Below are 57,291 nucleotides of genomic sequence, written 5' to 3'. Positions count from 1 at the left end.
CAGGAAGCCCATGTCGGCCATCTGGTCGGCCTCGTCCAGCACGGTGACCTCGATGTCGTCGAGGCGGCAGACGCCCCGCTCGATCAGGTCGGCCAGCCGGCCCGGTGTGGCCACCACGATCTCCACGCCACGGCGCAGCGAGTCGATCTGGCGGTCGTACGGCACACCGCCGACAGCGGTCTTGAGGAACACCCCGACTGCCCGGCCGAGCGGCATCAGCGCATCGTTGACCTGCATCGCGAGTTCCCGGGTCGGCACCAGGATCAGCGCCCTCGGGTGGTGTGCCCGGGCCCGGGGGCCGGCCGCCATCCGGGCCAGTACGGGCAGCCCGAAGGCGAGCGTCTTGCCGGAGCCGGTCTGCCCCCGGCCGAGTACGTCCCGCCCGGCGAGTGCGTCCGGCACGGTGGCCCGCTGGATCTCGAACGGCGTGTCGATGCCCTCCCGGTGCAGCGCCCGGACGAGCTGCCGGGGCAGCCCGAGGGTGGCGAAATCAACCGGCCCGGACTCATCAACCGGCCCGGGCTCGGCCTGGGCGGGCTTGGCCTGGGCGGGCTTGGCCTGGGCGGGCTTGGCCTGGGCGGGCTCGGAGTCGACCGGCTCGGAAATGGTGTTGTTCTGCCCGGCAATGGCGTCCGGGGCGGCCACGATGAGCGGGCCGGAGTCGTCGGCGGTCACCGTGTCGGCGGAATCAGCGTGCGCACCGGCAACAGCCGGCACACTCAGAACGGCTTGCTCATCAGACGCGGAGGTGCCTGCGGAAGCGGAACCGGATTGCGCGTCGAATACGGACGGAAACATGCTGTGATCAGCAAAGGTGGTCAAAGATACCTCTCAAGCGGGGCGCATCTTCGCGATGGCCCGCCGCGACGAGGTCGCCGCTGATTCGCCCGCAAGATCGCCCAGAGGCGCGTGGCACGCGCCAGGTCAACAATCCATCCGAGTGTACGGGGACCAGCCGCCACCGCCACCTCGGCGCGCACGCCAGTGGGCAGGCTCACCCACCCGCGCCCGCCGACCCGCCGGGTACCGGGCGGCTCCGTCAACTACTCAGCAGACCGTCGAAGAGGCTGCTGAACGCGTCTCCGGCCAGCAGCACCACCATCAGTCCGACCGCGAGGAGGATGCCGAGCCCGATCAGCAGTACCAGCACCACCTTGCCGGTGTTGGTCTTCTGCGTGGGGGTGTCCGTCCAGCCCTGAGCCAGGATGTGCCCGGTCAGCGAGCCCGAGTTCTCGAGCTGGTTGGTGGGCATCGAAACGGTGACGTGGCCCTCGGGGCCGCCGTACACGGTGCCCTCCGCCCGCTGGTCCCGGGCCCAGTCCCGGTATCCCGGGGAGTGCGGTGTCGTCGGGCCGGCGCTCGGCTGGTGCGGCGAGGCCGGGTTGGCGCCCGACGGGCGGCCACCGGCCGGGATCCGGCCGGCTGGTTCGGCGGCGACGGCCGGGCCCGGGTCGGCGGTGGGCAGCGAGTAGCCCGGCGTACCGCCGCCGACCAGGTTGGCCGAGGACATCGGGTTGGTCGGTGGTGGCCAGCTCGGCAGGGCGGGCGCCGGAACCACCAGCGGGGCCGGTGGCGGGGGATCCGCCGGCCGGCCAGCCGGCCCACCGGAGACCGGCGTGGCCGGGTACGCCGGCGAGGCAGCCGCTGACGTCGGCGGGTACGGCACCGGGCCCGGGGGTATCGGGCCGGGGCCCGGGGGTACCGGACCGGGTGGAGTCGGGCCAGGGTTCGGCGGGTACGGCGCGGGGCCTGGCGGCACCGGAGCGGGCCGGGGCGGCGCGGGCGGGTACGGCGACGGAGTCGGTGGCACCGGGGTGGGTACCGGAGGCGCCGGTGCCGGGAACGGCGTGGGCGCCGGGCCCGGGTCCGGCGGTTCGGGTGCCGGCGGTGCCGACGGATGCGCCGGCTCGGGCGGTCCGGCCGGCTCCGGTTCGGTACTCCGGTAGACCTTCGCCACTCCCGGCGCCGCGGCTACGGCGGCGGCCTCGTTCGGCAGTACTGGAGACAGGCCCGGCACCGAGGCACTGGCCCGGGTCGTACCGGCACTGCTCCGCGGAGCGCTGCGCTGCGGCGGCACCGTGTACGACGGGGTGCCGCCAGCGGGCGACCCGGCGTCCCGCGACGACTGGCCGGGAGTGGCCGGCGGTGCTGACACGCTGGCTGCGGGCGGGGCCGTGAAGTGCACGGCCCCGGGCCGCTCCCGGGTCTGGCGTACCGGCTCGGCCGGGGTCGACCCGGAGAGTCCGGCGGCGACCGGCGAAACCGATGCCGACCCGACGGGCGGGGCGGACGCCGAGCCGGCCGGCGATCCGACGGCCGATCCGCTCGACGGGGCCGGCGGGGACTTGACGGCGTTGGCGAACGCCGACCACGGGGAGTCGACCGCCGGAGTCTGCGGACGCCGCCGTTGCAGCGGCGGCACCGGAGTCCCCGGGGGTGCCGGGGCCAGCACCGGTGCGGGTGCAGCGGCGGCCGGTGCGGACGGGGCGGCCGCCGCAGTGCCCGGTGTCGAGGACGCGGCGACCGGAGCGCTCGGTGTCGAGGAGCCGGCAGCCGCAGTGCCCGAGGCCGAGGAGGCGGGTGCCGAGGACGCCGGTGCCGGGGTGGCGGCCGCCGCGTTGACGGGTTTGGCCAGTTCGCCGGCGCGGTAGGTGCGGCTGCCCGAGGCAGCGGCGGGCATGGCGGCGATTTCGGCTGCGGTAGGGGTGGTGGCCGCCGTACTCACGGCGCGACCGCGGACCGGCTCTGCCGTGGCGCTGTCATCGGCCCGCTCCGGTACGGCGACCGGCTCTGCGGCGGCGCTGTCGCCGACCTGCTCCGGTACGGAGACCGGCTCCGACCCGGGCACGTCGGCGACCTCTGCACCACCGCGAGGATCAGGGCTGACCGGTGGCTCAGAGCTGTCCGGAGACTCGGAGTCGACCGGCGGGCCCAGCCCGGCGTCGGCGTCCCGAACGGTGGCGGGATCTGTCCCAGGGCCGGCGTCGGCGGCGGAGCCGACCTCGTCGGACGGGGCGCCGGAATCGTCGGACGGGTCGGCAGAACTCGTCTCGGCCTCCGGGACGGCATCCGCGTTCGGTGAGACCGACGGTTCGTCGGCCGAGTCGGCGGTGGGACTCGCCTCGCCGCCCGGAACAGCGTCGGGATCGTCCCGGATCGAGCCTGGATCGTCCCCGATCGAGCTGGAAGCGTCCCGGGCCGAGTCGGAGCCTGTGGAACCGGTCGGGTCCGCTGCGGTCGGATCTGCTGCGGCCGGGTCCGGCGGCGCGTCCGCCCAGAGCGCTCCGGCGGCGGGCGGCGGTGGCGGCTGGTAGGCCTCGGGAAGCCCTTCCTCGGCTGGCGGTTCCGGCAGCGCGGTACCGACCGGCGGGGGCGGCGGCAGCGGGGACAGTTCGCTCTCGTCCACGCCGTCCCGTCCGGACCGGGTGGCCGCAGCCCGACCGTCAGTATCCGGAGATGCCTCCCCGATAGCCGGTCTGACCTGCGATTCGTCCATTGTTGCCTCCCGCGCCCACACCCGGGCCGGTAGGCCGGGTCGGAAGTACGTCAACCCTCACCGTGCCACATCTCAGCACGGGCGCACAGCCGGCCGGTGACCGGCACCCTCAGTCGCTGTCGGAGCTACCCTCCGCAGCCGGAGTCGACCGGCTGGCGCTGGACGTACCACCGGTCGGCTGGCCGCCCGAGGTGCTGACCGGCGGTGCCTGTGGCGTCGAGGTATCCGGCGGGTTCGGGGTCGGTGCCGGCGTCACCGGCGGGGTCGCCGGAGGCGTGGTCGGCGTGGTGGTGGGCGGCTTGGTCGCCGGAGGCGTGGTCGGCGTGGTGGTGGGTGGCTTGGTGGTCGGCGGCGGCGTCGTGGGTGGCGGGGTGGTCGGCGGCGGGGTGGTCGGCGGCCTGGTGGTCGGCGGCGGGGTGGTCGCGTTCGGGGCCGGCACCGCCGGGAAGATCCGGGTCGCGGCGTAGAACCGCGACCACCAGACGGTGGAGACCTTGACCACATCGCCGGTGGTCGGGGCGTGCACCATCTTGCCGCCGCCGATGTACATGCCGACGTGGTGGATGCTGGTCCAACTGCTGCCGGAGGCGAAGAAGACCAGGTCGCCGGGGAGCAGGGCCTCCCGGGCGACGCTCTGGTTGCGGGTGCCGTTGTACTGCTCGCGGGAGACCCGCGGGATCCGCTTGCCCACCGAGAGATAGGAGGCGAGCATCAGCCCGGAGCAGTCGAACCGGTTCGGACCCTCGGCGCCCCAGAGGTAGGGGTCGCCCCGCTGGGCGAGCGCGTAACGCATCGCGGCCAGCGCCTTGGGGTGCGCGACCATCCCGGCGACGCTGTCGCTGCCGATCGTCGCGCCGATTTGCTGCTCGGCGGCTTCCCGGGCCCGCTCGATCGCCTTGAGCTGGTCCGTGTTGTCGCGCTTGAGCTTCACCAGAGCGGCGGAGCGTGCCTTGTACCGCGTCTCCGCAGTCGTGAAGGCGGCGACCTTCTGCTGGTAGGTGCTGGACGCGGTCTGGTATGCCGTCTCCGCCTGCTGTTCGGCCTGCTGCGTCCGGGCCACCTCACCGGCGGCCAGTTCGGTGTCGCCGGCCCGCTCCTCACCGCGCTGGATCCGGCCGAGTAGGTCCAGCCCGTGCAGGTCGGAGCCGAACGCACCCGGTGGCAGCCCGGCGGCGTCCTTCAGCGCGCCCGCCGCCGCGTTGTCGGCCGCCGTACGGGCGTTGGCCAGTTCCAGCCGAGCCGTCTGTCGTACGCCGTCGGCGGTGGTCAGCTCGGTGGTGGCCTTGTCCCGCTCCTGCCGTAGTTGCAGCAGTTGGTCGCCGAGCTGGGCGACCTCGACCTCCAGCGCCATGATCTGGCTGGCCAGCGGACCGTTCACGCTCGGCGGCAGCGGATAGGGCGTCGTCGGCGTGCCGGTGCTGGTGGGCACGCTGGGCGCTCCGGCCGGCAGCGGGCGTACCCCCGCGTCGGGGACCGTGTTCGGCAGCGGCGGGTCGGCGTAGACCGGGGTCGCCATCGCGCCTGCCACGATCGCGCCGACCAGGGCTGACCAGACCAGCGGCCGTAGCACCGGCGAAACCGCGTCGACGGGCCGGTCCGGTCGTCCGCGCCTGCTGTTGGCCATGCCGCTCCCGTCCGTGCACAGCAGCGCGCCCGGCGCTGCTGTGGTATCGCCATTAGTGGTGCATCGCGTCCTACTTTGTCTTACCTCAATGCACCGGGGATGTCGATGCGACGGGGGTAACGAGACGCTGAGAAGCGGGTTAAGGGTACCTGGGCAAGGTGAACCAGGCCGCTGCCGCCACCGCCTCCGCCGGCACCTCGGGCGCTCCACGTAGGCTCGTGGCGGAGATCGTGCCTGGAGGGACGTGCTGCGATGGACGCCGGACGCAAGCGTGAGCTGGAAGAGAAGGTCTACGCGGGAGTTCGGCTCAGCCGTGTTGACGGCGAGGCGCTGTACGCCAGCGACGACCTGGTCTGGCTCGGCCGGCTGGCGCACCACCGGCGTACCGGGGCGGGGGGCGACGACCGGGTGCTGTTCGTCGTCAACCGGCAACTGAAGCTGACCGACCTCTGCGCGGCCGGCTGTGCGTACTGCTCTTTCCGCCCGGAACAGGGTGAGAAGGACCCGTACCCGATGCCGGTCGACGAGGCCGTCCGGCAGGCCACCGAGCTGGCCGCCGACGGGCTCACCGAGCTGGAGCTCGTCAACCCGGTGCACCCCGCGCTGCCGTGGCAGCACTATCCGGAACTGCTGCGCGCGCTGACGGCGGCGTTGCCGGACGTCCGGCTGACCGGCTTCGCCGCGACCGAGCTGCGCTGGTTGGAGAGGAACACCGGACTGCCGGCCGACGAGATCCTCGACGAACTCGTCGCGGCCGGGCTCGCGTCGCTCAGCGGCGGCGGGGCCGAGATCTTCGACCCGGAGGTACGCCAGCGGCTCGGCCTCGGTGACCGCACCTGGGAGGACTGGTCCCGGATCCATCGGCTCGCCCACGCCAAGGGGCTCGGTACCCCGGCGACGATGCGCTTCGGTCACGTCGAGGAGCCCCGGCACCGGGTCGACCACGTGCTGCGGCTGCGCGAACTGCAGGACGAGACCGGCGGCTTCACCAGCTTCCTGCCGCTGCGCTACGAGCACGACCTCGTGGCACCGGCCGGCGGCGGGCTCCAGTCGCAAGCGCCGGCCGAGACGGCGTCGCCGGCCGAGTCGCTGAAGACCTTCGCGGTGTCCCGGCTGCTCCTCGACAACGTGCCGCACCTGACGTGCTGCTGGGCGACGCAGGGGCCTTCCGTGGCGCAGCTCGCGCTGCACTTCGGCGTGGACGACCTGGCCGGCGCGGCGGCCGAACACCGGATCGGCCACGCCGCCGACCCGGCCGGTACGCCCGCCGCGCTGTCCCGGGAGGAACTGCTCCAGCTCGTCTGGGACGCCGACCTCCGTCCCGCCGAACGGGACAGCCGGTACGCGGTGCTGCGCGAGTACGATGCCCCGCCGAGCCTGGCCGAACGCCGGGCCGAGCCGCAGCAGGTCTGGGCCTGATCCGGGGCGCTCCGGGGCGGGTCAGCCGAAGGCCAGGTCGGCCCGTACGTCGCCCACCGAGGCGCTCCGGGCCGGATAGGCCGGCCATCGGTGCTCGGGTACTCCGCTGTCGTCGTGCGCACGGCCCGGCCCGGCACGGGTGGTTCCGCGCCCGCTCACGTACCCTCGAAAGGTCATGAGCGGGCGGAGCGGGCGCGGATCGGGGTCGACGTCTGCCGGTGGAGCACAGCGGAGAGGCGGCATGACCGAGCGGAGCGAGCGGGCACCCTTTCCCCGCCGGGACGACCAGGGGCGGATCGTGGTCCTGGCCGACCTGCTCGGCGTCGCCCTGGTCGGGGTGGTCGTCGGGCTGGTGGCGCTGCTCGTCATCGATTTCGGTGCCTCCCTGGTCGGCCTCGGCGAGTTCGGCCGGGCGAGCGGGTGGCTCGCGGTGGTCCTGCCGGCCTGGATCTTCGTCGAGGAGTTCCGGGCCTGGCGGTTCGGTCCCGCCCGGGTCGCGGCGGCGCTGGTGGCCGCGGCCGTCGGGATCGCCGCCGGGCTGCTCGCCGCCGGGCTGGCCGAGTCGACCCCGCCGCTGGTCTCGGGCGGGGTGGCCGCGGCGGTCTTCGCCATGGCGTACGCGTTGGTCTGGTTTGCCGGCGTCCGCTGGCTCGCCGGCCGGACGAACTGATCGGAGATGCGCAGATGAGTCCCGCGGTGAAGTACACGCTGGGCCGGATCGGGCTGTTCGTGGCGGTCGCCCTGGCGCTCTGGCCGGTCGAGATGAACCTCTTCCTCAAGCTCATGCTGGCGGTGGCGTTCTCCGCCGCGCTGGCGTTCTTCCTGCTGCGCGGCTGGCGGGACGAGATGGCCCAGCAGTTGGCCGGGGCGGCGGAGAAGCGCCGGGCCGAGAAGGAGCGGCTGCGCGCCGCGCTGGCCGGGGAGGAGAAGCCGACCGACGCGGAGAAGCCGACCGACGGGGAGAAGCCGACCGACAGGTCCTGAGCCGTGCTGCGCGGATCCGGCACGGCACCGACCCGTACCCGGACGCCGTTGGCCGGGCACGGGTCGGGTGATCCTCCCCAGGTGAGCTGGCGTCGGTGCCGCTACCAGTTGGTGGAGCCGGCCAGCTTCGGCCAGGGCCTCCCGCACGGCTTCATCAGGTACGCGATCCCGCCCGACCCGCCGGAGACCCCGCCACTGGCGTTGATCCGCTTGGTCCGCTGCCAGATCTGCTCGAACTGGTCCCGCCGGTAGACGTTGCGCACCGCGTCGTTGGCCAACGACGCGGGGTCGTTGACGACCACGTCGCCGTCGGCGGTGAAGCCGACCACCACGAACAGGTGCCCGGAGGTGCCGTAGTTGGCCCCGTCCAGCTCCTCGGCCAGGAAGGACTGGCTGGTGACCACCGGAATGCCGGCGGCGATGAAGTGCTCCAGCTCGTCGAGCGAGTGCAGCCGGGTCACCTTGGCGTCCAACCCGTACGAGGCGGCGTACGCGGTGTTGAACGGCCAGTTGCCACAGCCTTCGTACGCGTAGTCGTAGGTCATCCGGGCGGCGTGGTTGACCGACGGGTCGGGGTAGCTGGGGTCGACCCAGGAGGTCTCCTCGGCGGACGGCTTCCGGCCCCAGTACTCCAGCACCATCGTGGTGGAGGTCGGCGAGCACCAGGCCTGGCCGCCGCCGTTGTACTCGGGGTAGTGCCCGGCGTGGATGTTCTGCGAGTAGCGGGGCACCGCCAGCTCCCGGCCCCAGGCGATCCGGCCGGCGCTGGCCGGCACGGTGAACCGGTCCGGCACCAGCGAGCTCATCGCGCCGAGCAGCCAGACCCGGGGTGACCGGCGGCTCTCCGGCGCGCGGTAGAGGGTCAGCCGCAGTTGGTACGCCCGCAGCAGCACCCCGGCAGCGACGTCGTCGATCGAGAAGGTGTCGGTCCAGATCGTCGAGTACGGGTCGCCCTGCCGGTTCACGCTGGTACGCCGGATGTCCTGGTCGCCGGCGGCCCACCGACCCATGACGTACCACGGGGTCAGGGCGCCGGTGTTGTAGGTGCCCTGGAGTTCGACCTGGATCCAGGTGCCGGCCGGGGTCTCGGCGTTCCACGAGGCGACCAGTTCGCTGGCGTCGAAGCCGACCGGGGTGACCGGCGAGGTCCAGGTGGCGTACGACCAGGTGCGGGTGGTGCCGGTGTGCGGGTCGGCGTACTCGGTGGTGCCGGCCGGGCGCAGCATGGCGATCCCGGTGCGCGCGCCGGGAAGGGCGACGGTGCCCTGGTGGGTGCCGCGCCGCCAGTCGGCGTAGCGGGAGAAGCCCTGCCAGGTGATCTGCTCGTCGTGCGGTGCCGGGCGGGGGCGACCGGTCGCGGCGCCGGCCCGGGCCGGCACGCCGGTGCCGAGCAGGGCCAGGCCGGAGAGGCCGGCGAGGGTGAAGGTGCGTCGGCTGATCTGGTTCGGCGAACTGGCCATCGATGCTCCGCAGGGGGACGAAGGTCGGGGTCCTGTCGCCACTATTCCGCTCGGCAGGAAGTTTCGCCAGATGTTCAAGCCAAGAAAATCTTTGCCGAGATAAGGGTCGAACTGGCATTGGACGTCAAGTGATCCATATTGATATGACCATGATACGGATGGTGCAGTGTGCACTACCCAGCGGAGTCCTCCCTACCCCCAGGAGGTTTACATGCCCTTCCGCACCTGGATGTCCGGGCCGTCGATCCGGCACCGGGCCCGGGCCGGCGCGCTCGCCGGCACCGTCGTACTCGGACTCGTCGTGGCCGGTATCGGCCCGGCGGCCGGCGCCGCCAGCGCCCGACCGGACCGGGCCGACACGGAACCGGCCACCAGCGCCGAATACCGGGTGACCGGCCCACGCACCCTGGCCGACCGCAACGCGGTGGCCGCCACCGGCACCAGCATCGACTACGTCGAGCACGGCGCGCTCTACGTCACCGCGACCGCCGCCGAGGTGAAGGCGATCACCGCGCTCGGCTTCGAGGTGGCGGCCGTACCAGCGGCGCCGGACCGGGGTCAGCACGAGCACGCCGATGTCGGGGTGCTCGACTTCCCGCCGGCCGACTCGGCGTACCACAACTACGCCGAGCTGAACGCGGTGCTCAACCAGGTGGTCGCCGACCATCCGACCATCGCCCGCCGGTCCAGCATGGGTACCTCCTACGAGGGACGCGACCTGCCGGTCATCAAGATCTCCGACAACGTCGGCACCGACGAGAACGAGCCGGAGATCCTGTTCAACTCGCAGCAGCACGCCCGCGAGCACCTGACCGTCGAGATGGCGATCTACCTGCTCAACCTCTTCACCGACAACTACGGCTCAGACTCCCGGATCACCAACATCGTCAACAGCCGGGAGATCTGGATCGTCCCGACGGTCAACCCGGACGGCAGCGAGTACGACATCGCCACCGGCTCCTACCGGTCCTGGCGGAAGAACCGGCAGCCGAACAGCGGATCGTCGAACGTCGGCACCGACCTGAACCGGAACTGGGGCTACAACTGGGGCTGCTGCGGCGGCTCGTCCGGCTCGACCTCCTCGGAGACCTACCGGGGCCCGTCGGCGTTCTCCGCGCCGGAGACCGCCCGGCTGCGTGACTTCGTCAACAGCCGGGTCGTCGGCGGCACCCAGCAGATCAAGGTCAACATCGACTTCCACACGTACTCGCAGCTCGTGCTCTGGCCGTACGGCTACACCACCGCGAACACCGGTCCGGGGCTGAACGCCGACCAGGAGCGGACCTTCCGGACCCTCGGCCAGCAGATGGCCGCCACCAACGGCTACACCCCGGAACAGTCCAGCGACCTCTACATCACCGACGGGGACAGCCTGGACTGGATGTGGGCGACCCACAACATCTTCGCGTACACCTTCGAGATGTACCCGGGCTCGTCCGGTGGCGGCGGCTTCTACCCGCCCGACGAGGTGATCCCGGCGCAGACCTCCCGCAACCGGGAGGCGGTGCTGATCCTGAGCGAGTACGCAGACTGCCCGTACCGGGTGGTCGGGCTCCAGGCGACGTACTGCGGCACCGGCGGGGGCACCACGGTCTGGTCGGACACCTTCGAGGCCGCGACCGGCTGGACCGTCAACCCGGCCGGTACCGACACCGCGACCTCGGGGGCGTGGGAACGGGGCACCGCGCAGGCGACCACCTCCAGCGGCGCCAAGCAACTCGCCCCGTACGCCGGCAACAACGACCTGGTCACCGGCCGGCTGGCCGGCGCGGCGGCCGGTGACCATGACGTGGACGGCGGGCTGACCAGCGCACAGTCGCCGGCGATCACGCTGCCCGGGAGCGGCACGTTGACGCTTTCCCTGGCCTGGTATCTCGCGCACGGCTCGAACGCCTCGTCCGCGGACTACCTGCGGGTGAGCGTGGTGCACAGTGGCGGGACCACCCAACTGCTCAACCAGGCCGGCGCGGCCAGCAACCGCAACGGCAGTTGGACCACCGCCACCGCCAACCTGTCGGCGTACGCCGGGCAGTCGGTGCGGCTGCTGGTGCAGGCCGCCGACGCCTCCGGGGCCAGCCTGGTGGAGGCGGCGATCGACAACGTGACAATCACCAGCTCGTAGCGGCCCGACCCCCGAGCCCGCTCGCTGGCGGGCTCGGGGGCGCCTCACTCGGCGAGGGTGTCCAGGATCTGCTGCCCGTACTTCGCGAGCTTGTTCTCCCCGACGCCGTTGACCCGGGCCAGCTCGGCCAGGGTGGCCGGCGGCTCGGCCGCGATCTGCCGCAGGGTCGCGTCGTGGAAGATGACGTACGCCGGCACGCCCTGCTCCTTGGCGGTGGCCGCACGCCAGGCCCGGAGCCGTTCGAAGACCGGTTCGGCGGTCGGCGGCAGCGCGACGGCGGCGGCCCCGGCGGCCCGGGGCTTCGCGGTCCGGCCGCTCGACGCGGCCCGGGGCGCCTCCCGGCGCATCATCACCTCGCGCCGCTTGCCGAGGACGTCCGCGCTGGTCTCGGTGAGCACCAGCGTGCCGTAGTCGCCCTCGACCGCCAGCAGCCCCTGGGCGAGCAGTTGCCGGACCACCCCGCGCCACTCGGACTCGGTCAGCTCGGTGCCGATGCCGAAGACGCTGAGCGTGTCGTGCCGGTGCTGGGTGACCTTCTCGGTCTGCCGGCCGAGCAGGATGTCGATGGACTGGCCGGCGCCGAATCGCTGGTCGCGCTCGCGGTGCAGGCGCAGCACGGTGGAGAGCAGCTTCTGCGCCGCGATGGTGCCGTCCCAGGACTCGGGCGGGGCCAGGCAGGTGTCGCAGTTGCCGCACGGCCCGCTCTGCTGGCCGAAGTATCCGAGCAGTTGGACCCGCCGGCACTGGACCGTCTCGCAGAGCGCCAGCATGGCGTCGAGGTGTGTGCCGAGCACCCGGCGCCGGGCCAGGTCGCCGTCGGAACCCTCGATCAGCTTGCGCTGCTGCACCACGTCCTGCAACCCGTACGCCAGCCAGGCGGTCGAGGGCAGGCCGTCCCGACCGGCCCGGCCGGTCTCCTGGTAGTAGCCCTCGATCGACTTCGGCAGGTCGAGATGGGCGACGAAGCGTACGTCGGGCTTGTCGATCCCCATCCCGAAGGCGATCGTCGCGACCATCACCAGCCCGTCCTCGCGGAGGAACCGCTGCTGGTTGGCGGCCCGGATGGGCGCGTCCAGCCCGGCGTGGTAGGGCAGTGCCGGGATGCCGTTCTGCACGAGGAACTCGGCGGTCTTCTCCACCGAGGCCCGGGACAGGCAGTAGACGATGCCGGCGTCACCGGGATGCTCGGTGCGGAGCAGGTCGAGGAGCTGCTTCTTCGGCTCCCGCTTCGGCACGATCCGGTACTGGATGTTGGGCCGGTCGAAGCTGGCGACGAAGTGCCGGGCGTCCTTGAGGTTGAGCCGTGCCGCGATCTCGGCATGGGTGTCCGGAGTGGCGGTGGCGGTCAGCGCGATCCGGGGGACCGTCGGCCACCGCTCGTGCAGCATCGACAGGGCCAGGTAGTCCGGGCGGAAGTCGTGGCCCCACTGGGCGACGCAGTGCGCCTCGTCGATCGCGAACAGCGCGATGGTGCCGCGGTCGAGCAGCCGGAGCACGTGCTCGGAGCGGAGCGCCTCGGGGGCGAGGTAGAGCAGGTCGAGGTCGCCGGCGAGGAAGGCCGTCTCGACCAGCCGGCGGGCCTCGAAGTCCTGGGTGGAGTTGAGAAAGCCGGCGCGTACCCCGAGGGTGGTCAGGGCGTCGACCTGGTCCTGCATCAGGGCGATGAGCGGCGAGATCACCAGTCCGACCCCGTCCCGGACGAGCGCGGGGATCTGGTAACAGAGCGACTTGCCGGCGCCGGTCGGCATCAGCACCAGCGCGTCGCCGCCGCTCACGAGCTGGTCGATGATCTCGTGCTGGTCGCCTCGGAAGCTGTCGTAGCCGAAGATCCGGCGCAGCACGTCGAGGGCCTCGCCGGTCGGCTGCTCGGTGGGGAGGGCCATTCGGCGGATTCTACGAGGCCCACCCGACGGAAACCCGTCCCCGGCCACGTGCCCCCGGAGAAAGTCCGCCGTCCTGAGCGGCCGCCCAGACAGCTTCTGATCAGCGGGAACGGTGTGCGGATGGCGCTGTGCCGCTGCCGGGTCACGGAACGGATGCGCTACCGTTGCCCCGACCACCCCGCAGCGAAGCCGGTGTGAAACCGGCGCTGTCCCGCAACTGTGATGCCTCCCGCACCCGCTCGCCGCCCTCGGGCGGCCCGAGCCGGCATGCGGAGGATGAGCCAGGTCGCCTGCGGTGCGGTCGCGGAAAGCGCCTTCGAGGAAGGGCGCCCCGTGGGCGGGGGGCACAGGCACCTGTCGGCGGAGCACCAGACCTCACCCGACAGGAGGACCGATGACCCGACGTACGCCACGACTGCTGGCCGCGCTGCTGGCCGGCGCGGCGCTGGCCCTGACCGGCTGCGCCGCCGACGACCCCGGCCAGGAGGCGGCCCCGAGCGCCAGCGGTGCCAGCTATCCGGTGACCGTCGGCGCGCTCACCCTCGACGACCGCCCCGAGAAGATCGTCGTACTCGGACCGACCGCCACCGAGATGCTCTTCGCGATCGGCGCCGGTGGCCAGGTCGCCGCCGTCGACGACAACTCGAACCATCCGGCCGAGGCGCCGAAGACCGAGTTGTCGGCGTTCACCCCGAACGCCGAGGCGATCGCGGCGAAGAACCCCGACCTGGTGGTACTCACCAACGACCTGAACAAGATCGTGGACCAGCTCGGCCAGTTGAAGATCCCGCACTACCTGGCACCGGCGGCGAAGACGCTGGACGACACGTACCGGCAGATCACCGACCTCGGCACGCTCACCGGGCATTCGGCCGAGGCGGCCGACCTGGTCACCCGGATGAAGGGCGACATCGGGAAGCTGGTGGCGGACGTGCCGCAGCGGCCGGCGAAGCTGAGCTACTTCTACGAACTCGGTCCGGAGTACTACTCGCTGACCAGCAAGACCTTTGTCGGTTCGCTGTTCGGGATGGTCGGGTTGGAGAACATCGCCGACCCGGCCGACGCCGACGGCTCCAAGGGCGGCTATCCGCAACTCGGCGAGGAGGCGATCATCAAGGCCGACCCGGACCTGGTCTTCCTGGCCGACACCAAGTGCTGCCAGCAGTCCGCCCAGACGGTCTCGGCCCGCAAGGGCTGGTCCGGGATGACCGCGGTGAAGAACAACCAGATCGTCGGGCTCGACGACGACATCGCGTCCCGGTGGGGCCCCCGGGTGGTCGAACTGCTCCGGGTCATCGTGGACGCGGTCGCCAAGGTGCCCGCTTGAGCACAGCCGGCGCTCCGGTCCGCCCCGACGCCCCGGTCGCCCCCGGCCGGGCCGCCCGGGAGGGCCGGCCCGCCCGGCCCGCCGGGCTGCGCCGCCGGTGGCTGGTCGCCGGCCTCGCGGCGGTACTGGTCGCCGGGGTGGCCGGCATCGCGTTCGGGCCGGTCAGCCTGCCGCCGGGCGGCGTCGCGATCGAGCTGCTCAATCTGGTACCCGGGGTGCACCTGCACAGCGGCCTGAACGAGCGTGAGATCGCCATCGTCACCGAGCTGCGGCTGCCCCGGGTGGTGCTCGGCCTGCTCGTCGGCGGGATGCTGGCCCTGGCCGGCGGCTGCTACCAGGGCGTCTTCCGCAACCCGCTGGCCGACCCGCACCTGCTCGGCGTCGCCGCCGGAGCCGGTCTCGCGGTTACCGCCGTGATCGTGGTTCGCGGGGTCACCGGCGCCGACGTCACGGTCGGGCTTCCGGTCACCGTGCCGCTGGCCGCGTTCGTCGGCGCGCTCGGCGCGGTGCTGCTGACCTACCTGCTCGGCGCGGCCGGCGGCCGGGACCGCTCCCCGGCCACGCTGATCCTGGCCGGGGTGGCGGTCTCCGCCTTCCTCGCCGCCGGTCAGACCTACCTGCTGCAACGCAACGCCGAGAGCATCCAGGAGGTCTACTCCTGGATGCTCGGCCGGCTCGCCACCGCCGGCTGGCACGACGTACTGGTGGTGCTGCCGTACGCGGTGTTCACCACCGCCGTGGTGCTGGTGCACCGGCGCGAACTCGACGTACTGGCGCTCGGCGACGACGAGGCGAGCAGCCTCGGGCTGCACCCGCAGCGCTCCCGGCTGCTGCTGGTCGCCGCCGCCTCGCTGGCCACCGCCGCCGCCGTCTCGGTCTCCGGGCTGATCGGCTTCGTCGGCGTCATCGTCCCGCACGTCGTACGGATGCTGGCCGGGGCGAGCTACCGGGCGGTCCTGCCGCTGTCGGTGCTCTTCGGCGGCGCCTTCCTGACCCTGACCGACCTGGCGGCGCGGACCGTCGCCGCACCGGCCGAGATCCCGATCGGCGTGGTGACCGCGCTGCTCGGTGGCCCGTTCTTCGCGATCGTGCTGCGCACCACCCGGCGGGTGGCGGAATGACCGCCCCGACCCGGGCGACCGCCCCGACCGGCGTCGCCGTCGAGGTGACCGACCTCGGCATCACCCTCGGCGGGGCACGCATCCTGACCGGGGTCAGCCTCTCGGTCCGGACCGGGGAGTGGGTCACCGTGATCGGACCCAACGGCGCCGGCAAATCCACCCTGCTCCGCGCGGTCGGCGGGCTGTTGCCGGCCAACACCGGGTCGGTCTCCCTCTTCGGTACGCCGATCGCCCGGCTCCGCCGCCGGGACCGGGCCCGGACGGTGGCGACGGTGCCGCAGTCCCCGGTCGTGCCGGCCGGAATGGCGGTACTCGACTACGTGCTGCTCGGCCGTACCCCGTACGTGCCGCCGCTGGGCCGGGAGTCCGCCGCCGACCTGGCGGTCGCGTACGACGTTCTGGACCGGCTGGACCTGACCGGATTCGCCGCCCGGCCGCTGGCGACCCTCTCCGGGGGCGAGCGGCAGCGGGTCTTCCTGGCCCGGGCACTGGCCCAGGGCGCCCCGCTGCTGCTGCTCGACGAGCCGACCAGTGCGCTGGACATCGGCCACCAGCAGGAGGTGCTGGAACTCGTCGACCAGCTCCGCACCGACCACGGCCTGACGGTGCTGGCCACCATGCACGACCTCTCGGTCGCCGGCGAGTACGCCGACCGGATGGTGCTGGTCGCCGCCGGTGCGGTGGTCGCCGACGGCCCGCCCCGGGCGGTGCTCACCGATGACCTGCTCGGTACGCACTACCGGGCCCGGGTCCGGGTGATCGAGGGCGAGCACGGCCCCCTCGTCGTCCCGGTCCGGACCCGCCGTGCCGCCTCCTAGCAGGTCGGGATCCGGCGGTGCGGCAGCCATATGCCCTTCGAGCGTGATACCACGGTGTCATCAGGATGACTCCCTGGTATCAGCGCGAAGAGGGAGGTGCGCGCCCGGCGGGCGACACCGCGACTAGCTGAACCGCCGCCCCTCGTCCCGCTGGTACGCCCAGCCGGCGACCGTGGCCAGCAGCGCGATCCAGACGCCGAGCATCACCAGCGAGAGCCGGTCGACCGGGAAGTCGCCGACGGCCGCCCACATCAGCTCGACCGCGCCGCGGGTCGGCAGGTAGGGAGCGATCGCCTCGATGAACCCTGGCGAGTCGCCGGGCGGAAAGAGCAGCCCGCCGCCGAAGGCCAGTGGGAAGAAGACGACCTGGGCGACCACGATCGCCGCCTTGCTCGGCAGCGAGTAGCCGATCGCGAGCCCCATCAGGGTGAACGGCACCGCGATCACCAGGACCGTACCGAGCGCGGCCAGGAAGGCCGGGCCGGTCAGCCGGGCCTCGGTGGCCACCGCCGCGATCACCACCACCGGGAGCAGCGAGATCAGGGTCAGGATCAGGCCGGCGAGGATCCGACCGGCGAACCGGGGTGCGGCCCCGGCGGGCAACGTCCGCAGGTACGGGTCCCAGGGCTGCGCCCGGTCCTCGGCCACCCCGATGCCGTACTGGAAGATGTTGGTGCTCATCACCGAGAAGGTGACCATCGAGGCGGTGGCGTAGGTGGCGATCGCCGGATCGTCGCCGCTGAACGGGACGACGAAGAAGAGCATCGAGGCGGCCGGGAAGAAGGCGCTGCCGACCAGCGCGATCGGGATCCGGACCGTCTCCAGCAACTGGTATCTGGCGTGCACGAGCGAGAGTCGCACGATCGGTTCCTCCGTCACACGTCGGCGGGCTGGGGAGCGGGCTGTGGCTGGGGGGCGGGCTGTGGCTGGGGGGCGGACCGCGCCTCGGGGTCGGACGACGCCTCGGTGATGGCCAGGAAGGCGTCCTCCAGGCTGCTCGGCCGGATCTCCAGATCGGCGAAGGGGGTACCGCTGCGCACCAGGTCCCGGACGAGTTGGTCCGCGTCGGTGGTGAGCAGGTGGGTGACGCCGTCGACCTGCTCCACGGCCCGTACTCCGGGCAGTGCCGGCAACTCCGGGGCGACCAGGCTGACCCGGCGTACCCCGACCAGGTCGCGGATCGCGCTGACGCTGTCGTCGGCGAGTACCCGGCCGTGGCCGAGCACCACCACCCGGTGCGCCAGCGCCTCGATCTCCTCCAGGTAGTGGCTGCTCAGCAGCACCGTGCCGCCGTCGGCGTGGAACTGGCGGATGCCGTCCCAGAGTTCGCGGCGGGCGGTCACGTCCAGTCCGGTGGTCGGCTCGTCCAGGAAGACCAGCCGGGGACGGCCGACGAAGGCGAGCGCGACCGCCAGCCGGCGCTTCTGCCCGCCGGAGAGGCCACCGGTCTGCCGCCGGACCAGGTCGTCGATGCCGAACCGGCCGAGCAGCTCGGCCCGGGGGACCGGGTCGGCGTAGTGCGCGGAGACGAAGTCGACCACCTCGCCGACCCGCAGGGTGGGCGGCAGCCCGGTCTCCTGCGGCGTCATCCCGATCTGCCGGCGGCACGCCGGGTCGCGGGGGTCGCCGCCGAAGAGTTCGACCCGGCCGGAGCTGACCCGGCGCAGCCCGACCAGCAGGCTCAGCAGGGTGCTCTTGCCGGCGCCGTTCGGGCCCAGCAGGCCGACCAGTTCGCCGGCCGGGAGTTCGAGGTCGACCCGGTCGAGGGCGGTGACGTCGCCGTACCGGCGGGTGGCCTGGACGGCGCGGGCGAGAATCATGGCTTTTCCTCCGTCTGGGGCGGATCGAGCAGGGCGCGTACCGCCAGGGTGTATTCCTCGAAGGCGAACCGGCCGCGTTGGGTGAGCCCGACGAGCGTGGTCGGGGTGCGGCCCTGGTGGGTCTTGACGATCTCGACGTAGCCGGCCTCTTCGAGCTTGCGCAGGTGCACCGAGAGGTTGCCGGCGGTCATCTGGAGGATGTCCTGGAGCCGGGGGAAGGTGATCCGGTCGCCGCCCCGCAGGGTGGCGAGGGTCGCGGTCACCCGTAACCGGGCCTGTGCGTGGATCACGGGGTCGAGTTCGGGAAGGCCGGTCACGAGATGCTCCGGGCGCTCCCGCTCGGGGTGCCCGACATGCCGGCGGCGAGGTTCCGGCTGCGATGGCGGTCGCGGAGCAGGAAGTGGACCCCGGCCACCAGCATCCCGCCACCACCGAGGACCGAGATCACCAGGGCGTGCCAGCCGGATCCGGCGATCAGTCCGGCGATGTTGATGACGCTGATCCAGACGCCGAGCCGGAACAGGTTGCGGTCCAGCCAGATCGCGCCGCCGGCCATGTGCAGGGCGCCGGTGAGCCCGACGGCCACGCCGGCCCAGAGCAGTCCGGCGACGTCCTCGGGCAGGTGGTCGGAGACCCGGCCGAGCACCGTGCTGATGCCGCTGAACCCGAGGCCCCAGGCCAGGCCGTACCACAGGCCGCGCCGGCTGGAGTCGCCGGTGACCTGCCCGTACGTCCGGCCGCCGACGATCCCCGAGATGATCCCGGCGGCGACCAGCAGGGTGAGCAGGGTGAGCAGTGGCAGCCAGGTGGGCAGGTCGACGAAGACCCGGCCGTCCGGCCCGAAGCGCAGGAAGAACAGGCCGAAGCCGATCAGCCAGGCGAGGCCCCAGGGCCAGTAGTACCAGAGCAGGTTGGGGCTGAGCCTGCGGGCCGCCTCGGCCTGCTGCTCGGCGATCAGCCGCAGTGCGGCGGCCGGGTCGGGGGGCGGCAGTTCGTCGCGGTCGTCGGTGGGGCTTCCGGTGCGGTCGTCGTCAAAGTTCCCGGTCACGTAAACAAGTTTACAATACAAAGTCCATGACCGCACCAAGTAGTTTTCGGACGGTCGAAGCGGGCGTCAGCCGGCCGGCAGCGGGATGTTGAGCAGGCCGAGCCCGTACTGGACGCCGTCCGGGCCGGTCCCCCCGGGATTCGGACCCCGGACCGGACGGCGCTCGGCGCGGCCGGTCAGAGCGGCGCGGGCAGCGGTTCGCTGTGCAGCACGGCGAGCCGGGAGACCGCCCGGGTCAGCACCACGTAGAGCCGGTGCAGACCGCGCGGTTCCGCCGCCACGATCCGGGCCGGCTCGACCACGATCACGTGGTCGTACTCCAGGCCCTTGGCCAGGGTGGCCGGCACCACGGTGACCCGGGCCGCCGTCTCGACCTCGTCGGTGGTGGCGGTCGGGATGCCGGCGCCGGCCAGCGCGGCGCGCAGCCCGTCCGTCTCGGCCTCGGCGGCGATCACCGCGATCGAGCCGTCGTGAGCCAGCGCCGCCCGCACCTCGGCCACCGTCGCCGCCGGTAGGTCGGACACGGTACGGATGTCCAGCGCACCGTCGGAGCGCAGCGACTCGGCCGGCGGTACGTCCACGGCCAGCGCCGGCAGCAGCCGGTTCGCCAGCGCCACCACCGCGGCCGGTACCCGGAACCCCATGGTCAGCGGCACCACCGAGGCGTCCGGCTTGCCGAGGTGCCGCAGCGACTCCCGCCAGTCGGTGGCGGCCCACGGGGCGGTGCCCTGGGCGAGGTCGCCGAGGAGCGTGACCGAGCCGTGCTCGCTGCGCCGGGCGATCACCCGGCACTGCATCGGGGAGAGGTCCTGGGCCTCGTCGACCACCACGTGCCCGAAGCTGGACAGCCGCTCGACCAGCCCCGCCGCCTCGTCGACCAGTACGGCGTCGGCGGCGGTCCACTTCGTCGCCTTCGGGGTGCGGGGCGGCTTCGACCAGGTCAGCAGGGCCTGCTCGGCCTCGGTGAGCAGCCCGTCGGCGGCGGCCGCCAGCGTCTCGGGGTCGGCCAGCAGCCGGTGCACCAGCCCGTCCGGGGTGACCGCCGGCCAGCAGTGGTCGAGGAACTCGGTGACCGGCTTCGCCCGGCCCATCCGACGCAGCCAGCCCTCGCCGGGTGAGTCGCCCCTTCGGGCCTCCGACTGCCGTTGCAGCAGGCCGACCACCCGGGCCCGGACCCGTTCCCGGCCGGTGGCGTACGGCAGCCCCTCCCGGCGGGCCTCCTCGACGATCCGGCGCAGCGCCTCCGTCGTCACCCGCCATCGGTACGAGCCGTCGGAGACCACGATCGGCTCCTCCGGTGCCCGCAACAGCCCGGCCAGGGCCCGGCGCAGCACCTCGGCCATCCGGGGATCGTGCTTGAGCGCAGCGGTGGCCGGGGGGTCAACGGCACGTACCGGGGTGCCGAGCAGGTCCTCCACGGTCGCCTGGGTCACCTCGACCTCGCCCAGCGCCGGCAGTACCGCCGAGATGTACGACAGGAACGCCCGGTTCGGCCCGACGACCAGCACGCCCGATCGGCGCAGCCGCTCCCGGTGCAGATAGAGCAGGTACGCGGCCCGGTGCAGCCCGACCGCCGTCTTCCCGGTCCCCGGCGCCCCCTGTACGCAGATCGAGTCGGCCAGCTCGGCCCGGACCAGCTCGTCCTGCTCCGGCTGGATGGTGGCGACGATGTCCCGCATCGGCCCGACCCGGGGGCGTTCGATCTCGGCGGTCAGGATCCGGCTGGCGATGCCGTACTCCTCACCCCGGTCGAGGTGTTCGTCCTCGAAGCTGGTGAGCTGGCCGACGCCGAAGCCGAACCGCCGCCGGACGCGTACCCCCTGCGGGTCGCGGACGGTGGCCCGGTAGAACGAGCGGGAGATCGGAGCCCGCCAGTCCAGCACCATCGGCTCGCCGGCCGGGTCGGTGACGTGCCGCCGCCCGATGTGGTGGCTGGCATCGGCGAAGTCGAGGCGGCCGAAGAAGAGCGGGGTGCCCGGGTCGTCGGCGAGTTCGGCGACCCGCCGGGAGAGGGTCCGGCCGAGCGTCTCGGCCGCGTACGCGTCACCGGCGACGTCCTGGCCGGTCCGGAAGAGCGACTCGGCGTGCTCCCGCATCCGCCGCAGGGCAGCCCGGGAGGCGGCCAGGTGTGCGCGTTCGTGGTCCAGGTCGGTGTCGAGGTCCTGTGCGGGCATGCTGGGTTCCCATCGGCGCGTCAGCGCGTCGGCTGCTCGCTCGCGTATCCGGGGGCGGATGGCCGGCACCCGGCGCGGGGACGTCCGCTGCGGTGCTTTCTCACCTCGGCCGTCAAGCGGCCAGCAAGCCTACCTGCGGCTCAGCTCCCGTTCCACCGAATTTCACCCGCCGCGCCGGCCGGACCGCCGGCCGGGTGCGCTCGCCAGCATGTCCGCCGGGGTGAAGGTGCGGACCTCCGGGTGGCGTGAGCGGTCTGGTCCGCCAGCGGGCCTCGCCGACTACAAACTGTTTGTAGCGCTGGCTGGTTGTACTACAAACAGTTTGTGCCACTCGTTCGCCGGACCTGCCGTGCCGCCCGGGTCGCTGCCGTCCGGTGGGCCGGAGACGGAATCATGGGCCCATGACCGAGCAGCCCGTCGAGCAGCGGCCGATGATGATCAGTGACCCGCAGGTGATGCGGGCGCTGGCGCATCCGGCCCGGCTCGAGATCATGGAGCATCTCACCACCACCGGGGCGGCGGTCACCGCCACCGAGTGTGCCGAGATCGTCGGGCTCTCGCCGAGCGCGGTCAGCTATCACCTGCGGGAGCTGGCGAAGTACGGGCTGGTCGAGCAGGCGCCGAGCCGGGGCGACGCCCGCGAGCGGCTCTGGCGCAGCAGCGTCGGCTCCTGGGGGGTGGAGGTCGGCCAGGACGCCTCACCGGAGGCGCGGGCCGCCGAGGAGACCCTGATCGAGGTCTACGCCGCCCGCGACATGGACCGGATCCGGAACTGGGCCCGGCGGGCCGGCGCGGAGCCGAAGGAGTGGTACGACGCTGCCCGGTACGGCGGTGCGGTGCTGATGCTGACCGCCGAGGAGTTGGTGGAGCTGAACGACCGGATCCGCGAGCTGATGCGGCCGTACCGGCGGCGGGAGCGGGCCGACCCGCCCGAGGGTTCCCGGCCGGTGATGGTCCACTACGCGGCGCTGCCGATGGAGTGAGCTGATCGGTTCGGGTCGGGTGGCTGGTTGCGTACGGAAGTTGTGAAGGATTACTTTCGAAGTATGTCCTTCACAACTTCCGGTCCCGCCTTGCCCGATGACGGCACGCCGGTGGTCTCCCGCTGGCGGGACGTCTACCTGGCCGCCGGTGCCCGGGCGGTGTCGAGCTGCGGCGACTTCCTCGCGGCGACCTCGCTGGCGCTCGCCCTGCAATCCGCCGGCGCCGGTGGGCTGGCGGTGTCCGGGGTGATGTTGGCCGCCACGCTGCCGCTGGTGCTGCTCGCCCCGCTGACCGGTCGACTGGCCGACCGGATGGACAGCCGCACCCTGCTGGTCTGGGCCGGTGCCGGCCAGGCGGTGGTCTGCGCCGCACTCGCCTTCGCCGGGAACACCGTCCTGATCCTGCTGCTCGCCGCGCTGCTCGCCTGCGGGCTGGCGGTGACCCAGCCGACCCTGGCCGCCCTGCTGCCCGAGATGGTGCGCCGGGACGACCTGCCCCGGGCCAGTGCGATCAACCTGACCGCCGGCTCGGTCGGCATCCTCGTCGCGCCGGCCCTGGCCGGGCTGCTGGTCGGCCAGTTCGGTGCCCGGATCCCGCTGCTGCTCGACGCCGGCAGCTACCTCGCGTTGATCGCGGCCGGGCTGCTGCTGCGTACCCGACGGGGTGGGCGACGGCCGACCGGAGCGGCCGGCGGGGCGAGCCCGGCACCGACGGCCCCGGCCTGGCGGCTGCGCCGCGACCCGCTGCTCTGGGCGATGGTGGCCGCGATCGCCGCGACGGTGGCCGGGGTGGGCGCGGTCAACGTGATCGAGGTCTTCTACGTACGCGAGACCCTGCACTCCTCGACCGCGATGTTCGGCCTGGTCAGCGCGGCCTGGACCGCCGGCATGCTGGTCGGCGCCTGGCTGCTGGCCGGTACCGCCCGGCGGGCCCGGGACGACGGTGCCCGGGTCACGGGCGTGCTGGGCATGCTCGGCGCGGCCTGCCTGCTCGTCGGGCTCGGCGCCACCGTGCCGGCCGCCGGCTGGCTGGTGCCGCTCTGGCTGGTCGGCGGCGTCGCCAACGGCGGGCTGAACGTCTTCAGCAACCTGGTACTGGCCAACCGGGTCCCGCCGGAGGCACGCGGTCGGGCCTTCGCCGCGCAGGGTGCCGCGATCCAGGGCGCCGGGATGTTCGGCTACCTGGCCGGCGGCATCCTGCTCGCCGGCTTCCCGCCCCGGCCGCTGGTCGCGGTGGCCGGGCTGGCCGGGCTGGCCGTGGTCGCCGCGGTGGCGCCGGTGGTACTGCGGGCCGCCCGGCTCGAGCGGGCCACGATGCGTCCTGGGCCACTTCCGCCCCGGTCGGCCGAGCGGCCGGTCGAGCCGGCGGCTACGGTCGGATCATGACCGAGCTGCGGCGACCCCGGGTAGGCCATATCCAGTTCCTCAACTGCCTGCCGATCTACTGGGGGCTGATGCGCTCCGGTGCGCTGATCGACGTCGAGCTGCACAAGGACTCGCCGGAGCGGCTCAGCGCCGCCCTGGTCGCCGGTGACCTCGACATCGGGCCGATCACGCTGGTCGAATATCTCAAGCACGCCGACGAGCTGCTGCTGCTCCCGGATCTCGCGGTCGGCAGCGACGGCCCGGTGCTCTCGGTCAACATCGTCTCCACCCGGCCGCTGGCCGAGCTGGACGGCGCCAAGGTCGCCCTCGGCTCCACCTCCCGGACCGGGGTGCTGCTCGCCCGGATGCTGCTCGCCCAGCAGTACGGCGTCGACCCGGAGTACTTCACCTGCCCGCCCGACCTGACCACCATGCTGCTGGAGGCCGAGGCCGGGGTGCTGATCGGCGACGTCGCGCTACGCGCCCTCTACGAGGCGCCCGGGCGCGGGCTGGCCGTCACCGACCTCGGCCTGGCCTGGCGGGAGTGGACCGGACTGCCGATGGTCTTCGCCGTCTGGGCCGTACGCCGGGACTTCGCAGCCAGCCATCCCGGCCAGGTCAAGGACGTGCACCAGGCGTTCCTGCGCTCCCGGGACCTCTGCCTGGCCGAACTCGACGAGGTGGCCGAGGCGGCGGCCCGGTGGGAGACCTTCGACGCGGCCACCCTGGCGTCGTACTTCCGGACGCTCGACTTCTCGCTGGGCGAGCGACAGGTGGCGGGGCTGCGGGAGTTCGCCCGCCGTGCCGTCGACCTGGCCGGCGTACCGCCGCTGCCGGCGGGCGGGCCGGTCTTCTTCTCCGCCTGACACTCGGCCCGCACCGCCGGCCGCGCCGCCTGGCGGCCCACCCCTCAGACCGCCGGGGCCTGGTCAGGTGGCGTCCGAGGCGGCCCGGAGTTGCCGGGCCACGTCCTCGCAGATCTTCGCCCCGTACGTGTAGCCGAGGTTGATCGCGTACCGGGTCTCCACCGCCATCGTCCAGCCGTCACCGATGGCCAGGCAGTTCACGGTGTACTTCTGCTCGCGTTGCCGGTCCACCCAGCCGTTCTTGACCCCGATGGTCTTCTGCTCGGCGGCCGGGAACGCCTTGCGGATGCCGAAGTTGCCCACTCCGCGCACCGCGCGCATCTCGTCGAGCAGCCACTCGGTCCACTTCGGCCCGGCGGCCCGGCCGTCGGCGATGCAGGCGCCCATCCGTGCGGTGTCCCGGGCCGAGAGCGCGGTCCGGCTCCAGCCTCCGTCGGCGGCCGGGCTGCTGTCGGTCAGGTCGCAGATGCTGATCAGCCGCTTGATCGACGCCGTACCGCCGTTGATTTCATAGAGGGTCTGCGCGGCGTTGTTGTCGCTGTCCCGAATCATGATCGAGACCTGGTTCATCCGGGCGTCGCTCGGGGTGTCGTCCTTCTCGGCGGCGCGGCGCAGGAAGTCCGCCCCGATCCACGCCTTGATCATCGAGGCGGTCGGGTTGGTCTCGTCCATGTTGGCCGAACCGGAGATCTTGCCGGTCCGGGTGTCCATCAGCGCCCAGTTCCACCAGCCGGCTTTGTCGATCTTCACGTTGGCCGGCGCCACCGGCAGCGGCGGCAGTTCGGGGCTGGGCGTCGGGGTGGGTGTGGCCGGCTTGCCCGGGGTGGTGGCGGTGGGACCGGCCGGGCCGGACGGTTCGCCCCACTTGGCGGCGGCGGTACTCGCCAGCGGCGAGCCCGGCATCAGCCGGAGCCCGACCAGCACCAGCACCAGCAGTACGCCCGCGATCAGGCTCAGCCGCAGCAGGGTGGACCGGTTGGCCCGGGCCTGCCGCTCGGCGGCGCGTTCCTCGGCGCCCATCAGGACTGCTTCACGGTGAGCGGCTGCGGCACCCTGAGCACGGCGCCCGGCTGCTCGGTGACCAGTTGGCTGGCGACGCTGGCGCAGACGTCGGCGCCGTAGTCGAGACCCTTCCGGCCGGAGTATCGGGTCATCACGGAGAGCACCCAGTCATCGGTGATCGCAAGGCAGTTCAGGTGCCACTTGCCGTCGGCGTTGATCAGTGTCCAGCCGTTCTTGATGCTGACCGGCCCCTGCGCGAGGATCCCCTTTGGCAGGCCGTCGATGATGCCCCAGCGGCCGCCGCCCTGCCGAGCCCGCTGATCCTTGGCGGCGGTCGTACCGCGTACCTTGGTCATCTCATCCAACACCCATTCGGTCCACTTCGGCCCGGCTGCCGTGCCGTCCTTGACGCACTCTCCCATCCGGACCGCGTCCCGAGGGGACATACTGGTGTAACTCCACCAAACGCGGCCCTCGCCGGCAGGAATCTCCTTGGCGGTCTCGGTGAGGTTGCACATCTTGATCAGGCGGTCCAGGGTGCTCGCGCCGCCAGCGGCGCTGTACAGGGCGTTCGCGGCGTCGTCGTTGCTGTCCCGGATCGCCGTGCTCGCCATCTTCAGGTACGCCGCGGGCGGCGTCTTGTCGCCGAGCCGGCGGAGGTAGTCCGAGACGATCCAGACCTTGATCATCGACTCGGTCGAGTTGGTCGAGGTCATGTTCCTGGAGCCGGAGATCTTTCCGCTCTCCCGGTCGAGCAGGGCCCAGGAGAAGAAGCCGTCCACCCCCTTCACCGTGACCGGCGCGGCGGCAAGGGTCGGCGGCGGCGGCGCGGACGGCTCGATCCCGACCGGCGCCTCCTCGGCCGAGGACGTGCTTCCGCCGGAGTCGGCCAGCCGGGCGTACGCGGCGGGCACGAGCAGCAGGCCGCCAAGCACGACTGTCGTGATGGCGAGCACCAGGGTCACGCGGGGACGCATGAGGATGGGGCTCCAAGGGTGAAGGTGAAGGCCGGGGGGCCGCTGTGTCCAGGGCGCTGTGCGTCTTGCTGTGTCGGCGGTGCCTCCGCCAGCCCCACACCGGCGGTCTGCTCCGCGCGCCCGAACTGCCGGGGGAGGTGGCAGGTCGGAACGGGGAAAGTTTACGTGGCCGGGTCCAATCCGCCAGATAGCGAAGGCCGGGAGTTATTCAGTGGCGCCTGGAAATGAGCCGTTATGTCGGTATAGATGCCGAATCTATGAGGCGGTGTGACCAGCCTCATTCACCCATCAGTGCGGACATTTGGTGCCGGGTAGCCGCCCAGCTCAGGGTCGGGTCTGTGCGGCATTTCTATTACACGTCTTGGTTACTCACTAGTTGGGCTGTAACACTTGCTGCGTGTACGGACATGACTTCCCGGTCCCGGATGACGGACCCGCCGGCGGCCTGCTCGATCAGGTCGAGGCGGCGGAGGCGGCGCTGCGGGCGGCCGCCGACCGTGGCCGTCCCGGGGACGACCCGGCCGTCGAGACCGACCCGCAGGACCACTTCACCGCCCTGATCGATGCGGACCAGAAGATCGAGCCCCGGGACTGGATGCCGGAGGCGTACCGGAAGACCCTGATCCGGCAGATCGCCCAGCACGCCCATTCCGAGATCATCGGCATGCAGCCGGAGGGCAACTGGATCAGCCGGGCACCCTCGCTCAAGCGCAAGGCGATCCTGCTCGCCAAGGTGCAGGACGAGGCCGGGCACGGGCTCTATCTCTACGCCGCCGCCGAGACCCTCGGGGTGACCCGGGACGAACTGGTCGAACTGCTGCTCGCCGGCCGGCAGAAGTACAGCTCGATCTTCAACTACCCGACGCTGACCTGGGCCGACGTCGGCGCCATCGGCTGGCTGGTGGACGGCGCCGCCATCGTCAACCAGGTCCCGCTCTGCCGGTGCTCGTACGGGCCGTACGCCCGGGCCATGATCCGGGTGTGCAAGGAGGAGTCCTTCCACCAGCGGCAGGGTTACGAGATCCTGCACACCCTCGCCCACGGCACCCCCGAGCAGCACGCGATGGCCCAGGACGCGGTGGACCGCTGGTGGTACCCGTCGCTGGCGATGTTCGGGCCGCCGGACGGCGACTCGACGCACTCCCGACAGTCGATGACCTGGAAGATCAAGCGGTTCTCCAACGACGAGCTGCGGCAGCGCTTCGTCGACATGTGCGTACAGCAGGCCGGTGTGCTCGGCCTCACCCTGCCCGATCCCGACCTGCGGTGGAACGAGTCCCGGCAGGCGTACGACTACACCCAGCCCGACTACGCCGAGCTGATGCGGGTGATCGCCGGGGACGGGCCGTGCAACCGGCAACGGATCGCGCACCGCCGCCGGGCGGACGCCGACGGTGCCTGGGTACGCGAGGCCGCGCAGGCGTACGCGGCCAAGCGGGCCGCCGCGCGTACGGCGGTGCCGGCGTGACCGCCCCGAGCCAGGGCCGGGCCGGCTGGCCGCTCTGGGAGGTCTTCGTCCGGGCCCGGCGCGGGCTGTCGCACACCCACGTCGGCAGCCTGCACGCACCCGACGCCGAGCTGGCGCTGCGCAACGCCCGGGACCTCTACACCCGGCGGCAGGAGGGGGTCTCGATCTGGGTCGTACCGGCCCAGGCGATCACCGCCTCCAGCCCGGACGAGAAGGACGCCTTCTTCTCCCCGGCCGCCGACAAGGTCTACCGGCACCCGACGTTCTATCCGGTGCCGGACGGGGCGGCGCACCTGTGAACACCCCTGGGGCACCTGTGAATACCACCGTCGACTACCTGCTCGGGCTCGGCGATGACGCCCTGGTCGCCGCGCAGCGGCTCGGCGAGTGGGTCGCCGCCGCACCCGAGCTGGAGGAGGACGTCGCGCTGGCCAACATCGCCCTGGACCAGCTCGGCGCCGCCCGGCTGCTGCTGAGCTACGCCGGAGAGCTGGAGGGCGCCGGCCGCGACGAGGACACCCTGGCGTACCTGCGCACCGACCGGGAGTACCGCAACTGCCTGCTGGTCGAGCTGCCGAACGGCGACTTCGCGATGACCATGGCGAAGCTGCTCTTCCTGTCGGCGTACCAGCTCCCGCTCTACACCGCGCTGAGCGGCTGCGCCGACGAGCGGCTCGCCGCCATCGCCGGCAAGGCCCGCAAGGAGGTGGCCTACCACCTCGACCACGCCAGCCTCTGGACGGTACGCCTCGGCGACGGCACCGCGGAGTCGCACCGGCGGATGCGGGCGGCGGTGGAGGAGCTGTGGCCGTACACCGGCGAGCTGTTCGCGGCCGACCCGGCCGCGCCGGTCGACCCGGCCGGGCTGCGCTCCGCCTTCCTGACGGGCGTCGAGCCGGTGCTGGAGACCGCCACGCTGGAGCGCCCGCCCGACGGCTGGGGGCCGACCGGCGGCCGGGCCGGGCTGCACACCGAGCACCTCTCCTACCTGCTCGCCGAGATGCAGGTGCTGCACCGGGCGCATCCGGGAGCCCGCTGGTGAGCACGGTCCGATCCGCGCGGGCGCGCCGGGCCGCGGCGGCGGTGGTCGACCCCGAGCTGCGGGTGCTGACCATCGAGGACCTCGGCGTGCTGCGGGACGTGACCGAGGACCCGGCGACCGGCCGGGTCACCGTGACCATCACCCCGACCTACACCGGCTGCCCGGCGATGGACGTGATCCGGGCCGACATCCGGGCCGCGCTGGCCGCCGCCGGGCATCCGGACGCCGAGGTCGTCACCGTCTTCGCCCCGGCCTGGACCACCGACTGGATCTCCGAGGCCGGCCGGGCCAAGCTGGCCGCCGCCGGGATCGCCCCGCCCGGGCCGGCGGGCCGGCGCCCCGTCCCGGTCACCCTGAGCGTCCGCTGCCCGCACTGCGGTGCCGCCGACACCGAGCAGGTCAGCCGGTTCGGCTCGACCGCCTGCAAGTCGCTGTGGCGGTGCCGGGCCTGTCGGGAACCCTTCGACCATCTGAGGGCGTTTTGAGCGTAACCATCAACCGGCCGGTCCGGCGCCGCCCGGTCTTCCACCCGCTGCCGGTCCGGGCGGTCGACCGGCTCACCGAGGACGCGGCCGCGGTCACCTTCGAGGTGCCGGCGCAGTTGCGGGAGACCTTCGCCTTCCGGGCCGGGCAGCACCTCACGGTGCGGCGGATCCTTCCGGACGGGGCGGAGGTGCGGCGGTCATACTCGATCTGCTCGACCCCGGCCGAGCTGGCCGCGACCGGACAGCTCCGGATCGGGGTGCGGGAGGTGCCGGGCGGCGCCTTCTCCAGCTTCGCGGTCTCGACGCTGCGGGCCGGCGACACGGTGGAGGTGCTGCCGCCGCTGGGGACGTTCGGCACGGCGTTCGCGCCGGACCGGGTCCGGCACTACGCCGGGGTGGTCGCCGGGTCCGGCATCACCCCGGTGCTGTCGCTGGTCGCGACCGCGCTCGCCGTCGAACCGGCCAGCACCTTCACCCTGGTGTACGGCAACCGCCACGGCCGCACCGTGATGTTCGTGGAGGAGCTGGCCGACCTGAAGGACCGCTACCCGGAGCGGCTGCACCTGGTGCACGTGCTGTCCCGGGAGCCGGGTGAGTCGCCGTTGCTCTCCGGCCGGGTCGACGCCGAGCGGCTGGGCCGGCTGCTCGACACCATCGTGCCGACCGGGCGGATCGACGAGTGGTTCCTCTGCGGCCCGTACGGCATGGTGCTGGACGCGCGGCGGGTGCTCGCCGAGCGTGGGGTGCCGGAGCGGGCCGTACACGCCGAGCTGTTCCACGTGGACGCGCCGCCCGCGCCGCCGGTCCGGCCGGCCGACACGGCGGCCGACGCCGGCACCGAGGTGACGATCCGGCTGGACGGCCGGGCGTCGAGCTTCCGGATGGGGCGGGACGAGCGGGTGCTCGACGCGGCCCTGCGGGTCCGGGGCGAGCTGCCGTACGCCTGCAAGGGCGGGGTCTGCTCGACCTGCCGGGCGAAGGTGGTCGCCGGCGAGGTGTCGATGGCCCGCAACTATGCCCTGGAGCCGGACGAGGTGGCCGCCGGGTACGTGCTGACCTGCCAGGCCAGCCCGGTCACCGACACGCTGGTGGTCGACTACGACGGCTGAGGCGGGGTTGTCCCGGGTCCGTTGTGATGCGGGCGGACATAGATCGCCATCGGTTGGTTCGACGCGTTGCGCGGATGACGGAAACCTTGCCGAACGCGGCTGCCGAAAGATAGACCGGCCTCTATCTTGAGTCGGTAGCGCCCCGGCGACTCGGCGGCGCCGCGGATCACGAGGAGAACCTATGCGTCGAGTTCGGACTGTCGTGGCGCTCGCCTTCGTCGGCGCGGCATTGCTGGTCGGGGCCGGTGTGCCGTCCCAGGCGGCGGTGTCGGGCGACCGCCGGGCCGTGGCCGACAACCCCTCCCCCTACCCCTTCGGTTCCTACTACACCCTCGACGCCTGTCGCTACTACGGGGAAAGCCTCGTCGCGGGTGGCGCGTGGCGTTACTACAACTGCGTCTACGAGTGGCGCAGCGGCCAGCCGCAGGGCTATTACTACCTCTACATGTACAACTGAGCCTGAAAAAATTCTTCTTTGGCCGTTGCTCCATTGAAGGATGTGTACTACCAAGGTATTCATGAGGATGCTCCGTACGCGTCGCGCCCGGGCCGGACTCGCGTCCTTCGCGGCGCTCGGCCTGCTGGCCACCAGCCTGCTCACCCCGCCCGCCGTGGCCGCCGGCCCCACCCCGGCCGACGCCGGTGACGGTGCGGCCACCGCGGCCGACCCGTTCCCGGCGTACACCCGGTTCAACGTCCCGGCCGAGGACGGCACCCGGGACCGGACCATCGAGGACGAGCTGGTCCGGCTGGCCGACGGCGTACCGGCCGGCAGCTACATCCGGGGCATCATGTACAGCTGGAGCTCTCCGGTGGTGGCCGAGGCGCTGAAGCGGGCGGCGGCCCGGGGGGTGATCGTCCGGATCGTGCTGGACGAGACCGGCGGCGGGGTGAACACCCGGGCCGACAACACCGCGGTACCGCTGCTCAAGTCGGCCAACCTCGACGACCTGGTGATCTGCGGCAAGACCTCGTCGACGGTGGCCGGCTCGACGGCGTGTATCGGCAACAAGAGCAACTCGATCAACCACAACAAGGTCTTCACGTTTTCCACCAGCGGCACCATGAAGCGGGTCGTCTTCGTCAGCTCGCAGAACCTCACCTTCAGCCAGAACAACCTCTTCAACAGCGCCCTGATCGTGCACGAGGACTACGACCTGTACGACCACTTCACGGCGTACTTCAACGACATGCGGGCGCAGCGGAAGAACAACGACTACTTCAACGCCGCCAACGGCTACTACAAGTCGCCGAACACCGCCGTCACCGTCTACCACTCGCCCCGGGCCGACAGCGACACCCTGGCGAACCGGCTGGCCGAGGTGAACGCGTACGCCAGCGGCTGTGCGGTGGACGTGGCGCACGCCCAGTTCACCGACGCCCGCCCGCAGGTCGCCACCCAACTGCGCCGGATCGGCCGGATGGGTTGCCGGGTCCGGGTCGTCTACGGCTCGATGGGCAGCACCGCGTACGCCACCCTGAACGGGCAGCCGAACGTCTCGCTGAAGAAGTACCACGACGCCGAGGCCAGCAACTACGACGGCCGGGTGGTCACCGTGCACTCGAAGAACATCATCATCAAAGGCACCTTCGCCGGGCTCGCCGGGCGCAGCGTCGTCTTCACCGGCTCGCACAACGTCACCGACCCCGCACTGACCGACCACGACGAGACCCTGGTGAAGATCGAGCACCCGACGGTCTGGAACGACTTCCACAACAACTTCGAGACGCTCTGGAGCCGGGCCAAGTGCGTCAACCCGGAGAACGGCAGCTGCACCACCTGAGCCGTTCCGGCGAGTTCATGATCACGCACGATCGGGGGAAGTGATGGCATCCCTTCCCCGTCGGGCCCACTACTTCGGCGACGTGGTGGGCTCGATTGTGCGCAGGCCGGGCGGCGTACCCTCGGGATGTGACGGTGAGCCGGGAAATCGACAGCATCCTGCAACGCGGCGCGGACGGCGGGCGGATCACGCCCGAGGAGGCGCTGCTGCTCTACACCGACGCGCCGCTGCACCCGCTGGGTGAGGCGGCCGACGCGGTACGGCGGCGGCGCTATCCGGACAACATCGTGACGTACCTGATCGACCGCAACATCAACTACACCAACGTCTGCGTGACCGCCTGCAAGTTCTGCGCCTTCTACCGGGCGCCGAAGCACAGGGAGGGCTGGACGCACCCGACCGAGGAGATCCTGCGGCGCTGCGCCGAGGCGGTCGAGCTGGGCGCGACCCAGGTGATGCTCCAGGGCGGCCACCACCCCGACTACGGCGTGGAGTACTACGAGGAACTCTTCTCCTCGGTCAAGCGGGCGTACCCGCAGTTGGCCATCCACTCCATCGGGCCGAGCGAGATCCTGCACATGGCGAAGGTCTCCGGGGTCAGCCTGGACGAGGCGATCAGCCGGATCAAGGCGGCCGGGCTGGACTCGATCGCCGGTGCCGGCGCGGAGATGCTGCCCGAGCGGCCCCGCAAGGCGATCGCCCCGCTGAAGGAGTCCGGCGCGCGCTGGCTGGAGGTGATGGAACTCGCACACCGGCAGGGCGTCGAGTCCACCGCCACCATGATGATGGGCACCGGGGAGACCAACGCCGAGCGGATCGAGCACATGCGGATGATCCGCGACGTGCAGGACCGCACCCGGGGCTTCCGCTCCTTCATCCCGTGGACCTACCAGCCGGAGAACAACCACCTCAAGGGCCGTACCCAGGCGACCACCCTGGAGTACCTGCGGCTGGTTGCGGTGGCCCGGCTCTTCTTCGACACTGTGCCGCACCTCCAGGCGTCCTGGCTGACCACCGGCAAGGACGCCGGACAGCTCGCCCTGCACATGGGGGTGGACGACCTCGGCTCGATCATGCTGGAGGAGAACGTCATCTCCTCGGCCGGTGCGCGGCACCGCTCCAACCTGCACGAGCTGATCTGGATGATCCGCTCCGCCGGCCGGATCCCCGCGCAGCGGGACACCCTCTACCGGCACCTGGCGGTGCACCGCACCCCGGCCGACGACCCGACCGACGACCGGGTGGTGTCGCACTTCTCCTCCATCGCGCTGCCCGGTGGCGGCGCGGGCCGGAGTCTGCCGCTGGTCGAGGCCCGCTGAACTACCCTCGTCCATTCGGTCACCGCCGGCTGGGCGAGGGGCCGGTCCTTGGCTCCGATTCGGCGGCAAAACGTCCAGCGCGCCGGATAAATGGCCTCTGACCAGGACATTCTTGGAAACCGGGCGGGCTCGGGCGGTCATAACGGTTGGATCAAGGGGAGCGCGACCGGGCCGGTCGAACCGATAACGTGCCGGCACACGTACCCGCTGACCGTCGTGGACGGACCGGCCTCCGGGTCGGGACGCGGCGCACCGGGGTCGTCCTCTATCGGTCCATGAGGGCCGTTCACATAACGCACGGCATCGCGGGCGAGGTGGTCTCCCATCTCGCCCGCGGTGTGTTCCGGCTCGGGCGCGGCAGGCGCCGGACGGTCGCCCGGAGCGCCGGCCGCGTTCCGGCAGGGTGCCGGCCCGCCCCGGGCCGACCGGCCGGGCCGGTGGCTGGCAGACTGTTCCGGCGTGACCCGTACCCCGTCCGGACGCCGGGCCAGCCTGGACAAGCAGCCGCACGAGGTGGCGGCGATGTTCGACGAGGTGGCGTCCCGGTATGACCTGACCAACACCGTGATCTCGTTCGGGCAGGACCGGCGGTGGCGCCGGGCCACCCTGGCCGCCCTCGACCTGCGTCCCGGTGACCACGTGCTCGACGTGGGCGCCGGCACCGGAGTCTCCACCGCCGAGCTGGCCACCTCAGGGGCGTACGCGGTGGGCCTGGATCTCTCCATCGGAATGCTCCGGGCCGGCCGACGGAGCCGGCCCGAGGTGCCGTTGCTGGCCGGTGACGCACTCCGGCTGCCGTTCCCGGACGAGACGTTCGACGCGGTCACCATCTCGCTGGCGCTGCGCAACGTGGTGGACACCGGGGCGGCGCTCCGGGAGATGGCCCGGGTCACCCGGCCCGGCGGCCGGCTGGTGGTATGCGAGTTCAGCACCCCGACCAACCCGGTCTTCCGGACGGTCTACCTCTCCTACCTGATGCGGTCGCTGCCGGCGGTGGCCCGGGCGGTGGCGAGCAACCCGGACGCGTACGTCTATCTGGCCGAGTCGATCCGGGCCTGGCCGGACCAGGCCGGGCTGGCCGGGCAGATCGGCCGGTCCGGATGGCACCGGGTCGGCTGGCGGAACCTGACCGGCGGCATCGTCGCGCTGCACCGCGCGATACGTTCCTGATTTTCCGTCTCATGCTGCTTTAGCCAGTTTTGATCCGCGAGCGGCTTTCCCGCCGTAGGCTGCGCCCATGGCGGGGGCAGACCGGCGGGTCGACGGCGACGAGCAGCCGGCCGAGGAGACGCCGGCGGTCGCGGGCCCGCCGGACGCGCGGCACCGGAGCGGCGACGCCCCGAACAGCGACGCCGCCGAGCCGGCGCGCGGCGCTGCCACCGAACCGAGCCGCGACGCCGCCGAGCCGGCGACGGAGAACGTCGATCCGGAGGCCGAGGCGGCCGAGTTGATCGCGCAGATCCGGGAACTGGCCGGGCCCGACCCGGTCGCGGTCCGGACCGTGGTCGCCGAGGTACTGGCCGCGCTCGACCGGGTCAGTGGCGGCACGCTACGGGAGCAACTGCCGTACGAGCACGAGCGCGCTCCGGACGACGACCCGGCGCCGCCCGGCAGCTATCCGAGAGAGCGGCCGCCGGAGACCGGCGGCCGCCCGGCGGAGGGGCTGTCGGAGAACGGCGGTGCGGCGGCGGGCGGTGCTTCGGCCGCGCGGCTGTCGGGAAACGGTGCGGGGCCGGCCGAGGGGCATGCCGCGGCCGACGGGTATCCGGTCGAGCCGCATCCGGTCGAGCCGAACCCGCCGGAGCCGCATCCGGCGCAGCCGCAGCCGGGGCAACCCCAGCCGGGACGGCCCGGCCCGGCCGATCCGCATCCGCCGGCACCCGGGCCGGGACAGCCGCATCCGGCCGATCCGCACCCCTCCGATCCGCACCCGGTGCGGCCTCCGGCCGATCCACATCCGGCCGAACCGGGCCCGGTCACTCCGGGACCGATCAAACGCCGTCCGGCGCAACGCAGCGGCGAGGACCGGACCTGAGGTGAGGCAGGCCCCGACCGGCCGGGACCACGGGCCGCGACCGGGGCCGGAACGGGTCCGGCGAGGTAGCCAACACGCCTACCTCGGCAACTTAGGGTCGCCTAACCGGTCGCCGGCCTCTTCGCGGTTCTAGACTCCTCCCCGGACGAGGCTTGTGAAGCATTTCACGAGCGATCGGGAGGGGAGGCGCGGATGACCACGGTCGACTACGACGCGGACGTCATCGTTGTCGGCGCCGGTCCGGGTGGATCGACAACCGCCTATCACCTGGCCCGACACGGCGTACGCGTGCTGCTGCTGGAGAAGACCGAGTTCCCCCGGGAGAAGGTCTGCGGCGACGGGCTGACGCCACGGGCCGTCAAGCAGCTCGTCAAGCTCGGCGTCGACACCTCGCCCGAGGCGGGCTGGCTGCGCAACCGGGGACTGCGGGTCATCGGCGGCGGCGTACGGCTCGAACTCGACTGGCCCGAGCTGGCCAGCTTCCCCAACTACGGACTGGTGCGGACGCGGCTCGACTTCGACGACCTGCTGGCCAAGCGGGCGGTCGAGGCCGGCGCGGAGCTGCGTACCGGGGTGAACGTCACCGGCCCGGTGCTCGACGAGAGTGGCCGGGTGGTCGGGGTCACCGCCGAGAGCGGCCCGGACAAGGCCGCGGCCCGCTTCTCCGCCCCGCTGGTGATCGCCGCCGACGGCGTCTCCGGGCGGCTTCCGCTCGCGCTGGGCATCAACAAGCGGGAGGACCGGCCGATCGGCGTCGCCGTCCGTCGCTACTACCGCTCACCGGCCAAGCACGACGACAACTACCTGGAGTCGTGGCTGGAGCTGCGCAGCAAGGAGCACCCCGACAAGCTGCTGCCCGGGTACGGCTGGATCTTCGGCATGGGGGACGGCCGGGTCAACGTCGGGCTGGGCGCGCTGAACTCCTCGGCCGCGTTCGGCAAGACCAACTACCGGCGGCTGCTGGTCGACTGGCTCGCCGGCACCCCGGCCGAGTGGGGCATGACCGACGAGACCAACGCGGACGGGCCGATTCTCGGCGCCGCCCTGCCGATGGGCTTCAACCGGGTGCCGCACTACACCCGGGGCGTGCTCCTGGTCGGCGACTCCGGCGGCATGGTCAACCCGTTCAACGGCGAGGGCATCGCGTACGCGATGGAGTCCGGTGAGCTCGCCGCCGAGATCGTGGTGCAGGCGCTGGCCCGCCCGGCGGGTGCCGAGCGGGAACGCGCGCTGGCCGGCTACCCCGCCGAGCTGAAGGCCCGGTACGGCGGCTACTACCGGCTCGGCAACATCTTCGTGAAGATGATCGGCAATCCGCATGTGATGCGGATCGCCACCAAGCACGGCATGCCGCATCCGACCCTGATGCGGTTCGTGCTCAAGTTGCTGGCGAACCTGACCGATCCGCGCGGCGGGGACGCGATGGACCGGGTCATCAACGCGATGACGAAGGCGGCTCCGGCCGTGTGAACCGCCGCCGGCGCCGGCAGGGGGCGCCAGTGGCACCCCGGGCAGCGTCGCCCGGACGACTGTGAATAGTGTGAATTTGGAAATTGACCGAGGGCCGGGAAGGACGAGCAGGGGAAAACAATGTCGCTCTCGCCGTACGTACCCATCATCGGGCTGTTCGCCCTCGCCGCGGCGTTCGCGCTGTTCTCCGTCGCCGCGGCGCGCTTCGCCGGCCCCCGGCGCTACAACAGAGCCAAGCTCGAGGCGTACGAGTGCGGCATCGAACCGAGCCCGCAGCCGGTCGGCGGCGGCCGGTTCCCGATCAAGTTCTACCTGACGGCGATGCTGTTCATCGTCTTCGACATCGAGATCATCTTCCTGTACCCGTGGGCGGTCAACTTCGACGTCCTCGGGCTGTTCGGCTTCGTGGAGATGATGCTGTTCATCGTCGCGGTCTTCGTCGCGTACGCCTACGTGTGGCGGCGCGGCGGCCTGGACTGGGACTGAGGGAGGTCGTCAGATGGGTATCGAGGAGAAGCTCCCGTCCGGGATCCTGCTCACCTCGGTCGAGAAGCTGGTCAACTGGTCCCGGAAGTCGTCGTTCTGGGGCGCTACCTTCGGCCTGGCCTGCTGCGCGATCGAGATGATGGCGGCCGGTGGTTCCCACTACGACCTCGGCCGGTGGGGCATGGAGGTGTTCCGCGCCTCGCCGCGACAGGCGGACCTGATGATCGTGGCCGGCCGGGTGAGCCAGAAGATGGCCCCGGTGCTGCGCCAGATCTACGACCAGATGGCCGAGCCGCGCTGGGTGATCTCGATGGGCGTCTGCGCCAGCAGCGGCGGCATGTTCAACAACTACGCGATCGTGCAGGGCGTCGACCACATCGTCCCGGTCGACATGTACCTGCCCGGTTGCCCGCCGCGGCCGGAGATGCTGATCGACGCCATCCTCAAGCTGCGCGAGAAGATCGGCCACGAGCCGCTCGGCCCGAACGGGCGGAAGATGCTGGAGGCGCGTCGGGCCCGGGGCGACATCCCAGTGGTGGCGCCCGGTTCGATGCCTTCGTCCTACCACAACAACAAGGCGCGGCGGGCCGAGTGGACCCGGGCGGTCGCCGAGGGGCGCGAGGAGCAGCTCCGGATCGAGAACTGGATGAAGGCGCAGAACCACCTGGTGGGAAGGGCTGACCGGTGAGCGAGGCCAACGGAAACCCGCCCAACAAGACCAGCGAGCAGCCGGGCGGCGGCGTGCCGGTGGCCCGGCCGCCGATCGGGGCGACCAGCGGGGCGCCGGCCGAACTGCCCCCGGCCAGCCCGGCCGGGCGGGGCATGTTCGGCATCCACGGCAGCGGCGACACCTCCGGCTTCGGCGGCTTGGTCCGGCAGCGGGTCGGCGTGGTCAGCAGCCCCCGGCCGTACGGCGGCTACTTCGACGAGGTCGCCGACGCGCTGGAGGAGGCGTACCCGGGCTTCGCCGACGCGATCGAGAAGGTCGTGGTCGACCGGGGCGAACTCACCCTGCACATCCGCCCCGAGCGGATCGCCGAGGTCTGCCAGGTGCTCCGGGACGACCAGGCGCTCCGCTTCGAGCTCTGCTCCTCGGTCTCCGGAGTCGACTACCTCGGCTCCGACGCCCGCCGGCTGCACGTCGTCTACCAGCTCACCTCGATGACCTACCGCCGGCAGCTCCGGCTGGAGGTCGCGGTGACCGCCGAAGAGCCCCGGGTGCCGAGCGTCACCTCGGTCTACCCCACGGCGGACTGGCAGGAGCGGGAGGCGTACGACATGTTCGGCGTCGTCTTCGACGGCCACCCCAGCCTGACCCGGATCCTCATGCCGGACGACTGGGAGGGCCACCCGCAGCGCAAGGACTACCCGCTCGGCGGCGTGCCGGTCGAGTACAAGGGCGCCGAGATCCCACCGCCCGACCAGCGGAGGTCGTACCAATGAGCACCTCGACCAACCCGAGCTACGCCGAGTCCCGGGAGACCACCGAGGGCCGGGTCTTCACCGTCACCGGTGGCGACTGGGACCAGGTGGTCAGCGGGCACGACCCGATCAACGACGAGCGGCTCATCGTCAACATGGGTCCGCAGCACCCGTCGACGCACGGGGTGCTCCGGCTGATCCTGGAGCTGGAGGGCGAGACCGTCCGGGAGGCCCGGGCGGTGGTCGGCTACCTGCACACCGGGATCGAGAAGAACCTCGAATACCGCAACTGGGTGCAGGGCAGCACGTTCGTCACCCGGATGGACTACCTCTCGCCGCTGTTCAACGAGACGGCGTACAGCCTGGCGGTGGAGAAGCTGCTCGGCATCACCGACGAGGTGACCGAGCGGGCCACCACCATCCGGGTGCTGATGATGGAGCTGAACCGGATCTCGTCGCACCTGGTCTGGATCGCCACCACGGCGATGGAGCTGGGCGCGGTCAACGTGATGCTCTACGGCTTCCGCGAGCGCGAGTACGTGCTGGAGATCTTCGAGCTGATCACCGGCCTGCGGATGAACATGGCGTACGTCCGGCCGGGCGGGGTCGCCCAGGACGTCCCGGACGAGGCGATCGTCAAGATCCGTGAGTTCCTGAAGCTCCTGCCGAAGAAGCTGAAGGAATACGAGGACATGCTCTCCGGCCAGCCGATCTGGCTGGAGCGGACCAAGGACGTCGGCGTACTCGACGTCACCGGCTGCCTGGCGCTCGGCGTCACCGGCCCGGTGCTCCGCTCGGCCGGGCTGGCCTGGGACATCCGCAAGACCATGCCGTACTGCGGCTACGAGAACTACGAGTTCGACGTGCCGACCACCGAGAGTGGCGACGTCTGGGGCCGCTACCTGGTCCGGATGGCCGAGATGCGGGAGTCGCTCAAGCTCGTCGAGCAGGCGCTCGACAAGCTCCGCCCCGGCCCGATCATGGTGGCCGACAAGAAGATCGCCTGGCCCGCGCAGCTCGCCATCGGCGTCGACGGGATGGGCAACTCGCTGGAGCACGTCGCCAAGATCATGGGTCAGTCGATGGAGTCGCTGATCCACCACTTCAAGCTGGTCACCGAGGGCTTCCGGGTGCCACCGGGCCAGGTCTACGTCGGAATCGAGTCGCCCCGCGGCGAGTTGGGCGTGCACGCGGTATCCGACGGGGGCACCCGGCCGTACCGGGTGCACTACCGCGAACCCAGCTTCGTCAACCTCCAGGCGCTGCCGGCGATGGCCGAGGGCGGCCTGATCGCGGACGTGATCGCGGGCGGCGCGTCGCTGGACCCGGTGATGGGTGGGTGTGATCGCTAAATGACTCAGTCTCAGTTTGGCAACGCGGCGTCCCGGCTCGACGGTCTGGTGACCGGGCCGGGCGAGGTGCCGGCACAGCGTAACGGCGGCGGCTCGCGCAGCGCCGACCTGCACGCGAAGCTCGACGAGCGGGCGCGGGAGATCGTCGCGCGCTACCCGGCCGACCGGTCCCGTTCGGCGCTGCTGCCGCTGCTGCACCTGGTGCAGTCCGAGGAGGGGTACGTCTCCCCGGCCGGCGTGGAGTTCTGCGCCGACGTCCTCGGGCTGAACAAGGCGCAGGTCGGCGCCGTGGCCACCTTCTACACCATGTACAAGCGCCGGCCCACCGGCGACTGGCTGGTCAGCGTCTGCACCAACACCATGTGCAACGTGCTCGGCGGGCAGCAGGTCTACGACGCGCTGACCGAGCACCTCGGGGTCGGGCACGACGAGACCACCCCGGACGGCAAGATCACCCTGGAGCACGCCGAGTGCCTGGCGGCCTGCGACTACGGCCCGGTGATGACCGTCAACTACGACTTCTTCGACCAGGTCGACCCGGACGCGGCGGTCGCGGTCGTCAACGAGCTGCGCGCGGGCGGTCGTCCGCAGCCCAGCCGGGGCGCCCGGCTCTGCACCCTCAAGGAGATGTCGCTGCAACTGGCCGGCTTCGCCGACCCGCGCGAGGAGGCGGTGGCCGACGGGCTGGCCGGCGACCCGACGCTGGCCGGACTGCGGCTGGCACAGCAGCACGGCATCTCGGTGGCCGGCTACGACCCGAACACCCCGATCAAGGGCAGCCAGACCGGTGACAAGCCGGCCCCGGCGACCACCCGACCGGCCGCCGCCACCGGCAGCACCGCGCCGGACGTGAAGTCGCCGGACGACAAGTCGCCACAGGTGCGTACCGCCGAGACCCGGAACCCGGACGCGAAGACCGCGGCCCCGGATGCGCCGGGGACGAAGGCGCCGGTCGACGGCGTACCTGCCGGACCGGCCGACGCGAGGTCCGCCGAGCAGGCCGGCGCCGCCGCCAACAAGCCGGCCAGCGACGCCAAGCCGGCCGGCGACGGTACGGAGGCGCAGGAGCGCTCGCTGAAGTCGGCCGCGAGCGAGGAGGCTGCGAGCGCGAGGAGTGAGCTTGCGAGCCCCGCAGTCGCGAGCGAAGAGGAGGCTGCGAGCGCGAGGAGTGAGCTTGCGAGCCCCGCAGTCGCGAGCGAAGAGGAGGCTGAGAAGTGACCACGACGCCTCGGCGGGAGACGCTGGAGAAGCTGACCCCGGTGCTCACCAAGCGCTGGCTGTCGCCGGACGCCTGGCGGCTCGACGTCTACCAGCGGCTGGACGGCTATGCGGCGCTGCGCAAGGCGCTCACCGCCCACCCGGACGACCTGATCCAGCTCGTCAAGGACTCCGGCCTGCGCGGCCGGGGCGGCGCAGGTTTCCCGACCGGGCTCAAGTGGGGCTTCATCCCGCAGGGCGACGGGAAGCCGCACTACCTGGTGGTCAACGCCGACGAGGGCGAGCCGGGCACCTGCAAGGACCTGCCACTGATGACCCACGACCCGCACTCGCTGGTCGAGGGCGTGATCATCGCCTCGTACGCGATCCGGGCCAACCGCGCCTACATCTACATCCGGGGCGAGGCGGTGCACGCGGCCCGGCGGCTGCGCAACGCCGTGCAGGAGGCGTACCGGGCCGGGTATCTCGGCGAGAACATCCTCGGTACCGGCTTCGACCTGGAGCTGGTGGTGCACAGCGGGGCCGGGGCGTACATCTGCGGCGAGGAGACGGCGCTGCTGGACTCGCTGGAAGGGTTCCGGGGTCAGCCCCGGCTGCGCCCGCCGTTCCCGGCGACCCACGGCCTGTACGCCTGCCCGACCGTGGTCAACAACGTCGGCACCATCGCCAGCGTGCCGTACATCGTGCTCGGCGGGGCGGCCTGGTGGAAGAGCATGGGCACGGAGAAGTCCTCCGGGCCGATGATCTACTCGCTCTCCGGCCGGATCAACAACCCCGGGCAGTACGAAGCGGGGCTCGGCATCACGCTGCGCGAGCTGATCGAGCTGGCCGGCGGCATGCAGCCCGGGCACGACCTGCGGTTCTGGACCCCGGGCGGCTCCTCGACGCCGCTGCTTACCGCCGAGCACCTGGACGTGCCGCTGGACTTCGAGGGGGTGGCGGCGGCCGGCTCGATCCTCGGCACCACCGCGACCCAGATCTTCTCCGACCAGGACTGCCCGGTCTACGCCACCTACCGGTGGCTGGAGTTCTATCACCACGAGTCGTGCGGGAAGTGCACGCCGTGCCGGGAGGGCAACTACTGGATGGTCCGCACCTACCGGCGGATCCTGGCCGGGCAGGGCACCCACGAGGACCTGGACACCCTGCTGGACACCTGCGACAACATCCTCGGCCGCTCGTTCTGCGGTCTCGGTGACGGCGCGACCAGCCCGGTGACCTCCTCGCTGAAGTACTTCAAGCAGGACTACCTCGACTACATCGAGGGCCGGACGGCTCCCAAGCTGTCCGAGAAGACCCTGGTAGGAGCGCACTAATGGTGAGCGCGAGGAGCGAGTGTTCCGGGGCGGCTCGCGTGGGACGCGGTCGCGCCGGAACACGAGTTGAGCTTGCGAGCCCCGCAGTCGCGAACGGAAGGCGGCTCTGACATGACGGACGTTGCGAAGCAGACCGAGACCGTCACGCTCACCATCGACGGCATCGAGGTGACGGCGCCGAAGGGTGCGCTGCTGATCCGGGTCGCCGAACAACTGGGCATCGAGATCCCCCGGTTCTGCGACCACCCGCTGCTCGCCCCGGCCGGTGCCTGCCGGCAGTGCCTGGTCGACGTGGAGGGGCAGCGCAAGCCGGTCGCCTCCTGCACCCAGACCGTCGCCGACGGCATGGTGGTACGCACCCAGCTCACCTCTCCGGTCGCCAAGAAGGCGCAGGAGGGGATCATGGAGCTGCTCCTGGTCAACCACCCGCTCGACTGCCCGATGTGCGACAAGGGCGGCGAGTGCCCGCTCCAGAACCAGGCGATGTCCACCGGCCGCACCGAGACCCGCTTCCACGAGCCCAAGCGGGAGTACGAGAAGCCGGTCAACATCTCCACCCAGGTACTGCTGGACCGGGAGCGCTGCGTGCTCTGCCAGCGCTGCACCCGGTTCTCCGAGGAGATCGCCGGGGACAAGTTCATCGACCTGATGGGCCGGTCCAGCGCCGAGGAGATCAACGTCTACCGGGACGAGGTCTACGGCGGCGAGGAGGGTGACTCCGGCGACGTCCCGTTCAACTCGTACTTCTCCGGCAATACGGTGCAGATCTGCCCGGTCGGCGCGCTGACCGGCGCGCAGTACCGGTTCCGGGCCCGCCCGTTCGACCTGGTCTCCACCCCGAGCGTCTGCGAGCACTGCTCGGCCGGCTGCGCCCAGCGCACCGACCACCGGCGCGGCAAGGTGATGCGCCGGCTGGCCGGCGACGACCCGGCGGTGAACGAGGAGTGGAACTGCGACAAGGGCCGCTGGGGCTTCCGGTACGCCACCGCCAACGAGCGGATCACCAAGCCGATGGTCCGGGACGCCAAGAGCGGTGAGCTGCGCGAGGCGTCCTGGAGCGAGGCGTTCGCCGTCGCCGCCGACGGGCTACGTGAGGCACGCGACTCCGCACGCGGGATCGGGGTGCTGACCGGCGGCCGGCTCACCGTCGAGGACGCGTACGCGTACGCCAAGTTCGCCCGGGTGGCGCTGCACAGCAACGACATCGACTTCCGGGCCCGGCCGCTCTCCGCCGAGGAGGCCCAGTTCCTGGCCAGCACGGTGGCCGGGGCGACCGAGGTGACCTACGCCGACGTCGAGCGGGCGCCGGCCGTGGTGATCGCCGGGCTGGAGCCGGAGGAGGAGTGCCCGATCCTCTTCCTGCGGCTGCGCAAGGCGTACAACAAGCGCGGGCTGAAGGTACTGGCGCTGGCCCCGTTCGTGACCCGGGGACTGGCCAAGATCGGCGCGACGGTGCTGACCGCCGCCCCCGGCGACGAGGCCAAACTGCTCGCCGGGCACGCCTCGGTCACCGAGGCGCTGCGCCAGCCCGGCGCGGTGCTGCTGGTCGGCGAGCGACTGGCCACGGTGCCGGGCGGCCTCTCCGCCGCCGCCGAGCTGGCCGAGCGTACCGGTGCCAAGCTGGCCTGGGTGCCTCGCCGGGCGGGCGACCGCGGCGCGGTCGACGCCGGCTGCCTGCCGAACCTGCTGCCCGGCGGACGCCCGGTGACCGACGCGGCCGGCCGGGCGGAGTTGGCCGGCGCCTGGGACCTGGCCGCCGGGGTCATCCCGAGCCAGCCCGGCCGGGACACCGACGGCATCGTCGCGGCCGCCGCCGAGGGCTCGCTCGGCGCGCTGGTGGTGGCCGGCGTGGACCCGGCCGACCTGGCCGACCCGAGGCTCGCCGACGCGGCGCTGGAGAAGGTGCCGTTCCTGGTCAGCCTGGAGCTGCGGCACAACGCGGTGACCCGCCGCGCCGACGTGGTCTTCCCGGTCGCCCCGGTGGTGGAGAAGGCCGGCAGCTTCCTCGACTGGGAGGGCCGACTGCGCACCTTCGAGGCGGTGCTGAACACCACCGCGATGACCGACGCCCGGGTGTTGGACGCGATCGCCGCCCAGCTCGACGTGCGGCTCGGCACCGGCGACGTGAACAGCGTCCGCCGTGAGCTGGGTGCGCTGCCGGCGACCAAGGCCAACCGGACCGCCGCCCCGGCCGTCGAGCCGGCCGCGCCGGTCCGACCCGGCCCGGGCGAGGCGGTCCTCGCCACCTGGCACCAGCTCATCGACGCCGGCACGCTGACCGAGGGCGACCCGGCACTCGGCGGCACGGCCCGGCCGCCGGTGGTCCGGCTCGGCAAGGCCGCCGCCGAGGCGCTGGGGGTGGCCGAGGGCGACGCGGTCACGGTCGGCACCGACCGGGGCGCGCTGACCCTGCCGGCGGCGATCACCGACCTGCCGGACGACGTGGTCTGGCTGCCCACCAACTCGCCCGGCGCGAGCGTCCGGCGCAGCCTGGGCGCCACGTCCGGCGCGGTCGTCCGGCTCAGCGCCGGCCCGGCCACCCCGGTCGCCGCCGATGCGGCGGGCAAGCCGGGGCCGCTGCTGAACAGCGCTGGAGGTGGTACCCGATGAAGCTCCTCTACCTGGCCCAGGATCCGACGCTGCAGGACTTCGGCAAGGATCCGTGGTGGCTCGTCCTGATCAAGATCGTGGCGGCGTTCGTCTTCGCGGTGCTGGCCACCCTGCTCGGCGTCTGGTTCGAGCGCCGGGTGGTGGCCCGGATGGCGCAGCGGCCCGGCCTGAACCAGATCGGCCCGTTCGGTCTGCTGCAGACCCTCGCCGACGGTCTCAAGATGGCCTTCAAGGAGGACATCCTGCCGAAGGCGGCCGACAAGGTCGTCTACTTCTTCGCGCCGACCATCTCGACGATCTGCGCGGTGACAGCGCTGTCGGTGGTGCCGTTCGGCCCGATGGTGAGCATCTTCGGCGAGCGGACCCCGCTCCAGGTCACCGACGTCTCGGTGGCCGTACTGGTGCTGTTGGCCTGCTCCTCGATGGGCGTCTACGGCATCGTGCTCGGCGGCTGGGCCTCCGGGTCGACGTACCCACTGCTCGGCGGTCTGCGCTCCAGCGCCCAGATGATCTCGTACGAGGTGGCGATGGGCCTGTCCATCGTCGCGGTCTTCATGACCGCCGGCACGATGTCGACCAGCGGCATCGTCAGCCAGCAGGCCGACGGCACCCGGCTCAACCTCTTCGGCGTGGTCGACCTGCCCGCCCCCGGCTGGTACGCGATCCTGCTGCTGCCGAGCTTCATCATCTTCTTCATCTCCACCGTCGGTGAGACCAACCGGGCGCCGTTCGACCTGCCCGAGGCCGAGTCGGAGCTGGTCGCCGGCTTCATGACGGAGTACAGCTCGCTGAAGTTCGCGCTCTTCATGCTCAGCGAGTACGTCGCCATGGTGACGATGTCGGCGGTCACCACGACGCTCTTCCTCGGCGGCTGGCGGGCACCCTGGCCGATCACGCTCTGGGAGGGCGCGAACTCCGGCTGGTGGCCGCTGCTCTGGTTCATGGGCAAGGTGATCGGTCTGGTCTTCATCTTCATCTGGCTGCGCGGCACGCTGCCCCGGCTCCGCTACGACCAGTTCATGCGGCTGGGCTGGAAGGTGCTGTTGCCGATCAACCTGGTCTGGATCCTGGTCCTGGCCGGCATCCGCACCCTGCAGAAGGAGGACCTCGGCGACTCCACCCGCTACTCGGTGATCGCCGGTGCGGTGCTGGTGGTCCTGCTGGTGACGCTGCTCTGGCCGAGCAAGAGGCGGCCGCCGCAGCGGACGCTCCAGGAGAAGGTCAACCGGCGGCCGGCCGGCAGCTTCCCGCTGCCGCCGATGGATCTACAGGTACCGCCGAGCCCCCGGATGAAACGGGCGGTCGCCGAGCGGGAGCCGGCGAACGTGGGAGCCGGGCAGCCGGGCGACGCCGGTACCGGACACGACGAGAAGGAGGTGTGACGTGGGCGCGATCACCGGATCGTTCAAGGGTTTCGGGGTCACCTTCTCGCACATGTTCAAGAAGGTCGTCACCACCGACTACCCGTTCAAGCCACCGGTCTCCGCCCCGCGCTACCACGGGCGGCACATCCTCAACCGGCACCCGGACGGGCTGGAGAAGTGCATCGGCTGCGAGCTGTGCGCCTGGGCCTGCCCGGCCGACGCGATCTACGTCGAGGGTGGCGACAACACCGAGGAGCAGCGCTTCTCGCCCGGCGAGCGGTACGCCAGCACGTACCAGATCAACTATGCCCGGTGCATCTTCTGCGGGCTCTGCATCGAGGCCTGCCCGACCCGTTCGCTGACCATGAGCAACGAGTACGAGCTGGCCCGGGACAACCGGCAGGACCTGATCTTCACCAAGGAGCAGCTACTGGCACCGCTGCTGCCGGGGATGGAGCAGCCGCCGCACCCGATGCGGCTCGGTGACACCGAGAAGGACTACTACGTCGGCGCGCTGACCAACCCGGGCACCTCGGCCGGCGCGGAGCGGGCGCCCTGGTCCGAGACCGGCACGGTCGACGGCTCGGGCCCGACCGGAGAGAAGACGTCATGAGCGAGCGAATCAGCCAGCTCAGTGCTCGAGGTCATGACGCCGACGAGCGGAGCGAGGAGGGGTCATGACCACATCAGCGGTGCTCGCTGCGGCGGGTGGGGTGACCGGCGGTGAACAGGTGACCTTCTGGATCCTGGCCCCGCTCGCCCTGATCGGCGCGATCGGCACGGTGTGGGCCCGCAACGCGGTGCACTCCGCGCTCTGGCTGGTGCTGACCATGCTCTGCCTGGGCGTCTTCTACGTGATCCAGTCCGGGCCGTTCATCGGCTTGGTGCAGATCATCGTCTACACCGGCGCGATCATGATGCTCTTCCTCTTCGTGCTGATGCTCGTCGGCCGGGACGCCTCGGACTCGCTGATCGAGACGCTGCGCGGGCAGCGGATCGCGGCGATCCTGCTCGGCCTCGGCTTCGGCGCGCTGCTCGCCAGCGGGATGTGGCGGGCGCTCGGCCAGGCGGACGCGGTCGGCCTGGAACAGGCCAACGCGAACGGCAACGTGCAGGGGATCGCCGCGCTGCTCTTCACCAGGTACGTCTTCGCCTTCGAGGTCACCTCGGCCCTGCTGATCACCGCGGCGGTCGGCGCGATGGTGCTGGCCCACGTCGAGCGGCGCCGCCAGGACCGGATGGACCAGGTCGCCACGATGAAGGCCCGGTTCCGCCCCGGCAGCTACCCGGGACCGAAGCCCGGCCCCGGCGTGTACGCCACCTCGTCCTCGGTCGCCACCCCGGCCCGGCTGCCGGACGGCGGGCTGACCGAGCGGAGCGTGCCGCGGATCCTGCCGCAGCGTGAACTCTCCGCGGAGGAGACTGCGCTGAAGGGGACGGAGAAATAAGATGTCGGACTTCCTGTCGGTGTCGCCGAACCACTACCTGATCCTCGCCTGCCTGCTCTTCACGGTCGGTGCGGTCGGGGTGCTGATTCGGCGCAACGCGATCGTCCTCTTCATGTGCATCGAGCTGATGCTCAACGCGGCCAACCTCGCGCTGGTCACGTTCAGCCGGATCAACGGCGACCTGAACGGTCAGATCATGGCGTTCTTCGTCATGGTGGTGGCCGCCGCCGAGGTCGTGGTCGGGCTGGCCATCATCATGACGATCTTCCGGACTCGGCGCTCGGCGAGCGTCGACGACGCCAACCTGTTGAAGTACTAAGAGGGGCCCACCAGTGGAACATTCTGTGGAGTACGCCCACGCCACGGGGTTGCTGGGCAGCGTGTGGCTGCTGGTGGCCATCCCGCTGGTCAGCGCGGCGATCCTCCTGCTGCTCGGCCGGCGTGCCGACCGGTGGGGGCACTGGCTCGGCGTGGCCAGCGTCGGCGCCATCTTCGTGCTCGGCCTGACCTACTTCTTCTCGCTGCGGGGCCTGGAGAACCGCTCGGTCGAGCTGAGCCTCTGGGACTTCATCGCAGTCGGCGACCTGCACGTCGACTTCGGACTGCTCTTCGACCCGCTGGCCGCGGTCTTCGTACTGCTGATCACCGGCGTGGGTTTCCTGATCCACGTGTACGCGGTCGGCTACATGTCGCACGACGCCGGCCGGCGGAAGTTCTTCGGGTTCTTCAACCTGTTCGTCGCGGCGATGCTGCTGCTGGTGCTCGGCAACAACTACGTGATGCTCTACGTCGGCTGGGAGGGCGTTGGTCTGGCGTCGTACCTGCTGATCTCCTTCTGGCAGGACCGGCCGAGCGCGGCCACCGCCGGCAAGAAGGCGTTCCTGATGAACCGGGTCGGCGACGCCGGCCTGGCCATCGCGATCTTCATCATGTTCGCCACCCTCGGCAGCACCCAGTACGCCGACGTCTTCAACGGCGCCAGCCAGCTCGCCGGCGGTACGGTGCTGGCGCTCGGCCTGCTGCTGCTGCTCGGCGCGGCCGGCAAGTCCGGCCAGTTCCCGCTCCAGGCCTGGCTGCCGGACGCGATGGAGGGCCCGACCCCGGTCTCGGCGCTGATCCACGCCGCCACGATGGTGACCGCCGGCGTCTACCTGATCGCCCGGTCCAACCCGATCTTCTCGCTCGACCCGACGCTGCAGACCATCGTGGTCAGCGTCGGCGCGCTCACCCTGCTGATGGGCTGCATCATCGGCGCGGCCAAGGACGACATCAAGCGGGTCCTCGCCTGGTCGACGGTGAGCCAGATCGGCTACATGTTCCTCGGCGTCGGCCTCGGCGGCGGCGCGTACGCGCTGGCCATCATCCACCTGCTGGCACACGGCTTCTTCAAGGCCAACATGTTCCTCGGGGCCGGCTCGGTGATGCACGGCATGAAGGACCAGGTGGACATCCGCCGGTTCGGCGGGCTGGCGAGGTACATGAAGATCACCTGGATCACCTTCGGGCTGGGCTGGCTGGCGATCATCGGTATGTGGCCGTTCTCCGGCTTCTTCACCAAGGAGCCGATCATCGTCGAGGCGTTCGCCCGCGACGACTGGACCGCCTGGCTGTACGGCGGCGCCGCGCTGCTCGGCGCCGGGCTGACCGCCTTCTACATGACCCGGCTCTTCGTGCTCACCTTCCACGGTCCGAAGCGGTGGACCGAAGACATCGAGCACCCGCACGAGTCCCCGGCGGTCATGACCGTGCCGCTGATCCTGCTCGGCCTCGGCTCCGTGGTCGCCGGTGGGCTGATGGCGACCCCGGTCGCCGACTGGCTGACCCCGGTACTCGGCCATGCCGAGCACCACGAGCCGGTGCTGTCGCACACGGTGATCACCGTGCTCTCGCTCGGCCTGACCGTGCTCGGCGCCGGCCTGGCCTGGCTGCTGTTCCGCAACGGCACCGCGCTGGTGGAGCAGCCGGCCGGCCCGGTGGTCCGGGCGGCCCGGCGCAACCTCTACACCGACGCGATCAACGAGGCGGTCTTCGAGAAGCCGGGCATCTTCCTCACCCGGGCACTGGTCTTCCTGGACAACCGGGGCATCGACGGGCTGGTCAACGCGCTCGCCGCCGCGGTCGGCGGTGGATCGGGCCGGTTGCGCCGGCTCCAGACCGGCTACGTCCGGTCGTACGCGATGTCCATCCTCACCGGCGCGGTGCTGGTGGTGGCGGCGTTCCTGGCGGTCCAACTGGGGTGGTTGGCGTGACCCACCACAACCCACCGGCCGCGCTGAACCGGCCGGGCGACCTCGACCGGCCGGGCACTGACGACGGAGGTAAGGCCGAATAATGTCCGACTTCCCCTTCCTCTCGGTGCTCACCGTCGCGCCGCTGGTCGGCGCGCTGGTGGTGGTCTTCCTGCCGGCCAGCCGTGCCGAGCTGGCCAAGCGGATCGCGCTCGGCTGGTCGCTGGCCGTGCTGGTGCTCTCCGTCTTCATGTGGATCGCCTTCGAGGCCGGCGGCGACCGGCTCCAGCTCCGCGAGTCGTACTCGTGGATCCCGCGCTGGGGGGTGAACTTCACCTTCGCCGCCGACGGCATCGCGCTGGTCATGCTGATGCTGATCGCCCTGCTGGTGCCGCTGGTGATCCTGGCCTCCTGGCACGACGCCGAGAAGTCCAAGCGCTCCGTGCCGGTCTACTTCGCGCTGCTGCTCTTCCTCGAGTGCACGATGATCGGCGTCTTCGCCGCCGCCGACGTCTTCCTCTTCTACGTGTTCTTCGAGGTCATGCTGGTGCCGATGTACTTCCTGATCGGCAGCTACGGCGGTCACCAGCGGCAGTACGCGGCGGTGAAGTTCTTCCTCTACTCGCTGGTCGGCGGCCTCTTCATGCTGGCCGCGGTGATCGGGCTCTGGGTGGTCGGCGGCAAGACCTTCGACTGGCAGGCGCTGACCCAGATCGACATCTCCACCGGCACCGAGCGCTGGCTCTTCCTCGGGTTCTTCATCGCCTTCGCGATCAAGGCACCGTTCTTCCCGTTCCACACCTGGCTGCCGGACGCCGGCGGCGCGGCCCCGGCCGGTTCCGCCGCGCTGCTGGTCGGCGTGATGGACAAGGTCGGCACCTTCGGCATCCTGCGGTACTGCCTGCCGCTCTTCCCCGAGGCGTCGAAGTGGTTCGCCCCGTACGCCATCGCGCTGGCGCTGATCGGCATCATCTACGCCGCCCTGCTGGCGGTCGGGCAGAACGACCTCAAGCGGCTGGTGTCGTACACCTCGATCGCGCACTTCGGTTTCATCGGCGTCGGGCTCTTCGCCTTCACCACCCAGGCCGGCACCGGCGCGGTGCTCTACATGGTCAACCACGGCCTCGCCACCGGGCTGCTCTTCCTGGTGGTGGGCATGCTGGTCGCCCGGCGCGGCTCCGCGCTGATCACCGACTTCGGCGGCGCCGGCAAGCTGGTACCGCTGCTCGCCGGGGTGTTCTTCTTCGCCGGTCTCGCCTCGCTGGCGCTGCCCGGCACGGCGCCGTTCATCTCCGAGTTCCTGGTGCTGATCGGCACCTACACGGTGAACAAACCGGTCGCGATCATCGCCACCGTCGGGATCATCCTGGCCGCCGCGTACGTGCTGTGGATGATCCAGCGGACCACCCAGGGCACGCTGAACCCGGCGCTGTCCGGGGTGGAGGGGATGCGGCGGGACCTGTCGGTACGGGAGAAGGTCGTGGTCGCCCCGCTGATCGCGTTGCTGCTGCTGCTCGGCTTCTATCCGAAGCCGGTCACCGACGTCATCAACCCCGCCGTCCAGGCCACCATGGAGCAGGACCTCGGCACGCAGGATCCGGCGCCGACGGTGGGCACCGTCCAGGAGGCACACCGGTGAGCCGGCTGCCAGTCGCGTACGTAAGGAAGGTCCGATAATGGATCTCAAGCTGCCGGACATCGACTACGCGGCTCTGGCACCGATCCTGGTGCTCTTCGGAGCCTCCGTGCTCGGCATCCTGGTCGAGGCGTTCGTCCCCCGGAAGAGCCGGCACTACACGCAGCTCGTCCTCGGCCTGCTGGCCGTGGCCGGCGCGCTGGTCGCGGTGGTGCTGAACGCGCACGACCGGCTGGTCACCGCCAGCTCGGCGATCGCGGTCGACGGCCCGACGCTCTTCCTCCAGGGCGCGATCCTGGTGCTCTCCGGGATGGCGCTGCTGCTGATCGGTGAGCGGTCGGTGCAGCGCGGCGGCGCGTTCGTGGCGCACGCCGCGGTCACCGTCGGGTCGCCGGAGGACCAGCGGCAGGCCGCCGACGAGGGCGGGGCGACCGAGGTCTACCCGCTGACCCTGTTCGCCATCTCCGGCATGCTGCTCTTCGTCGCCGCGAACGACCTGCTGACGATGTTCATCGCGCTGGAGGCGTTCTCGCTGCCGCTCTACCTGCTCTGCGCGCTGGCCCGGCGCCGGCGGCTGCTGAGCCAGGAGTCGGCACTGAAATACTTCCTGCTCGGCTCGTACGCCTCGGCGTTCTTCCTCTTCGGCATGGCGCTGGTCTACGGCTTCACGGTCGGGGCCGGCGGCACCGGCTCCGGTGGCGGCGTCGACTTCGGCACCATCCGGACCGCGGTCACCGACTCGGCCGCCAGCGAGGTGCTGCTCTTCGCCGGGCTCGCGCTGCTCTCCATCGGCCTGCTCTTCAAGATCGCGGCGGCGCCGTTCCACGTCTGGACCCCGGACGTCTACCAGGGCGCACCGACCCCGATCACCGGCTTCATGGCCGCCTGCACCAAGGTCGCCGCGTTCGGCGGTCTGCTCCGGGTGCTGCACGTCGCGTTCTCCGGGGCGAGCTGGGACTTCACTCCGGTGCTCGGCGCCATCGCGGTACTGACCATGCTGGTCGGGGCGGTGCTCGCGGTCACCCAGACGGACATCAAGCGGCTGCTCGCGTACTCCTCGGTGGCGAACGCCGGTTACCTGCTGGTCGGTGCCCTGGTGCTCTCCAAGGACGGGCTGTCCAGCACGATGTTCTACCTCGTCGCGTACGGCTTCACGGTGCTCGCCGCGTTCGGCGTGGTGACCCTGGTCCGGGACGCGGACGGCGAGGCGACCCACCTGTCCCGGTGGGCCGGGCTGGGCCGGCGTTCGCCGCTCTATGCCGGGCTCTTCACCTTCCTGCTGCTCGCCTTCGCCGGTATCCCGCTGACCAGCGGCTTCACCAGCAAGTTCGCGGTGTTCGGGGCGGCGCTCGACGCCGGTCAGGTCTGGCTGGTGATCGTGGGTGTGCTGACCAGCATGATCCTCGCCTTCCCGTACCTGCGGGTCGTGGTGATGATGTGGCTCTCCGAGCCGGGCGAGTCCACTCCGACGGTGTCGCTGCCGGGTGGGCTGACCGCGGCAGCCCTGATGATCGGGGTCGTCGCCACGCTGGTACTCGGGGTGGCCCCGGCGCCGCTGCTGGATCTCGCCAACGGCGCCGCCGAATTCGTCCGATGACGGGCCGCCCCCGCGCCCGTTCCGAGGTCAACCGCCCCCGACCAGGGGTTGGCCGGCGGGTGTGGCATGGTTGAAGGCGTGGGGGGAACGGCTGGCGGCATGGCGGCGCTCGGGCTGGACACGATCGGGCTCGAGTTCGCGGATGCCCGCGTGGAAGCATCGGTGGCCAGCGTGCTGGCCAGAGTGGAGACGGAGCTGCGCGACAACGTCGCCAGCGCCGATCCCATGGTGGACGAGGCGGCCCGGCACCTGGTCGATGCCGGCGGCAAGCGGTTCCGGCCACTGCTGGTGGCGCTGGGCGCCCAGTTCGGTGATCCGGCCGCCCCGCAGGTCGTACCGGCGGCGGTGGTGATCGAGCTCACCCACCTCGCCACGCTCTACCACGACGACGTGATGGACGAGGCGTCGGTGCGTCGGGGTGCGCCGAGCGCCAACTCCCGGTGGGGCAACTCGGTGGCGATCCTGGTCGGCGACTACCTCTTCGCCCGGGCCGCCGACATCGCCGCGGACCTCGGCACCGAGGCGGTCCGGTTGCAGGCCCGGACGTTCGCCCGGCTGGTGCACGGGCAGATCGCCGAGACCGTCGGCCCGCGCGACGCCGACCCGGTCGCGCACTACCTGAACGTGATCGCCGAGAAGACCGGTTCCCTGATCGCCACCTCGGCCCGGTTCGGCGGCATGTTCGGCGGCGCCCAGGCCATGCACATCGAGGCGTTGGCCGGGTACGGCGAGACCATCGGGGTCGCCTTCCAGCTCTCCGACGACCTGCTCGACATCTCCTCCGAGTCGGTGCAGTCCGGCAAGACCCCCGGCACCGACCTGCGGGAGGGCGTGCCGACCCTGCCGGTGCTCTACGCGCTCGGCGCCGACGACGGCGACGCGGCCTCGGTGCGGCTGCGCGAGATCCTCTCGCTCGGCCCGATCACCGACGACGCGCTGCACGCCGAGGCGCTCGGCCTGCTCCGCGAGTCTCCGGCGCTGAAGCGGGCCCGGGAGACCGTCCGCAGCTACGCCGAGGAGGCCCGGTCCTGCCTCGCCCCGCTGCCCGACACCGGCCCCCGGCAGGCTCTCGAATCGCTCTGCGACTTCATCGCCGACCGCACCGGCTGAGCCGCCCGGGACGCCGCTCGGAACCTGTTCGCGATACCGGCTGACGGCGCCGCACGACGCGGTGGCGGCGCTGTCCGGTCGGGGGTGGACGGGCGGGGGTCAGGCCACGGCGGAATCCGTCTCGCCGGTCTCGTGGTGTTCGGCCGGCCTACGACGCTGCCGGGGCACCCGGGCCGAACCACCGACCGGCGGGGTGGCGCCGCCGACCCGGCGCCGGAGCGAGGTCAGCAGCATCCGCCGGCCGACCAGCATCAGCCCGGCGGCGAGCAGCATCGCCGCCGCCGCGACCAGCCACATCGTCGGGTACCCGAGGTGTTCGGCGAGGGTACCGAGGCCGAGCGGGCCGAGGCAGCCGCCCGCGTACACCCCGGTCTGGGTGATCGAGGTGGCGGTGGTCGGTGCCTGCGGATGCAGCCGGACCACGGCGAAGTTGAGCACCCCGGGCCAGGCCCAGCCCAGGCCGAACGCGAGTACCACGCCGACCACCAGGGCCAGCGGAGCGGCCAGGTGCAGCAGGCCCAGCCCGGCGGCACCGACCACCAGCATCGCGGCGACGGTGTTGAGGTGGCCGCCGGAGCGGCGGTCCGCCAGTGCGCCCATCAGGATCCGGGAGAGCAGGCAGACGGCGCCGCCGAGGGTGAGCACCAGCCCGGCGACTCCCGGGGAGAGTCCACGGGCCGCCGCGGAGTCGACCAGGAAGGTGCCGAGGGCGTTCGCCGAGCCGGCCGCCAGGGTGCCGGCCACGCCGAGGGCGACCAGCGCCCCGGTCGCCCGGCCGCCGCGCCGCGCTGCCGGGTCCGCCACCTGCCGCTGACCGGTCGGTACGACCGGCAGGATCGCCAGTGCCAGTACGGCGGCGGCGACGAACGCCCAGCGCCAGCCGACGGTCAGCGCCAGTGCCGGTACGGCGGCCCCGGCGAGCAGGGTACCGGCCGGAATGGCGGCCTGTTTGATCCCGAAGGAGAGGCCCTGCCGGCCGGGCGGTACCCGGTGCGCCAGGGTGGCGTTGCTGGACATCTGCCCGAGCGGGTTGGCCACGGCGACCGCCGCCAGCAGGGCGAGCAGCACGGGGTAGGAGCGGGCCACGGCGGCGACCGCCAGCATCGCGGCGGCGACCAGCAGCAGGCTGGCCCGGGCGGCGGCGGTCGGGCCGTACCGCTCGACGAGGGCGCCGGACGGGACGGAGGCGAGCGCGCTCACGCCGAAGTAGACCGCGACGGCCAGCCCCAGCCCGGCGGGAGAGAAGTCCAACTCGGCGCCGAGTTGCACGGCGAGTCCGCCGATCAGGAAGACCGGCAGTACGCCGGCCACCGTGATGACCGCGGCGGCGAGCACGGTACGAGTCGGCCGGGCAAAGGTTACGGATTCCGGGGTGTCAGCGGTTAGATCGGCCATTTGGGACGAGCCTACGCGAGCTACCCGTATGAACCGATCGTGTCCGTCGCTGTACGCACGGTCGCTGTAGATCTGGCATCCTCAATCCGATCGGGCATTTCGCAGGCGCCCGGTTTTTCATATTCTGTAAGTCCCCGGCGGCGGAGGTGGTTGTGCGCGACCCCTTGGCGGAACCTTCGGACCTGATCCGCAGCGTGTCGCGTGCCTTGCGCGTGCTCGAAGCGGTGGGACGGGCACCGAAGGGCCTGACCGTGAAACAGATTGCCCGGCGTTGCGAGTTGACTGTGGCCACCACGTACCACCTGGTGCGCACGCTCGCCTACGAGGGCTACGTGATCAGGCGCGAAGACGGCACGTACATCGTCGGGTTGGAGGTGGCGGACCGGTACCGCGAACTGGTCACCGCGTTCCGTGGGCCGCCGGCGGTGGGCGAGTCGCTGCGTCGGGCCGCCTCGGACACGGGCTACAGCCACTACCTGGGGCGGTTCGTCGGCGGGCAGGTGGCGATCACCGCGCTCGCCGAGGGGCCCCGGTCGCCGTACCTGGAGGACCTGGTGCCCGGCTTCGACGAGGGCGCTCACGCCACCGCGCTCGGCAAGGCGCTGCTGGCCACCCTCACCCCGGAGCAGCGGTTCCGCTACCTCCGCGAGTACGGCATGCGGCCGTTCACCTCGGCGACCCTGGTCGCCGCCGACGCGTTCGAGGCGGACCTGGCGGCAGGCGACCGGCGCGGGATGCACCTGGAACTGGGCCAGTTCCGGCACGGCGTCGCCTGCGCGGCCGTGCTGGTCACCCCGGACAAGGACATGGAACGGCGGGTGGTGCTCGCCTGCGCGCTGCCGGCCGCCGAGATGATGACCTCGGCCCGGGTGGTCCGCGCCAAGCTGCTCGCGGTGGCCCGCGCCGTC

The 57,291-nt window shown here is 71.7% G+C and carries 51 protein-coding genes and 1 riboswitch (1 of these 52 only partly in view); of the genes, 37 read left to right on the top strand and 14 right to left on the bottom strand.

Annotated elements, in window-relative coordinates:
- The 3 genes from R6Y94_RS40185 to R6Y94_RS40175 form a co-directional block, all read right to left on the bottom strand.
- Positions 1-798, bottom strand: the 5' end (the start) of a protein-coding gene (locus tag R6Y94_RS40185; RefSeq protein WP_318400891.1) for a DEAD/DEAH box helicase. 1,149 nt of this gene lie to the left of the window's left edge; 798 of the gene's 1,947 nt are visible here — the first part of the coding sequence; it begins with the start codon at positions 796-798; the stop codon falls past the left edge of the window.
- A gap of 241 nt (positions 799-1,039) precedes the next feature.
- Entirely contained in the window at positions 1,040-3,406 is a 2,367-nt protein-coding gene (locus tag R6Y94_RS40180) for a hypothetical protein (RefSeq protein ID WP_318400892.1), read from the bottom strand.
- Between the two features lie 199 nt (positions 3,407-3,605).
- Positions 3,606-5,120 (bottom strand): C40 family peptidase, encoded by a 1,515-nt coding sequence (locus R6Y94_RS40175; protein WP_318400893.1) that lies wholly within the window; start codon positions 5,118-5,120, stop codon positions 3,606-3,608.
- 252 nt (positions 5,121-5,372) lie between these two features.
- On the opposite strand from R6Y94_RS40175, the gene R6Y94_RS40170 reads away from it, so the two are divergent.
- The gene (locus R6Y94_RS40170; RefSeq protein WP_318400894.1) at positions 5,373-6,539 is read left to right on the top strand and encodes a radical SAM protein; all 1,167 of its coding nucleotides are present in this window, start codon (positions 5,373-5,375) and stop codon (positions 6,537-6,539) included.
- 21 nt (positions 6,540-6,560) lie between these two features.
- On the opposite strand, the gene R6Y94_RS40165 is transcribed toward R6Y94_RS40170, so the two are convergent.
- On the bottom strand, positions 6,561-6,698 hold the full coding sequence (locus R6Y94_RS40165) for a hypothetical protein (RefSeq protein ID WP_318400895.1): 138 nt from the start codon (positions 6,696-6,698) through the stop codon (positions 6,561-6,563).
- A gap of 82 nt (positions 6,699-6,780) precedes the next feature.
- On the opposite strand from R6Y94_RS40165, the gene R6Y94_RS40160 reads away from it, so the two are divergent.
- Together R6Y94_RS40160 and R6Y94_RS40155 are read left to right on the top strand one after the other, a co-directional pair.
- Positions 6,781-7,209: a hypothetical protein gene (locus tag R6Y94_RS40160; protein ID WP_318400897.1), complete on the top strand. Its 429-nt coding sequence runs from the start codon at positions 6,781-6,783 to the stop codon at positions 7,207-7,209.
- 14 nt (positions 7,210-7,223) lie between these two features.
- On the top strand, positions 7,224-7,523 hold the full coding sequence (locus tag R6Y94_RS40155; protein WP_318400899.1) for a DUF4229 domain-containing protein: 300 nt from the start codon (positions 7,224-7,226) through the stop codon (positions 7,521-7,523).
- 101 nt (positions 7,524-7,624) lie between these two features.
- Here R6Y94_RS40155 and R6Y94_RS40150 read toward each other — a convergent pair whose 3' ends face one another.
- A complete protein-coding gene (locus R6Y94_RS40150) occupies positions 7,625-8,983 on the bottom strand; it encodes a C39 family peptidase (RefSeq protein WP_318400901.1) in 1,359 nt (452 codons plus the stop codon).
- A gap of 211 nt (positions 8,984-9,194) precedes the next feature.
- Here R6Y94_RS40150 and R6Y94_RS40145 point away from each other — a divergent pair, with 211 nt between their 5' ends.
- Complete coding sequence (locus R6Y94_RS40145; RefSeq protein WP_318400903.1) at positions 9,195-11,105, top strand: M14 family zinc carboxypeptidase; 1,911 nt, start codon at positions 9,195-9,197, stop codon at positions 11,103-11,105.
- A 44-nt stretch (positions 11,106-11,149) separates the two neighbouring features.
- Here R6Y94_RS40145 and recQ read toward each other — a convergent pair whose 3' ends face one another.
- Positions 11,150-12,988, bottom strand: a complete 1,839-nt coding sequence (recQ, locus tag R6Y94_RS40140; RefSeq protein WP_318400905.1) for a DNA helicase RecQ — start codon at positions 12,986-12,988, stop codon at positions 11,150-11,152.
- Positions 12,989-13,176: 188 nt separating this feature from the next.
- A riboswitch (cobalamin riboswitch) is annotated at positions 13,177-13,274 on the top strand.
- Positions 13,275-13,382: 108 nt separating this feature from the next.
- Between recQ and R6Y94_RS40135 the strand changes: the two genes are divergently transcribed.
- The 3 genes from R6Y94_RS40135 to R6Y94_RS40125 all read left to right on the top strand — a co-directional run bounded on the left by R6Y94_RS40135 (position 13,383) and on the right by R6Y94_RS40125 (position 16,254).
- The gene (locus R6Y94_RS40135) at positions 13,383-14,315 is read left to right on the top strand and encodes an ABC transporter substrate-binding protein (RefSeq protein ID WP_318400907.1); all 933 of its coding nucleotides are present in this window, start codon (positions 13,383-13,385) and stop codon (positions 14,313-14,315) included.
- A gap of 86 nt (positions 14,316-14,401) precedes the next feature.
- On the top strand, positions 14,402-15,436 hold the full coding sequence (locus tag R6Y94_RS40130) for an iron ABC transporter permease (protein ID WP_318400964.1): 1,035 nt from the start codon (positions 14,402-14,404) through the stop codon (positions 15,434-15,436).
- A complete protein-coding gene (locus tag R6Y94_RS40125; protein ID WP_318400909.1) occupies positions 15,433-16,254 on the top strand; it encodes an ABC transporter ATP-binding protein in 822 nt (273 codons plus the stop codon). Before R6Y94_RS40130 ends, R6Y94_RS40125 begins: the two co-directional genes overlap by 4 nt.
- A 123-nt stretch (positions 16,255-16,377) precedes the next feature.
- On the opposite strand, the gene R6Y94_RS40120 is transcribed toward R6Y94_RS40125, so the two are convergent.
- From R6Y94_RS40120 to R6Y94_RS40100, 5 genes are all read right to left on the bottom strand, one after another.
- On the bottom strand, positions 16,378-17,115 hold the full coding sequence (locus R6Y94_RS40120) for an ABC transporter permease (RefSeq protein WP_318400911.1): 738 nt from the start codon (positions 17,113-17,115) through the stop codon (positions 16,378-16,380).
- Positions 17,116-17,129: 14 nt separating this feature from the next.
- Positions 17,130-18,074: an ABC transporter ATP-binding protein gene (locus R6Y94_RS40115; RefSeq protein WP_318400912.1), complete on the bottom strand. Its 945-nt coding sequence runs from the start codon at positions 18,072-18,074 to the stop codon at positions 17,130-17,132.
- Positions 18,071-18,391: a transcriptional regulator gene (locus tag R6Y94_RS40110; RefSeq protein ID WP_318400914.1), complete on the bottom strand. Its 321-nt coding sequence runs from the start codon at positions 18,389-18,391 to the stop codon at positions 18,071-18,073. Before R6Y94_RS40110 ends, R6Y94_RS40115 begins: the two co-directional genes overlap by 4 nt.
- A complete protein-coding gene (locus R6Y94_RS40105) occupies positions 18,388-19,122 on the bottom strand; it encodes a transporter (protein ID WP_318400915.1) in 735 nt (244 codons plus the stop codon). Before R6Y94_RS40105 ends, R6Y94_RS40110 begins: the two co-directional genes overlap by 4 nt.
- 176 nt (positions 19,123-19,298) lie before the next feature.
- Entirely contained in the window at positions 19,299-21,296 is a 1,998-nt protein-coding gene (locus R6Y94_RS40100) for a HelD family protein (protein WP_318400916.1), read from the bottom strand.
- Positions 21,297-21,697: 401 nt separating this feature from the next.
- On the opposite strand from R6Y94_RS40100, the gene R6Y94_RS40095 reads away from it, so the two are divergent.
- The 3 genes from R6Y94_RS40095 to R6Y94_RS40085 all read left to right on the top strand — a co-directional run bounded on the left by R6Y94_RS40095 (position 21,698) and on the right by R6Y94_RS40085 (position 24,510).
- On the top strand, positions 21,698-22,279 hold the full coding sequence (locus R6Y94_RS40095; protein WP_318400917.1) for an ArsR/SmtB family transcription factor: 582 nt from the start codon (positions 21,698-21,700) through the stop codon (positions 22,277-22,279).
- Positions 22,280-22,342: 63 nt separating this feature from the next.
- Positions 22,343-23,665: an MFS transporter gene (locus R6Y94_RS40090; protein WP_318400918.1), complete on the top strand. Its 1,323-nt coding sequence runs from the start codon at positions 22,343-22,345 to the stop codon at positions 23,663-23,665.
- Positions 23,662-24,510, top strand: coding sequence for a menaquinone biosynthetic enzyme MqnA/MqnD family protein (locus tag R6Y94_RS40085; RefSeq protein WP_412102958.1), 849 nt, complete (start codon positions 23,662-23,664; stop codon positions 24,508-24,510). The genes R6Y94_RS40090 and R6Y94_RS40085 overlap by 4 nt, the downstream gene beginning before the upstream one ends.
- Positions 24,511-24,573: 63 nt before the next feature.
- On the opposite strand, the gene R6Y94_RS40080 is transcribed toward R6Y94_RS40085, so the two are convergent.
- Together R6Y94_RS40080 and R6Y94_RS40075 are read right to left on the bottom strand one after the other, a co-directional pair.
- Positions 24,574-25,530: a serine hydrolase gene (locus R6Y94_RS40080; RefSeq protein ID WP_318400919.1), complete on the bottom strand. Its 957-nt coding sequence runs from the start codon at positions 25,528-25,530 to the stop codon at positions 24,574-24,576.
- Positions 25,530-26,489, bottom strand: a complete 960-nt coding sequence (locus tag R6Y94_RS40075; RefSeq protein WP_318400921.1) for a hypothetical protein — start codon at positions 26,487-26,489, stop codon at positions 25,530-25,532. The genes R6Y94_RS40080 and R6Y94_RS40075 overlap by 1 nt, the downstream gene beginning before the upstream one ends.
- A gap of 397 nt (positions 26,490-26,886) precedes the next feature.
- Between R6Y94_RS40075 and paaA the strand changes: the two genes are divergently transcribed.
- The 26 genes from paaA to R6Y94_RS39945 all read left to right on the top strand — a co-directional run bounded on the left by paaA (position 26,887) and on the right by R6Y94_RS39945 (position 54,988).
- Positions 26,887-27,957, top strand: coding sequence for a 1,2-phenylacetyl-CoA epoxidase subunit PaaA (gene paaA, locus R6Y94_RS40070; protein ID WP_318400923.1), 1,071 nt, complete (start codon positions 26,887-26,889; stop codon positions 27,955-27,957).
- Positions 27,954-28,256 carry a 1,2-phenylacetyl-CoA epoxidase subunit PaaB gene (gene paaB, locus R6Y94_RS40065; RefSeq protein WP_318400924.1) on the top strand — a complete coding sequence of 101 codons (303 nt, stop codon included), beginning with the start codon at positions 27,954-27,956 and terminating at the stop codon, positions 28,254-28,256. Before paaA ends, paaB begins: the two co-directional genes overlap by 4 nt.
- Complete coding sequence (gene paaC, locus R6Y94_RS40060; protein WP_412102959.1) at positions 28,253-28,999, top strand: 1,2-phenylacetyl-CoA epoxidase subunit PaaC; 747 nt, start codon at positions 28,253-28,255, stop codon at positions 28,997-28,999. Before paaB ends, paaC begins: the two co-directional genes overlap by 4 nt.
- Positions 28,996-29,484, top strand: a complete 489-nt coding sequence (gene paaD, locus R6Y94_RS40055) for a 1,2-phenylacetyl-CoA epoxidase subunit PaaD (RefSeq protein WP_318400928.1) — start codon at positions 28,996-28,998, stop codon at positions 29,482-29,484. Before paaC ends, paaD begins: the two co-directional genes overlap by 4 nt.
- A complete protein-coding gene (gene paaE / locus R6Y94_RS40050) occupies positions 29,481-30,593 on the top strand; it encodes a 1,2-phenylacetyl-CoA epoxidase subunit PaaE (RefSeq protein ID WP_318400930.1) in 1,113 nt (370 codons plus the stop codon). The genes paaD and paaE overlap by 4 nt, the downstream gene beginning before the upstream one ends.
- 181 nt (positions 30,594-30,774) lie before the next feature.
- On the top strand, positions 30,775-31,050 hold the full coding sequence (locus tag R6Y94_RS40045; RefSeq protein WP_318400931.1) for a hypothetical protein: 276 nt from the start codon (positions 30,775-30,777) through the stop codon (positions 31,048-31,050).
- Between the two features lie 61 nt (positions 31,051-31,111).
- Entirely contained in the window at positions 31,112-32,377 is a 1,266-nt protein-coding gene (locus R6Y94_RS40040; RefSeq protein WP_318400933.1) for a phospholipase D-like domain-containing protein, read from the top strand.
- Between the two features lie 128 nt (positions 32,378-32,505).
- Positions 32,506-33,696, top strand: a complete 1,191-nt coding sequence (gene mqnC, locus R6Y94_RS40035) for a cyclic dehypoxanthinyl futalosine synthase (protein WP_318400935.1) — start codon at positions 32,506-32,508, stop codon at positions 33,694-33,696.
- Between the two features lie 459 nt (positions 33,697-34,155).
- Positions 34,156-34,866, top strand: coding sequence for a demethylmenaquinone methyltransferase (locus tag R6Y94_RS40030; RefSeq protein WP_318400936.1), 711 nt, complete (start codon positions 34,156-34,158; stop codon positions 34,864-34,866).
- Between the two features lie 67 nt (positions 34,867-34,933).
- Positions 34,934-35,731, top strand: a complete 798-nt coding sequence (locus tag R6Y94_RS40025; protein WP_318400938.1) for a hypothetical protein — start codon at positions 34,934-34,936, stop codon at positions 35,729-35,731.
- A 192-nt stretch (positions 35,732-35,923) separates the two neighbouring features.
- Entirely contained in the window at positions 35,924-37,201 is a 1,278-nt protein-coding gene (locus R6Y94_RS40020) for a geranylgeranyl reductase family protein (protein WP_318400939.1), read from the top strand.
- Positions 37,202-37,321: 120 nt separating this feature from the next.
- Complete coding sequence (locus R6Y94_RS40015) at positions 37,322-37,687, top strand: NADH-quinone oxidoreductase subunit A (protein WP_318400941.1); 366 nt, start codon at positions 37,322-37,324, stop codon at positions 37,685-37,687.
- A 13-nt stretch (positions 37,688-37,700) separates the two neighbouring features.
- A complete protein-coding gene (locus tag R6Y94_RS40010) occupies positions 37,701-38,375 on the top strand; it encodes an NADH-quinone oxidoreductase subunit B family protein (RefSeq protein WP_318400942.1) in 675 nt (224 codons plus the stop codon).
- Complete coding sequence (locus tag R6Y94_RS40005) at positions 38,372-39,130, top strand: NADH-quinone oxidoreductase subunit C (RefSeq protein WP_318400943.1); 759 nt, start codon at positions 38,372-38,374, stop codon at positions 39,128-39,130. The genes R6Y94_RS40010 and R6Y94_RS40005 overlap by 4 nt, the downstream gene beginning before the upstream one ends.
- Positions 39,127-40,461 carry an NADH-quinone oxidoreductase subunit D gene (locus R6Y94_RS40000; protein ID WP_318400944.1) on the top strand — a complete coding sequence of 445 codons (1,335 nt, stop codon included), beginning with the start codon at positions 39,127-39,129 and terminating at the stop codon, positions 40,459-40,461. Before R6Y94_RS40005 ends, R6Y94_RS40000 begins: the two co-directional genes overlap by 4 nt.
- Before the next feature lie 108 nt (positions 40,462-40,569).
- A complete protein-coding gene (nuoE, locus tag R6Y94_RS39995) occupies positions 40,570-41,679 on the top strand; it encodes an NADH-quinone oxidoreductase subunit NuoE (RefSeq protein WP_412102989.1) in 1,110 nt (369 codons plus the stop codon).
- The gene (gene nuoF, locus R6Y94_RS39990) at positions 41,676-42,995 is read left to right on the top strand and encodes an NADH-quinone oxidoreductase subunit NuoF (protein WP_318400946.1); all 1,320 of its coding nucleotides are present in this window, start codon (positions 41,676-41,678) and stop codon (positions 42,993-42,995) included. Before nuoE ends, nuoF begins: the two co-directional genes overlap by 4 nt.
- 111 nt (positions 42,996-43,106) lie before the next feature.
- Positions 43,107-45,605: an NADH-quinone oxidoreductase subunit G gene (locus tag R6Y94_RS39985; protein ID WP_318400948.1), complete on the top strand. Its 2,499-nt coding sequence runs from the start codon at positions 43,107-43,109 to the stop codon at positions 45,603-45,605.
- On the top strand, positions 45,602-46,987 hold the full coding sequence (nuoH, locus tag R6Y94_RS39980; RefSeq protein WP_318400950.1) for an NADH-quinone oxidoreductase subunit NuoH: 1,386 nt from the start codon (positions 45,602-45,604) through the stop codon (positions 46,985-46,987). The genes R6Y94_RS39985 and nuoH overlap by 4 nt, the downstream gene beginning before the upstream one ends.
- Position 46,988: 1 nt before the next feature.
- Complete coding sequence (gene nuoI / locus R6Y94_RS39975; RefSeq protein ID WP_318400951.1) at positions 46,989-47,582, top strand: NADH-quinone oxidoreductase subunit NuoI; 594 nt, start codon at positions 46,989-46,991, stop codon at positions 47,580-47,582.
- Positions 47,583-47,646: 64 nt separating this feature from the next.
- Positions 47,647-48,417, top strand: a complete 771-nt coding sequence (locus tag R6Y94_RS39970; protein ID WP_318400953.1) for an NADH-quinone oxidoreductase subunit J — start codon at positions 47,647-47,649, stop codon at positions 48,415-48,417.
- A 1-nt stretch (position 48,418) separates the two neighbouring features.
- On the top strand, positions 48,419-48,736 hold the full coding sequence (gene nuoK / locus R6Y94_RS39965) for an NADH-quinone oxidoreductase subunit NuoK (RefSeq protein WP_199187664.1): 318 nt from the start codon (positions 48,419-48,421) through the stop codon (positions 48,734-48,736).
- A 13-nt stretch (positions 48,737-48,749) separates the two neighbouring features.
- On the top strand, positions 48,750-50,666 hold the full coding sequence (gene nuoL, locus R6Y94_RS39960) for an NADH-quinone oxidoreductase subunit L (protein WP_318400954.1): 1,917 nt from the start codon (positions 48,750-48,752) through the stop codon (positions 50,664-50,666).
- Between the two features lie 82 nt (positions 50,667-50,748).
- Positions 50,749-52,284, top strand: coding sequence for an NADH-quinone oxidoreductase subunit M (locus tag R6Y94_RS39955; protein WP_318400956.1), 1,536 nt, complete (start codon positions 50,749-50,751; stop codon positions 52,282-52,284).
- Between the two features lie 34 nt (positions 52,285-52,318).
- Positions 52,319-53,878: an NADH-quinone oxidoreductase subunit NuoN gene (gene nuoN, locus R6Y94_RS39950; protein ID WP_318400966.1), complete on the top strand. Its 1,560-nt coding sequence runs from the start codon at positions 52,319-52,321 to the stop codon at positions 53,876-53,878.
- 66 nt (positions 53,879-53,944) lie between these two features.
- The gene (locus tag R6Y94_RS39945) at positions 53,945-54,988 is read left to right on the top strand and encodes a polyprenyl synthetase family protein (RefSeq protein WP_412102960.1); all 1,044 of its coding nucleotides are present in this window, start codon (positions 53,945-53,947) and stop codon (positions 54,986-54,988) included.
- 99 nt (positions 54,989-55,087) lie between these two features.
- Here the strand turns inward: R6Y94_RS39945 and R6Y94_RS39940 are convergent, their stop codons facing one another.
- On the bottom strand, positions 55,088-56,383 hold the full coding sequence (locus tag R6Y94_RS39940) for an MFS transporter (protein ID WP_318400957.1): 1,296 nt from the start codon (positions 56,381-56,383) through the stop codon (positions 55,088-55,090).
- Between the two features lie 152 nt (positions 56,384-56,535).
- Here R6Y94_RS39940 and R6Y94_RS39935 point away from each other — a divergent pair.
- Positions 56,536-57,291, top strand: a 756-nt coding sequence (locus R6Y94_RS39935) for an IclR family transcriptional regulator (RefSeq protein ID WP_318402113.1), incomplete at its 3' end; no start/stop codon positions are given.

The organism is Plantactinospora sp. KLBMP9567, assembly GCF_033446045.1.
Taxonomy (GTDB): Bacteria; Actinomycetota; Actinomycetes; order Mycobacteriales; family Micromonosporaceae; genus Plantactinospora.
This window is presented reverse-complemented; position numbering and strand designations above follow the sequence as displayed.

What these genes read in the sequence shown, in the direction of transcription:
- R6Y94_RS40010 (WP_318400942.1), top strand. Translation starts at nt 37,701, where the DNA reads ATGGGTATCGAGGAGAAGCTCCCGTCCGGGATCCTGCTCACCTCGGTC.
- R6Y94_RS40175 (WP_318400893.1), bottom strand. Translation starts at nt 5,120, where the DNA reads ATGGCCAACAGCAGGCGCGGACGACCGGACCGGCCCGTCGACGCGGTT.
- R6Y94_RS40090 (WP_318400918.1), top strand. Translation starts at nt 22,343, where the DNA reads ATGTCCTTCACAACTTCCGGTCCCGCCTTGCCCGATGACGGCACGCCG.
- R6Y94_RS40145 (WP_318400903.1), top strand. Translation starts at nt 9,195, where the DNA reads ATGCCCTTCCGCACCTGGATGTCCGGGCCGTCGATCCGGCACCGGGCC.
- R6Y94_RS40115 (WP_318400912.1), bottom strand. Translation starts at nt 18,074, where the DNA reads ATGATTCTCGCCCGCGCCGTCCAGGCCACCCGCCGGTACGGCGACGTC.
- R6Y94_RS40100 (WP_318400916.1), bottom strand. Translation starts at nt 21,296, where the DNA reads ATGCCCGCACAGGACCTCGACACCGACCTGGACCACGAACGCGCACAC.
- R6Y94_RS40075 (WP_318400921.1), bottom strand. Translation starts at nt 26,489, where the DNA reads ATGCGTCCCCGCGTGACCCTGGTGCTCGCCATCACGACAGTCGTGCTT.
- R6Y94_RS39955 (WP_318400956.1), top strand. Translation starts at nt 50,749, where the DNA reads ATGTCCGACTTCCCCTTCCTCTCGGTGCTCACCGTCGCGCCGCTGGTC.
- R6Y94_RS40125 (WP_318400909.1), top strand. Translation starts at nt 15,433, where the DNA reads ATGACCGCCCCGACCCGGGCGACCGCCCCGACCGGCGTCGCCGTCGAG.
- R6Y94_RS40095 (WP_318400917.1), top strand. Translation starts at nt 21,698, where the DNA reads ATGACCGAGCAGCCCGTCGAGCAGCGGCCGATGATGATCAGTGACCCG.
- R6Y94_RS40000 (WP_318400944.1), top strand. Translation starts at nt 39,127, where the DNA reads ATGAGCACCTCGACCAACCCGAGCTACGCCGAGTCCCGGGAGACCACC.
- R6Y94_RS40015 (WP_318400941.1), top strand. Translation starts at nt 37,322, where the DNA reads ATGTCGCTCTCGCCGTACGTACCCATCATCGGGCTGTTCGCCCTCGCC.
- R6Y94_RS40045 (WP_318400931.1), top strand. Translation starts at nt 30,775, where the DNA reads ATGCGTCGAGTTCGGACTGTCGTGGCGCTCGCCTTCGTCGGCGCGGCA.
- R6Y94_RS39970 (WP_318400953.1), top strand. Translation starts at nt 47,647, where the DNA reads ATGACCACATCAGCGGTGCTCGCTGCGGCGGGTGGGGTGACCGGCGGT.
- R6Y94_RS40040 (WP_318400933.1), top strand. Translation starts at nt 31,112, where the DNA reads ATGAGGATGCTCCGTACGCGTCGCGCCCGGGCCGGACTCGCGTCCTTC.
- R6Y94_RS40135 (WP_318400907.1), top strand. Translation starts at nt 13,383, where the DNA reads ATGACCCGACGTACGCCACGACTGCTGGCCGCGCTGCTGGCCGGCGCG.
- R6Y94_RS40025 (WP_318400938.1), top strand. Translation starts at nt 34,934, where the DNA reads ATGGCGGGGGCAGACCGGCGGGTCGACGGCGACGAGCAGCCGGCCGAG.
- R6Y94_RS40080 (WP_318400919.1), bottom strand. Translation starts at nt 25,530, where the DNA reads ATGGGCGCCGAGGAACGCGCCGCCGAGCGGCAGGCCCGGGCCAACCGG.
- R6Y94_RS39945 (WP_412102960.1), top strand. Translation starts at nt 53,945, where the DNA reads ATGGTTGAAGGCGTGGGGGGAACGGCTGGCGGCATGGCGGCGCTCGGG.
- nuoH (WP_318400950.1), top strand. Translation starts at nt 45,602, where the DNA reads ATGAAGCTCCTCTACCTGGCCCAGGATCCGACGCTGCAGGACTTCGGC.
- R6Y94_RS40155 (WP_318400899.1), top strand. Translation starts at nt 7,224, where the DNA reads ATGAGTCCCGCGGTGAAGTACACGCTGGGCCGGATCGGGCTGTTCGTG.
- recQ (WP_318400905.1), bottom strand. Translation starts at nt 12,988, where the DNA reads ATGGCCCTCCCCACCGAGCAGCCGACCGGCGAGGCCCTCGACGTGCTG.
- nuoK (WP_199187664.1), top strand. Translation starts at nt 48,419, where the DNA reads ATGTCGGACTTCCTGTCGGTGTCGCCGAACCACTACCTGATCCTCGCC.
- R6Y94_RS39985 (WP_318400948.1), top strand. Translation starts at nt 43,107, where the DNA reads ATGACGGACGTTGCGAAGCAGACCGAGACCGTCACGCTCACCATCGAC.
- R6Y94_RS40085 (WP_412102958.1), top strand. Translation starts at nt 23,662, where the DNA reads ATGACCGAGCTGCGGCGACCCCGGGTAGGCCATATCCAGTTCCTCAAC.
- R6Y94_RS40020 (WP_318400939.1), top strand. Translation starts at nt 35,924, where the DNA reads ATGACCACGGTCGACTACGACGCGGACGTCATCGTTGTCGGCGCCGGT.
- R6Y94_RS40170 (WP_318400894.1), top strand. Translation starts at nt 5,373, where the DNA reads ATGGACGCCGGACGCAAGCGTGAGCTGGAAGAGAAGGTCTACGCGGGA.
- R6Y94_RS40150 (WP_318400901.1), bottom strand. Translation starts at nt 8,983, where the DNA reads ATGGCCAGTTCGCCGAACCAGATCAGCCGACGCACCTTCACCCTCGCC.
- R6Y94_RS39940 (WP_318400957.1), bottom strand. Translation starts at nt 56,383, where the DNA reads ATGGCCGATCTAACCGCTGACACCCCGGAATCCGTAACCTTTGCCCGG.
- R6Y94_RS40160 (WP_318400897.1), top strand. Translation starts at nt 6,781, where the DNA reads ATGACCGAGCGGAGCGAGCGGGCACCCTTTCCCCGCCGGGACGACCAG.